This is a genomic window from Dysgonomonas sp. UBA7630 (assembly GCF_002483985.1).
Taxonomy (GTDB): Bacteria; Bacteroidota; Bacteroidia; order Bacteroidales; family Dysgonomonadaceae; genus Dysgonomonas.
In genome coordinates this window covers 1-57671 of record NZ_DLIY01000001.1, presented here as the reverse complement: position 1 = coordinate 57671, position 57671 = coordinate 1, and the positions used below count along the sequence as shown (strand labels likewise).

42 protein-coding genes, 1 tRNA gene and 1 pseudogene (1 of these 44 running past the window's edge) are annotated in these 57671 nt (G+C 38.1%); 16 read left to right on the top strand and 28 right to left on the bottom strand.

Annotated elements, in window-relative coordinates; genetic code table 11:
- Together B3P17_RS00220 and B3P17_RS00215 are read left to right on the top strand one after the other, a co-directional pair.
- Positions 1-768, top strand: the 3' end of a protein-coding gene (locus tag B3P17_RS00220) for a putative LPS assembly protein LptD (RefSeq protein WP_291102428.1). It extends 2043 nt beyond the left edge of the window; 768 of the gene's 2811 nt are visible here — the last part of the coding sequence; the start codon falls outside the window, past its left edge; the stop codon is at positions 766-768.
- A gap of 77 nt (positions 769-845) precedes the next feature.
- Complete coding sequence (locus tag B3P17_RS00215) at positions 846-3500, top strand: transglutaminase domain-containing protein (protein ID WP_252637910.1); 2655 nt, start codon at positions 846-848, stop codon at positions 3498-3500.
- Between the two features lie 70 nt (positions 3501-3570).
- Here B3P17_RS00215 and trxA read toward each other — a convergent pair whose 3' ends face one another.
- Positions 3571-4002 carry a thioredoxin gene (gene trxA / locus B3P17_RS00210; protein WP_252637911.1) on the bottom strand — a complete coding sequence of 144 codons (432 nt, stop codon included), beginning with the start codon at positions 4000-4002 and terminating at the stop codon, positions 3571-3573.
- A gap of 141 nt (positions 4003-4143) precedes the next feature.
- On the opposite strand from trxA, the gene B3P17_RS00205 reads away from it, so the two are divergent.
- The 4 genes from B3P17_RS00205 to B3P17_RS00190 are packed head-to-tail and all read left to right on the top strand — an operon-like array spanning position 4144 to position 7039.
- The gene (locus tag B3P17_RS00205; protein WP_252637912.1) at positions 4144-4977 is read left to right on the top strand and encodes a 1-acyl-sn-glycerol-3-phosphate acyltransferase; all 834 of its coding nucleotides are present in this window, start codon (positions 4144-4146) and stop codon (positions 4975-4977) included.
- Positions 4978-6051, top strand: a complete 1074-nt coding sequence (locus B3P17_RS00200; protein WP_291102423.1) for a GNAT family N-acetyltransferase — start codon at positions 4978-4980, stop codon at positions 6049-6051. It begins immediately after the preceding gene.
- Positions 5999-6460 (top strand): methylated-DNA--[protein]-cysteine S-methyltransferase, encoded by a 462-nt coding sequence (locus B3P17_RS00195; RefSeq protein ID WP_252637913.1) that lies wholly within the window; start codon positions 5999-6001, stop codon positions 6458-6460. Before B3P17_RS00200 ends, B3P17_RS00195 begins: the two co-directional genes overlap by 53 nt.
- On the top strand, positions 6461-7039 hold the full coding sequence (locus B3P17_RS00190; protein WP_291102419.1) for a Maf-like protein: 579 nt from the start codon (positions 6461-6463) through the stop codon (positions 7037-7039).
- Between the two features lie 79 nt (positions 7040-7118).
- On the opposite strand, the gene B3P17_RS00185 is transcribed toward B3P17_RS00190, so the two are convergent.
- The 6 genes and pseudogenes from B3P17_RS00185 to B3P17_RS00160 form a co-directional block, all read right to left on the bottom strand.
- Positions 7119-8999, bottom strand: coding sequence for a hypothetical protein (locus tag B3P17_RS00185; RefSeq protein WP_291102416.1), 1881 nt, complete (start codon positions 8997-8999; stop codon positions 7119-7121).
- A 429-nt stretch (positions 9000-9428) separates the two neighbouring features.
- On the bottom strand, positions 9429-10886 hold the full coding sequence (gene sufB / locus B3P17_RS00180) for a Fe-S cluster assembly protein SufB (protein WP_135105592.1): 1458 nt from the start codon (positions 10884-10886) through the stop codon (positions 9429-9431).
- A gap of 305 nt (positions 10887-11191) precedes the next feature.
- On the bottom strand, positions 11192-13495 hold the full coding sequence (locus B3P17_RS00175; RefSeq protein ID WP_252637918.1) for an outer membrane beta-barrel protein: 2304 nt from the start codon (positions 13493-13495) through the stop codon (positions 11192-11194).
- 198 nt (positions 13496-13693) lie between these two features.
- Positions 13694-16431 (bottom strand): annotated as a pseudogene (gene ppdK / locus B3P17_RS00170) (pyruvate, phosphate dikinase).
- Between the two features lie 250 nt (positions 16432-16681).
- Positions 16682-18004, bottom strand: coding sequence for an NCS2 family permease (locus B3P17_RS00165; RefSeq protein ID WP_252637920.1), 1323 nt, complete (start codon positions 18002-18004; stop codon positions 16682-16684).
- A 13-nt stretch (positions 18005-18017) separates the two neighbouring features.
- Positions 18018-18731, bottom strand: coding sequence for a DUF5020 family protein (locus B3P17_RS00160; RefSeq protein WP_252637922.1), 714 nt, complete (start codon positions 18729-18731; stop codon positions 18018-18020).
- A gap of 212 nt (positions 18732-18943) precedes the next feature.
- Here B3P17_RS00160 and B3P17_RS00155 point away from each other — a divergent pair.
- Positions 18944-19018: transfer RNA gene (locus tag B3P17_RS00155), tRNA-Pro, on the top strand.
- Positions 19019-19147: 129 nt separating this feature from the next.
- Here B3P17_RS00155 and B3P17_RS00150 read toward each other — a convergent pair.
- From B3P17_RS00150 to B3P17_RS00135, 4 genes are all read right to left on the bottom strand, one after another.
- Positions 19148-20083: an ISAon1 family transposase gene (locus B3P17_RS00150; protein WP_252638044.1), complete on the bottom strand. Its 936-nt coding sequence runs from the start codon at positions 20081-20083 to the stop codon at positions 19148-19150.
- Between the two features lie 29 nt (positions 20084-20112).
- Positions 20113-20466 (bottom strand): ISAon1 family transposase N-terminal region protein, encoded by a 354-nt coding sequence (locus tag B3P17_RS00145; RefSeq protein WP_291102407.1) that lies wholly within the window; start codon positions 20464-20466, stop codon positions 20113-20115.
- A 226-nt stretch (positions 20467-20692) separates the two neighbouring features.
- Positions 20693-21946 (bottom strand): AAA family ATPase, encoded by a 1254-nt coding sequence (locus B3P17_RS00140; protein WP_252637925.1) that lies wholly within the window; start codon positions 21944-21946, stop codon positions 20693-20695.
- A gap of 2 nt (positions 21947-21948) precedes the next feature.
- Positions 21949-22800, bottom strand: coding sequence for a hypothetical protein (locus B3P17_RS00135; RefSeq protein WP_252637926.1), 852 nt, complete (start codon positions 22798-22800; stop codon positions 21949-21951).
- Between the two features lie 372 nt (positions 22801-23172).
- Between B3P17_RS00135 and B3P17_RS00130 the strand changes: the two genes are divergently transcribed.
- Both B3P17_RS00130 and B3P17_RS00125 read left to right on the top strand, forming a co-directional pair.
- On the top strand, positions 23173-24492 hold the full coding sequence (locus B3P17_RS00130; RefSeq protein ID WP_252637927.1) for a TldD/PmbA family protein: 1320 nt from the start codon (positions 23173-23175) through the stop codon (positions 24490-24492).
- Positions 24493-24494: 2 nt separating this feature from the next.
- Complete coding sequence (locus tag B3P17_RS00125) at positions 24495-25949, top strand: glycoside hydrolase family 10 protein (RefSeq protein ID WP_291102401.1); 1455 nt, start codon at positions 24495-24497, stop codon at positions 25947-25949.
- 124 nt (positions 25950-26073) lie between these two features.
- On the opposite strand, the gene folK is transcribed toward B3P17_RS00125, so the two are convergent.
- Genes folK through B3P17_RS00095 form a run of 6 tightly spaced genes read right to left on the bottom strand, consistent with a single transcriptional unit; the run spans position 26074 to position 30392 of the window.
- Positions 26074-26577 carry a 2-amino-4-hydroxy-6-hydroxymethyldihydropteridine diphosphokinase gene (folK, locus tag B3P17_RS00120; protein ID WP_252637930.1) on the bottom strand — a complete coding sequence of 168 codons (504 nt, stop codon included), beginning with the start codon at positions 26575-26577 and terminating at the stop codon, positions 26074-26076.
- Positions 26577-27626, bottom strand: coding sequence for a tRNA preQ1(34) S-adenosylmethionine ribosyltransferase-isomerase QueA (queA, locus tag B3P17_RS00115; RefSeq protein ID WP_135105569.1), 1050 nt, complete (start codon positions 27624-27626; stop codon positions 26577-26579). The genes folK and queA overlap by 1 nt, the downstream gene beginning before the upstream one ends.
- A 19-nt stretch (positions 27627-27645) precedes the next feature.
- Positions 27646-28341, bottom strand: coding sequence for a tRNA pseudouridine(55) synthase TruB (gene truB, locus B3P17_RS00110; RefSeq protein WP_252637932.1), 696 nt, complete (start codon positions 28339-28341; stop codon positions 27646-27648).
- The gene (locus B3P17_RS00105) at positions 28341-29210 is read right to left on the bottom strand and encodes an undecaprenyl-diphosphate phosphatase (RefSeq protein WP_252637933.1); all 870 of its coding nucleotides are present in this window, start codon (positions 29208-29210) and stop codon (positions 28341-28343) included. Before B3P17_RS00105 ends, truB begins: the two co-directional genes overlap by 1 nt.
- Positions 29211-29235: 25 nt before the next feature.
- Complete coding sequence (locus B3P17_RS00100) at positions 29236-29493, bottom strand: DUF3098 domain-containing protein (RefSeq protein WP_252637934.1); 258 nt, start codon at positions 29491-29493, stop codon at positions 29236-29238.
- Positions 29494-29498: 5 nt separating this feature from the next.
- The gene (locus tag B3P17_RS00095; protein ID WP_252637935.1) at positions 29499-30392 is read right to left on the bottom strand and encodes a cell division protein FtsX; all 894 of its coding nucleotides are present in this window, start codon (positions 30390-30392) and stop codon (positions 29499-29501) included.
- Between the two features lie 429 nt (positions 30393-30821).
- Between B3P17_RS00095 and B3P17_RS00090 the strand changes: the two genes are divergently transcribed.
- Positions 30822-31898 carry an aldose epimerase family protein gene (locus tag B3P17_RS00090; protein ID WP_252637936.1) on the top strand — a complete coding sequence of 359 codons (1077 nt, stop codon included), beginning with the start codon at positions 30822-30824 and terminating at the stop codon, positions 31896-31898.
- A 133-nt stretch (positions 31899-32031) separates the two neighbouring features.
- A complete protein-coding gene (locus B3P17_RS00085) occupies positions 32032-32418 on the top strand; it encodes a VOC family protein (protein WP_252637938.1) in 387 nt (128 codons plus the stop codon).
- A 13-nt stretch (positions 32419-32431) separates the two neighbouring features.
- Here the strand turns inward: B3P17_RS00085 and coaA are convergent, their stop codons facing one another.
- Complete coding sequence (gene coaA, locus B3P17_RS00080) at positions 32432-33373, bottom strand: type I pantothenate kinase (protein WP_252637939.1); 942 nt, start codon at positions 33371-33373, stop codon at positions 32432-32434.
- Positions 33374-33660: 287 nt separating this feature from the next.
- On the opposite strand from coaA, the gene prfB reads away from it, so the two are divergent.
- A protein-coding gene (prfB, locus tag B3P17_RS00075) for a peptide chain release factor 2 (RefSeq protein ID WP_135105557.1) occupies positions 33661-34774 on the top strand; the annotation gives its coding sequence in 2 pieces (ribosomal slippage) (positions 33661-33723 and positions 33725-34774; 1113 coding nt in all).
- Positions 34775-34800: 26 nt separating this feature from the next.
- Complete coding sequence (locus tag B3P17_RS00070; protein ID WP_291102388.1) at positions 34801-37578, top strand: alpha/beta hydrolase family protein; 2778 nt, start codon at positions 34801-34803, stop codon at positions 37576-37578.
- Positions 37579-37630: 52 nt separating this feature from the next.
- Here B3P17_RS00070 and B3P17_RS00065 read toward each other — a convergent pair whose 3' ends face one another.
- Together B3P17_RS00065 and B3P17_RS00060 are read right to left on the bottom strand one after the other, a co-directional pair.
- On the bottom strand, positions 37631-39283 hold the full coding sequence (locus B3P17_RS00065) for an AMP-binding protein (RefSeq protein WP_252637941.1): 1653 nt from the start codon (positions 39281-39283) through the stop codon (positions 37631-37633).
- Between the two features lie 22 nt (positions 39284-39305).
- On the bottom strand, positions 39306-39884 hold the full coding sequence (locus tag B3P17_RS00060; RefSeq protein ID WP_252637942.1) for a helix-turn-helix domain-containing protein: 579 nt from the start codon (positions 39882-39884) through the stop codon (positions 39306-39308).
- Between the two features lie 329 nt (positions 39885-40213).
- Here B3P17_RS00060 and B3P17_RS00055 point away from each other — a divergent pair, with 329 nt between their 5' ends.
- The 3 genes from B3P17_RS00055 to B3P17_RS00045 all read left to right on the top strand — a co-directional run bounded on the left by B3P17_RS00055 (position 40214) and on the right by B3P17_RS00045 (position 45806).
- Positions 40214-41938 carry an ABC transporter ATP-binding protein gene (locus tag B3P17_RS00055; RefSeq protein ID WP_252637943.1) on the top strand — a complete coding sequence of 575 codons (1725 nt, stop codon included), beginning with the start codon at positions 40214-40216 and terminating at the stop codon, positions 41936-41938.
- Positions 41939-41942: 4 nt separating this feature from the next.
- The gene (locus B3P17_RS00050; protein WP_252637945.1) at positions 41943-43715 is read left to right on the top strand and encodes an ABC transporter ATP-binding protein; all 1773 of its coding nucleotides are present in this window, start codon (positions 41943-41945) and stop codon (positions 43713-43715) included.
- Positions 43716-43838: 123 nt separating this feature from the next.
- Complete coding sequence (locus tag B3P17_RS00045; RefSeq protein WP_252637946.1) at positions 43839-45806, top strand: KUP/HAK/KT family potassium transporter; 1968 nt, start codon at positions 43839-43841, stop codon at positions 45804-45806.
- Here the strand turns inward: B3P17_RS00045 and B3P17_RS00040 are convergent, their stop codons facing one another.
- The 8 genes from B3P17_RS00040 to B3P17_RS00005 form a co-directional block, all read right to left on the bottom strand.
- Positions 45807-46874, bottom strand: a complete 1068-nt coding sequence (locus B3P17_RS00040; RefSeq protein ID WP_252637947.1) for a M20 family metallo-hydrolase — start codon at positions 46872-46874, stop codon at positions 45807-45809.
- 147 nt (positions 46875-47021) lie between these two features.
- Entirely contained in the window at positions 47022-47696 is a 675-nt protein-coding gene (locus tag B3P17_RS00035) for a 2-C-methyl-D-erythritol 4-phosphate cytidylyltransferase (protein WP_252637948.1), read from the bottom strand.
- Positions 47693-47890, bottom strand: a complete 198-nt coding sequence (gene xseB / locus B3P17_RS00030; RefSeq protein WP_252637950.1) for an exodeoxyribonuclease VII small subunit — start codon at positions 47888-47890, stop codon at positions 47693-47695. Before xseB ends, B3P17_RS00035 begins: the two co-directional genes overlap by 4 nt.
- Positions 47891-47979: 89 nt before the next feature.
- Entirely contained in the window at positions 47980-49032 is a 1053-nt protein-coding gene (locus B3P17_RS00025) for a WG repeat-containing protein (protein WP_291102379.1), read from the bottom strand.
- A 12-nt stretch (positions 49033-49044) separates the two neighbouring features.
- The gene (xseA, locus tag B3P17_RS00020; RefSeq protein ID WP_252637952.1) at positions 49045-50412 is read right to left on the bottom strand and encodes an exodeoxyribonuclease VII large subunit; all 1368 of its coding nucleotides are present in this window, start codon (positions 50410-50412) and stop codon (positions 49045-49047) included.
- Entirely contained in the window at positions 50409-51821 is a 1413-nt protein-coding gene (locus B3P17_RS00015; protein WP_252637954.1) for a S8 family peptidase, read from the bottom strand. Before B3P17_RS00015 ends, xseA begins: the two co-directional genes overlap by 4 nt.
- A gap of 249 nt (positions 51822-52070) precedes the next feature.
- The gene (locus tag B3P17_RS00010; protein WP_252637955.1) at positions 52071-54467 is read right to left on the bottom strand and encodes a TonB-dependent receptor; all 2397 of its coding nucleotides are present in this window, start codon (positions 54465-54467) and stop codon (positions 52071-52073) included.
- Between the two features lie 205 nt (positions 54468-54672).
- Complete coding sequence (locus B3P17_RS00005; protein ID WP_291102371.1) at positions 54673-57507, bottom strand: TonB-dependent receptor; 2835 nt, start codon at positions 57505-57507, stop codon at positions 54673-54675.
- Positions 57508-57671 lie beyond the last annotated feature (164 nt).

The following is a 57671-nucleotide window of genomic DNA, read 5'->3' as shown; positions in this document are numbered from 1 at the left end:
ATTAACATGGGACTTCGACTGAAATTCAGCAAATCGTTTACTGTAAATCTGAATGCAGCATTCGATCCATACCTCTATAGAGCTGAAACAAACGATGCAGGAGAAGTAACCAGTTTGAGAAGGGTGAACGAACTTCGTATTTCAAATGGGAAAGGGTTTGGACGATTGAAAAGTACAGGATATTCCATATCACCATCCATTAATCAGGATACATTCAAAAAATGGTTTGGAGGCGGCGATGACAAGGATAAGGATTCTAAAAAGAAGGAAGATGAATCCACACAGAGTGAGAATAATTTAGCCGCACCCGGAGAAGAAGAAGAACGTAAAAGCTTGATGGAGACAAAGAAAGATGATAACCAGTATGATGAAGATGGTTATGTAAAAAATGAGATCAAGTGGAATTTGGGGATCAGCTTCTCAATGAATTACAATACGAATAAACTACCTAAGCAAGCAGCTCGAAACGATTATGCAGAATATAGAGGTACGCTAACTAAAGCCCTCAGCTTGAACGGAAATATACAACCGACCAAAAATTGGAGTTTCAATTTCAATGCCAGTTATGACTTCGATGCCGGTAAAATAGCATACATGAGTTGTAATCTTACTCGCAACCTACACTGTTGGTCTATCTCGGCAAGTTTCAACCCTGTGGGTCAATACAAATCATATTATGTATCGTTACGTGCAAGTTCTTCAATGCTCCAGGATTTGAAATACGAGCAACGCGGACGAGCTTCCAGCTATGATCCTAATTGGGATTAATATGTTTTATAATACTTTGAGCTATGCAAAGTATTATCAGTATTTGTCTTTTACTAAACCTATAAATATCACCAAAGATGAAAAAAATCATTTTCAGTTCTCTATTAATGATATCTCTTCTTTTTATCTTAGGCGCATGCAGTTCGGCAGACAAGCATTTCCTTAAAGATAAAGAGTATAGGGAACAAGTACACCAACAGTTTATGAAACGCAAAGACCTTGCGGCAGGACGTAACGAACAATTGTTTTCTGTTTTAGATAAACAAGACCTCACTCTGGAACAACGTGAGGCTTTAGAATTCCTATACGCTTATATGCCTCTTTCGGATCTGGCAGATTATGATGCGGATTTTTTTCTTGGTCAAGTAGATGCAGCATTCAAAGCTCGTGATTACTTCGATTGGGGTAAAAAAATACCGGATGATATATTCCGCCATTTTGTATTGGTCTATCGTGTAAATAATGAAAACCTAGATACTGCCCGACAAGTGTTCTTCGATGAACTCAAAGATAGAGTAAAAGGGCTGACAATGGAAAAAGCAGTATTGGAAGTAAACCATTGGTGTCACGAAAAAGTAACTTACCGAGGAACAGACGGACGCACATCAGCTCCTCTGGCTTTAGCTAAAACATCTTGGGGACGCTGTGGCGAAGAATCGACTTTCACTACCGCTGCTCTTCGTGCTGTAGGTATTCCTGCCCGCCAGTGTTACACGCCACGCTGGGTACACACCGACGACAATCACGCATGGGTAGAAGCATGGGTAGATGGCAAATGGCATTATATAGGAGCTTGCGAACCAGAACCAGAATTGGATGTAGCATGGTTCTCTGCTCCGGTAAAACGAGCCATGATGGTACACACAAATGTTTTTGGTCTGTACAATGGACCTGAGGAAAAGAATGTACAAACAGACCTCTATTCGATTATCAATCTACTTGGTAATTATACAAACACACGCGATGTAAAAGTAAAAATAGTAGACGAAGCCGGCAAACCTGTAGAAGGTGCAACCGTAAAATTTAAAGTGTACAATTATGCTGAGTTTTACCCTATCGCAACGACCACTACTAAAACGAATGGAACAGCTTCTATAATCTCGGGTATGGGAGACATATTTGTTTGGGCAAATAAGGGCGATATATATGGATATGCTAAATCTACTCCTGAATCGGGAGAAGTGACAGTTACGTTGAACAATAAACCCGGGAAAGGCTTAGATGAAACCATTGTAATGGAAGCTCCGGCAGAACAAGCCATAAAAGAGTTAGCACCCGAAAAGATTGCAGAAAATGCGAAGCGTCTGGCACACGAAGACTCGATACGCAATGCATATATGGCAACATTTATAAGAGAATCGGATGCTAAGAAATTTGCAGAAAAAAATAAGCTAAACCCTGATAAGACTTGGAATATTTTATCCAAATCGCAAGGAAACTGGCAGGAAATATCCTCTTTCATGGAGGCTAAAAAAGATAATCCATATCTGAATACTTTCTTGTTATCTCTATCCGATAAAGATTTACGAGATACTCCGGCTGCATACCTGTTAGATCACCTAACTATCGGACAAGATGCGACACAAAAGAAACTAGCAGAAGACAGCCCTCTGGTAGGTAGTATCTATTCTCCAAGAATATCACAAGAATTGATTCGTCCGTGGCGAAGCTTCTTCAAAAAAGCATTAACGGAAGATTTTGTAAACAAATCGAGAAATGATATTAATGAAGTAATAAACTTTGTTCTTGAAAATATAAAAATAGATGAAGAACAAAATTATTTCAAATGTCCGATCTCACCTCAAGGCGTATATGAATTGAAAGTTTCAGATAAGCCATCAAGGGATATATTATTTGTTGCTCTTTGTCGCTCTATGGATATCCCTGCACGTATTGATCGTGCAACAGGACGCCCTCAATATCTGAAGGGGGAAACTGCATGGACTGACGTATTCTTTGATAAGCAAGCCGAAGAACAGCCAAAGGCTACTATTCAGTTTACAAATGCAAAGGATAATATTGTGAAGCCGGGTTATTATACTCATTTCACAATTGCCCGATACGACAATGGTGACTTTGTTACTCTCGATTATGAAAACAGTATAAAAGATCTACCGACTAAAATAACAGTGGATGCAGGCTACTATCGTTTGATGACAGGCAGTCGTGGAAATGATGGTTCTGTAACGATAAGTACACGCTATTTTGAAGTAAAAGGCAATGAAGCGAAAACATTCGAAATCGAATTGCCGAAAGTAGAAGGTCGCATTCAGGTACAAGGTATCGTAGATCCGAACACAGTTGTCACATTACAAGACGGTAGTAAAAAGTCAATCAAAGAACTAACGAACGGTAAAGGTTTGATGATCTGCTTTGCTGATCCGGACAAAGAACCGACCAAGCATATTCTGCAAGACCTTCCGGCCGTACAACAAGCCATTGAAGAATGGGGCGGAGGAATCTTGTTTGCTATTCCTGACGACAAGCTAAGTAAAGCGTTTGATGCTTCTGTCTTTAAAGGTCTACCTAAGCAATCATTATGGATGACTGATCATAACAGGACTCTGTTAAATACAGTTGCGGGAGCTTTGCAAATCGAATTCTCAAACAACTTCCCGCTTACAGTATATATCTCTACCAATGGAGGAATTTTGTATTCTTCACAAGGTTACCGCATTGGAATCGGAGAGAATATAATTAAGACAATAGAATTGGAGAAAGGAACAAAATAACAGTTGAAATATAAAATACAAAAAATGGCAGATCAGATGATCTGCCATTTTTGTTATTTATAGTAACAGCTTACTTTTTTGTATGCTCTGTAATTATTTTCACAAGGTCTTCTTTAGATACCAAACCTCTCAAGCGAGTAATCTCCTTTCCATCTTTGTATACAACAATAGTAGGCAATACCTCAATCCCTTTATCTATTGAGAATTTCTTGTAGTTGTCAACATTCATTTTCGCAACCTTTACCGATCCTTTGTATTCTTTAGCTACACTTTCGAGAATAGGAGCCATTCGGCGACATGGACCACACCACGGAGCCCAGAAGTCAACAAACACTAATCCTGTTCCGGTCTCTTTTTCATAATTAGAGGAGGTAAGCGTTACAATAGGAGTATCAATATTTGTAGTAGTGTTATTATTACCAAACACACTATTGCTTCCCAACAAGATCGCTAAAGTCATAAGGACTATGCCGAGTATTGGAAAAGTTATTTTACGTCTCATTATTAATAGTTTTATATGATTTTGGGCAAATATAATAGTTCTTATCTATTAAAATGTTCTTGTTATAACTATTTATACATTTTTCGGTATGATATATATTAAATTCAACTATTTTTGCATCAGAAAGGTATATAATACGGAATGAATCACGAACCTCAAATACTAGATTTAGATAAAGTACTTGCCGAGAAAGCTCCCAAGATTTATAATAAGGTCCCACGTTTTGCAATAAACTACCTCAAGCGAAAAATCCATTTAGATGAACTCAACGAAATACTTACGATCTATGCAGATAAGTATGGAGTGGATTTTATGCAGGCGGTTGTAGGATATTTTAATCTTACATTAGAAACCTCGGGGCTAGAAAATATTCAGGATGACAGAAAGTATATATTTGTATCAAACCACCCTTTAGGCGGACTCGATGGCATCTGCTTATCTGCGGTTATTGGAGAACGATTCGATAAAAAAATAAAATACGTAGTAAACGATGTTTTATACTTTATTAAGAATCTGCAACCTATTTTTCTTCCGGTCAATAAATATGGACGTCAGTCGAAACAAGCGACCACAAGCCTAAATGAAGCCTATGAATCGGACAACCAAATCATTACCTTCCCTGCGGGCTTATGTTCCAGACAAGAGAATGGCAAGATTCATGATTTGGATTGGAAGAAAAATTTTATTCTGAAAGCTGTAGAATCAAGGAGGGATGTAGTTCCTGTGCACTTTGAGGGCAAAAATTCAAATTTCTTTTATAGATTTGCAAATATAAGAAAGCGTTTGGGCATAAAATTTAATATTGAGTTGATCCTATTGCCTGACGAAATGTTTAAGAATAAAAATAAAAGTTTTTCCATTACATTTGGTGAACCTATACCATATACATTCTTTGACAATTCAAAGAGTGCTATGCAATGGGCGCAGTATGTAAAGGAAAAGTCATATAATTTGGCAAAAACAAACAAGCAATAAATGGAAACTGTTATCGCACCGATAAATAAGGATTTATTGAGAGCCGAACTGACGAAAGATAAATTTCTCAGGTATACAAATAAGGCTAACAATGAGATCTATATTGTCACACATCATAATTCGCCGAATGTGATGCTGGAGATAGGCCGTCTGCGTGAGATAGCATTCCGGTATTATGGCGGAGGAACAGGAAAGTCTGTAGATATAGACGAGTACGACAAAATGGATAATCCATATAAGCAATTAATAGTATGGAATCCTGAAGCAGGAGAAATAATCGGTGGATATCGCTTTATATGCGGACCTGATATTTGCTTCGATGAGAATGGTGAACCCATATTGGCTACATCGCATTTGTTCCATTTCTCCGAAAGGTTTATTAAGGAATATCTCCCTTATACATTCGAGCTTGGACGTTCGTTTTTTACGCTCGAATATCAATCAACACTAGCCGGCTCGAGAGGTATCTTCGCATTAGATAATCTTTGGGATGGATTAGGTGCCCTATCTGTGGCAGACCCTTCCATGAAGTATTTTTTTGGGAAGGTAACAATGTACGACACATACAATACACAAGCCCGGGATATGATTCTGTATTTTCTGAATAAGTATTTCCCTGATCCCGAAAAACTTGTATGGCCAAAGCAAGCCTTAACGATAGAGACCGAAAAGAGCAAGCTGAGAAGGCTATTTGATGGAGAGTCGTTCAAGTCTGACTATCGAATATTAAATACTTCCGTTCGCAAATTAGATCTTAATATTCCTCCACTTGTAAATGCTTACATGAGTCTTTCCCCTCAAATGAAAGTCTTTGGAACGGCAGTAAACGACACTTTTGGCAATGTAGAGGAAACAGGAATCCTCATCAATGTAGATGAGATATTAGAAGAAAAGAAAAAAAGACATATTGAGTCCTACTTAAAAGATAAACCTTCGAAACGTTTTTTGAAGAGACTTCGACAAATGATAAACTGGAGTTGGACAAAATACGAAGACAGGCCTAAACCGAAGAAAAGAAAAAATGAAGGCTTTTTTACAATCTCCCGTAGGATTAATCGAGATAAGAGAAACTGACGGTTATATTTCATCGGTAAGGATTATTCACCAAGAAGGGGAGGAAAAAGCCGACTCTTCACCACTTTTGAATAATGCAATAAAACAGTTGAAAGAATATTTCTCCGGAGAACGTAAAGTTTTTGACTTACCCCTGAAACAAAACGGTACACCGTTTCAGCAAAAAGCATGGGAATACCTGAGCACAATCCCTTACGGCAAGACCGTCTCCTATAAAGATGAAGCTATCGCTATAGGCTCACCCAAAGGATGTAGAGCTGTAGGGGCTGCAAACGGAAAAAATAATCTAGCCATTATAGTCCCTTGCCACCGTGTGGTAAATGAAGGAGGAGGACTGGGCGGCTATGCATATGGAACAGATATAAAGCGCCTTCTTCTTGAACTCGAAAATTATTATAACTTCATGTAAATGCTGAATCTTTCTCGATATAACATAATACTAGCATCCTATTCTCCTCGCAGAAAAGAACTTCTGAGTGGATTAAACATTCCTTATGAAGTAAATACACTGCCAAATATCGATGAGTCGTATCCAGACAATCTTATAGGAGAAGATATTGCGATCTATATCGCGAAAGAAAAGGCAAATGCTTATCTCGATCAACTGGATGACAATACATTATTGATAACAGCAGATACAATTGTTCTGCTTGATGGAAAAGTTTATGGTAAACCTTCCGATGATACAGATGCTAAACAGATGCTACGCGATCTTTCCGGAAAAACGCATCAGGTAATTACAGGTGTGTCAATCACGACGAAAGAAAAACAAGAATCGTTTGGTGTATCGTCCGAAGTTCGCTTCGCAAAACTAGAAGACGATGAAATTGAGTATTACGTTTCCAACTATAAGCCTTTCGACAAAGCCGGAGCATACGGTGTGCAGGAATGGATAGGCTATATCGCAGTGGAGTATATCTCAGGATCGTATTTTAATATAATGGGATTGCCGATACAAAGATTATATAGGGAACTGAAAAAGTTTTGAACTATATAAAATAAAAAAGACGGTTTGGAACCGTCTTTTCTTATAATAAATACCAAACTAATGCTCTGAACAATATTCTTTAATGAGGGTTGATTCCGCTAATTGCAGCCTTCTTCAAAGCCCAGGCCACAGCATTGAGTTCCAAAGCTGAATTGTATATATATTGATTCCACGCCGCTCCCGGGCCATAGTTTTTTGACAATGGTAACCCTTGGCTGTTATATCTTGACGGGTAAGCACTTGTGCTATTATCAGTTGTGGAAGAACCCACACTATCTCCAAAATAAAGGAAATTCTTGCTGTCGTTGTACCATACGATCGAACATTCCGGATTTTGTAATATTTTGGATGCCGAGCGTGCTGTACAAATTTGCACCGATTTAGGAGGCAGCTGAGTCATTATCACTGAGCCTGTTGTTGCATTGTCTTCACCCCAATGTCTGGCTGAAAGATTCCCAAACGGGCCATTAATAACAGGGTCATTAGGTAGGTTTGATATCGGATACACATCATCATCCCCTTGTCCTCCGGTTTGAACGATAGCCGGACTTATACCAAATAATCCGTTCATCAGCGTATTCACATCCGTGACAGTCCCATCGGCAGATCCATAAACTACACAGCCCCCTTTATTGATGTAATCCTTTAACGCCGTAGTGAGAGCTACCGTAGGGGTAGCACCGTAGGCAAAATACAATACAACATCAGGCATAACCCTTCCTACACCATAACCGTTTTCAAGATAGCTCGTAGCTGTACCAACTGCTGATGTGCCCCATAATTGTGTAAAACTTTTTATTCTTACGATTCCGTTAGGACCAAAACTGATACCGCCATTGGTCAAAGCCTGGCTTCTGGCAGTAGAATTCCAAGAATAAGTACTTCCCGAACCTATAACGGCATAAGTCATAGCCGGGAGGGTTAAAGGGATGGTTGTATTACATGTGTTATTTCCCTGTGGTGTATTTGCATTAATCGTTATCGGAAAATCAGAATTGACGGTAGGTGTACCCGAGCCAACAAGCGTGACTGTATGTGTACCGGGAGTAAAATTTCCACTGGCAGAAAAACGGATACCATTTGTCAAAGGAGTATTTATATTGTATGAACCCACAGTAGTGACGGTTACATTGAGTGTTATTGTATTTGAAGCTGTTAAAGGAGTTCCTTTAATGTATTGCCCTTTAACCTCTACACTAGAGCAATTCAGTGAATAATCGGCTACTTTCGAATTCACTTCTATTTGAGGTTCACAACCTAGTGCGAAGATTACACCAGTGAAAATAAGCTTATCTATTTGTGCATTAATAGGAGTACCTTGGCATGGAAGCTCTACTGTCATCCAGCCCTCACTCATTGCGACACCCGAGATATAAAAACTGTAACCATTTCCTGTAGTTGCACTAATAGAAAAAGCTCCTGTCTTTTTTACATTCAGATGTATTGCCAGATAGTTTGTAGAATTGGGAGCCGTTCCCTGCACATAGACCCCATTAATCTCTATGTCTGAACAACTCAGAGGATCGAATATTGCATTTCCCATCTTATCTTGGAAATTATTCCACTGTTGTCCATCCCACTGATTTAGTCCCGGATATAAATCCTTTTCATTATCGTCAGTCAGATTGTACACATACAAGCCCCGGTGTTCTATCTTTGCAGCTTTATAGTCTGCGGCGGTCGTATCTCCGGCATAAAAAGGTAATAATTGATACTTATTTTCCAACCGAACCCTTGGCAACATAAAGCCCCCCTTCTTGGCTGTGATGTCTCCGGGAGTCGAGTTACTTTTTTCTAAATCCTTAACTTGAAGAGTTGCATATTGTTCAGATTTCTCGCCCACACCTATTGTCACCTGAGCGTTTGTAATTTGAGAAAAGCCTAATATCAGGAAAATGAATAACACCATGCGATAGGTTATTATCCCCCTGTACTTTTGTTTAAAGTTTGATTGTTTCATGTAGTTTAATTTTAATTTGTATTTGATACTATTCATATATCGTTATTCCCTGCTTGTCTTTTAAGTTTGCTTTTTTATATTGATAAATGATTTGGAAAATTGTTATCTTGTTTTAAAGCTATCAGCCAAACGAGTCCAATAGACACAATATTCTTACGCATGTAAATTTGATTACACTATGATTTATAGTTGCAAATATTATATGATTAAGTAAATAAATTTGGAGATGTATAATTTTGTAAAAACAGGATCTTATCCTAGCATCTGTAAAACATAAAGACCAACGACTTACGGTATCTAGAAGTAAAACAGCAAAATACCGTAAGCCTTGTATCAGTAGTCCTAATTATTTAAAGATTCTTTGAGAAGCAATTTATATTTTTAAGAATATCAGCATTATCTATCGAAATATTAATATGTTGATCCCTTTTACCCCACACTGCCTTCAAGACTGATCTGCAATAGTTTTTGCGCTTCAACAGCAAATTCCATCGGAAGATTTTGCATCACCTCTTTAGCATAGCCATTTACGATAAGCCCTACAGCTTCTTCGGTACCTATACCACGCTGATTACAATAAAGAATCTGATCTTCACTAATTTTAGAAGTAGTAGCCTCATGTTCAATGATAGCTCCCGGATTCGCTATATCTGAATAAGGGAATGTATGTGCACCACACTTATCACCAAGCAATAAACTGTCACATTGGGAATGATTGCGCGCACCTTCTGCCTTTGGTGAAACTTTAACCAAGCCTCTATATATATTTTGACTAAGTCCTGCTGATATTCCTTTAGATACGATACGGCTCTTTGTGTTTTTGCCGAGGTGTATCATCTTAGTACCTGTATCAGCCTGCTGATAATGGTTGGTTACCGCAACAGAATAAAACTCACCGATAGAGTCATCTCCGGCAAGGATACATGATGGGTATTTCCATGTAATAGCAGAACCGGTCTCTACTTGTGTCCAAGAGATCTTAGAACCCTTTCCTTTACATATACCACGCTTAGTAACGAAGTTATAAATTCCTCCCTTACCATCTTTATCTCCCGGGTACCAGTTCTGTACAGTCGAATATTTCACTTCTGCATAGTCGAGAGCTATGATTTCTACAATAGCAGCGTGCAACTGATTTTCGTCACGCATAGGAGCAGTACAACCCTCAAGGTAGCTAACGTATGAGTTATCTTCGGCAACGATCAATGTACGCTCAAACTGCCCTGTATTAGCCGCATTGATACGGAAATATGTAGACAACTCCATCGGGCAACGTACACCTTTAGGAATATACACAAAAGAACCGTCGCTGAATACGGCAGAGTTAAGTGCTGCGAAGAAATTATCTCTATATGGAACTACAGACCCAAGGTATTTTTTCACCAATTCGGGGTGCTCTTGCACGGCTTCACTGAAAGCACAAAATATAATACCCTTTTCGGCCAACACTTCCTTAAATGTAGTTTTTACGGAAACACTATCTACAACTGCATCCACAGCCATAGTTTGCACACCGGCTAATATTTCGCGTTCATGAAGCGGAACTCCGAGTTTATCAAATGTTTTCAACAATTCAGGGTCTACCTCATCGAGGCTTTTAGGCCCGTCTTTTTTCTTTGGAGCTGCATAGTAACTGATGCTCTGATAATCGATCTCCGGAATTTCCAGATGCGCCCATTCCGGCGTCTTCATTGTAAGCCAATGACGATATGCTTTAAGTCGGTATTCGAGCAACCAGTCCGGCTCATTTTTTTTCGCTGAAATCAGACGTACAACATCTTCGTTGAGTCCGATCGGAATAACCTCAGTTTCAATATCCGTTACAAAACCGTATTTGTAATCTCCGGTGGTAACGTCTTCTAAAATTTTATCTTGAGTTTCTTGCATGATTAATTTTATTTTAGCGAATAGCGGTAGGCTATAGGCTGTTAAAGTCAATTATTGGTTGTAAGCAGAATGCTTATTGCCAGTTTGCAAAGATATTACATTCTATTCATAAATTATACATATATAAATATTTTGCATCACTGATAGAACACATAGAACGGGCTTTTGTTTAGTTTTTTCCTTTTTATAACAGTAGGACTAACCGGTACAACATAAATAGTCGGCTCTCCTGATATCCCATCAGAAGAGCCGACACGCTTCAAATCCAAATTGATCTTAATAGTGTTATGAATTTTTAAGAACGTTTATAATATTCCCTTGTCTGAATCTGAGTTCTCCAAGCTCTTTTTCCCTGCTTCATGTTTTCTACCGAACGATACGTTCCATGAAAAGCGCAAATAAAGCATGTGACCGTTCTCTTTTATATACGACCATGAAGTCGATGGCTTAATATTGGACACGTTACGACTTCCTGCACTCCAGTAATCCTTAAACGGATATGACATCCCAAGCGAAAGTTGCGCTTCTTTGTACTTATATCCGGCTTCTATATAGTTCCAGTCTTCACCATACCAGATAGTTTCGCCCCACAACTCTTTATATCTGGTATACATCCCCATTGTCAATAAACAGTTTTTATATATAAGGTTTGAACGAGCTCCGCCATGCATAAAATTGTGTACATGTGTATTACCATAATTGGACTTAAATATATCCCGATGCACTCCAAACCACCCGGTAACAGTCCATATATCTTTAATAAGCCTCAAAGTAACATCTCCATTTAAGAATAAGTAATGTTCTCCCTTATGATTATCCGAAAAGCTTATCACTTTATTCCCTTCTATACTAAATGCGTCTACTATAAGCTTATCAAAATACATATAACCGATAACTGTACTTATATCAAATATTCCTTTATTGTAACTTAAAGTCAATCTGTTGTTATAGAGATTATATGGTTTTAGGTTAGGATTTCCCCTACTTATCTGATAAGTATCGGTTTGTTGTTCCACTCCACTTAGTTGTCCCAAGGAAGGAGTCCGTGTATTCACTATAAATGAATATTTCAACGAAAAATTATCATTTAATGGATAACTAAGTTGAACGGAAGGGCGGAAGGTATAATAGGTAGCATCCTTCTTACCTTCTTTGAAAAACAGACGAGTTCCACCTATGCCGATAGTGTAGCCTAACTTTTTAGCTATTTTACCCTGTATCTGAGCATACAAATAAGATTCAGCGTTCTTCATTTTAGTAATAGTATTTGCTCCGCCCTCATACGTATTATCAGCAAAACCTTGTGTATGTTTTATACCCGAGGAGAAGGATAGATTTTCGAACTGCTTTTCATATACTGCTTCACCGATAAGAGAGTATTTATTACCGTCTATTTTATTAAAAATATCGGAAAGCACTTCGCCATCTTCAGTTTCTTTGTATCTACGGTCACTATTGGAACCGATGTATGTCCCCACCAGATTTACAGCAAGTGATTGCTTATTCTTCAATTCTCGTTTGAAGTATATATCAAGTACAGGAGTATATTCATTCCCTTTATTTCTTGAAGAGGAAAGTGTCTTATTTAGACTATTGGAATATAATATATTTTGTGCACTTTGATTTTTATAATTATAGAACTGATTCTTAAACAGCACATTAAACACATACTTATCAGGAGACGTAAGATTGTATGATAGATTCAAATATTGATATTGATAATCCATAGGAGCATAAATACCTTTCTGTTCTCTGGTGATCGGATTGTTCGGAAAATTCAGAGTCTCTGTTTGATCAGACCACCGTTTGTCATAGCTTCTATAATTGATAAAATAATTGAGTCCGAATTCTGAGGCTTTATAATTTGTCTTGAAAGTTAGATTATCATTTCCAAACCCTACATATGGAGAATTCCGTCCGTCAGCAAACACATAACCTCCATAATTTTTCTGTCGGTCAACGATCAGATTTAATACAGCACCCACATTCTCATTTCCAAAACGCACTCCGGGATCTTCAAAAAACTCGACACGAAGAATGTCTTGTGATCTTAAAGCTGCAACTTCTTGTACAGAAGCCCTGACTCCATTGATGCGGAGTTGAACTTCTTGGTTACTAATTTTTATAGTCCTGTTTACAGCATCTATATTCAATCGGGGTATTGCCATATTGCTAAGCAAGTCGAATGCACTCACAGATGTTTTTACCTGCATAGAGTCGGGCATAAGTATTTGACGATCTATTTTATTTATTATCCGATTCCCTGTTACAACGACTTCTCCAAGTGCTTTCGCATCTTCCTGTATTTCTATATCACCTAAATCGATATGCGTTGTAAGATTATTAATCTTGATAAATGTTGTACGATAGCCCATGTAAGAGGCCTTGAGGATGTAATCTTGTTTTTGAAACTGCCCCGCAATCAAGAACAAACCGGTAGTGTCTGTTTGAGATCCGGTGATATATGTGGAATCGACTTTAAGCAATACTGTTGTAGCAAACTCAATAGGCTGTTTTGTTTTCAGATCTACAATACGCCCTTTTATATCTATCGCACTTACCGAGATGCTGACGATAATAAGTAAAAGTAAGGATAATATAGCTTTCATTCTTTTTGTTTAATTATTTATACTATTTTACACGAAATGAAAAGCCATAGTGTTACAACAGATTTCCTTTAATTTGAAAATATTGTCATTTTCGATCTTTTTGATTTCTATATAATTTTAATACCCAGCGATTTTTACATATAAAAAAAATGGCTGTGATGTTTCCTCACAGCCATTATATATATCAGAAGTTGTTAATTAACTTTTAAAGTTAATAGCAGCCTGTGCTGCCGCTAGGCGTGCAATTGGAACACGATATGGTGAGCAGCTCACATAGTTCAATCCTACACAATGGCAGAATTCGATAGAAGATGGTTCACCGCCATGCTCACCACAAATACCGACTTTCATTCCCGGACGGGTTTGACGGCCTTTAGTCACAGCAGATTGTACAAGTTGTCCGACACCTTCCCTATCTATAGCCTGGAATGGATCTATTTTTAGAATACCTTTCTCTAGGTAAATAGGTAAGAATTTACCCACATCGTCTCGTGAGAACCCAAATGTCATCTGAGTGAGGTCGTTTGTTCCCAAAGAGAAGAATTCAGCAGATTCGGCGAGTTTATCAGCTGTAATAGCGGCACGAGGCGTTTCCACCATTGTTCCTACTTCAAAATCGATTCTATCTCCTAGTTCGGCAAATACCTTTTCAGCAGTACTGCGAATGATGTCTTCCTGGAATTTCATTTCAGTCAACGACGTAGTCAATGGCACCATGATTTCAGGATGTGTTTTTATTCCTTTTTTCTTCAGTTTCAGAGCAGCTTGCAGAATTGCTCTTGTCTGCATTTCAGTAATTTCAGGATAAGTATTTGCAAGACGACAACCACGGTGTCCGAGCATCGGATTCATTTCTTGCAATGATGAAATCTTTTGTTTTATCTTACTTTCAGAAATTTGCATTGCCTCTACCATTTCCTCCAAACCCTTCATATCATGAGGCAAGAATTCATGCAACGGTGGGTCCAGTAAACGAACTGTTACAGGAAGTCCTTCCATAGCTGCGAATATGCCTTCAAAGTCTTCTTGCTGGAGAGGAAGCAGCTTTTTTAATGCTTTTTTACGTTCTTCTACATTGTCTGCCAAAATCATTTCACGCATGGCAATGATCTTATCTCCTTCGAAGAACATGTGCTCTGTACGGCATAAACCAATTCCTACAGCTCCAAAGTTGTGGGCAACAGAAGCATCGTGTGGAGTATCGGCATTCGCTCTCACTTTCAGGCGGGAATATTTGTCTGTAAGCTTCATCATTTCGGCAAAGTCAGCACTCAATTCGGCGTCTTTTGTTCCTACCTTACCATCATAGACTTCTCCTGTAGAGCCATTGATAGAGATCCAATCACCTTCACGATACTCACGATCATCAATCATCAGAGAACGTCTCTTATAATTGATACGGAGATCAGACACACCGGACACGCAACATTTACCCATACCACGAGCAACAACGGCAGCGTGAGACGTCATCCCTCCGCGAGCCGTAAGGATACCTTCGGCAACAGCCATACCCTTTAGATCTTCGGCGGCAGTTTCTATTCTGACAAGGATAACTTTTTTATTCTTATGATGACTTGTTTGCCATTCAGCATCATCGGCAAAGAAAACGATTTGTCCTGTGGCTGCACCCGGAGACGCAGGAAGTCCCTTAGCAATAACTGTAGCAGCTTTTAACGCCTTAGGCTCGAATACAGGATGAAGCAATTCATCTATCTTCTGAGGTTCAACACGCAACAAAGCTTCTTCTTCGGATATCGNNAACCTTCGTTCAACATATCCATGGCGATTTTTACGGCAGCAGCACCTGTTCGTTTTCCACTACGTGTCTGAAGCAACCATAGCTTGTTGTCTTGTATTGTAAACTCAAGGTCTTGCATGTCTTTATAATGCAATTCAAGCTTTTTCTGAATTTCATTCAGACTCTTGTAAGCTTCAGGCATTACTTCCTCCAGAGACAATCCTCTTTGCTTTCTTTCTTCTTCAGTGATGCCCTGTTGTCTTGCCCAGTCATAAGAACCCTGTAAGGTAATCTGTTGAGGAGTACGTGTACCGGCAACCACATCTTCACCTTGTGCATTGATAAGGAACTCACCATTAAACCGGGCTTCTCCTGTAGCAGCATTACGAGTAAATGCTACTCCCGAACCGGAGTTATCATTCATATTACCGAATACCATTGCCTGCACATTAACAGCGGTACCCCACTCGGCTGGAATATTATTCAGTTTGCGATAAAAGATAGCACGTTCGTTCATCCAGCTTTCAAATACAGCCATGATGGCATTCCAAAGTTGTACCCATGGATCTGTTGGAAAGTCTTGTCCGGTCTTTTCTTTTATTATTTTTTTGAAACGTACAACAAGCTCCTTCAAATCTTCTGTTCCAAATTCTGAATCTTGTTTTATACCTTTCTTTTCTTTCAGTTCATCTATAATTTCTTCAAAAACATCTTCATCATCCTTTTCTACAGGTTTCAAACCCATTACCACATCACCGTACATTTGTATGAAACGACGATATGAATCCCAAGCAAAGCGAGGAGTCTGTGTCTTACGCGCAATGGCTTCTACGGCTTTTTCGTTTAATCCTAGGTTTAAGATTGTATCCATCATCCCCGGCATGGAAGCTCTTGCTCCCGAACGAACCGAAACGAGAAGAGGGTTTTCATCATCACCAAATTTTGGTCCTCCCACAACACGCTCGATATGATGTATTGCTTCTTTCACCTCATTTGTAAGAAGTTTAATAACATTTTCTTTACCTTCCTTGTAAAATAAATTGCACACTTCTGTAGTGATTGTAAATCCCGGAGGCACAGGTATCCCCATTAGACTCATTTCTGCCAAATTAGCACCTTTTCCTCCTAGTAACTCCTTCATTTTCGCGTTTCCCTCGGTAACTGTACCGCCAAAGACATAAACAGACTTTCCACTCATACTGTAACGATTTTAAAAGGTTAGATAATAGTATTTAACATGTTCATGATATTCGTATAGTGCAAAAATCGACTGACTATCTGTTACAATCAATCGATTTCAATATTATGAAAAAATAACCGGATAACAAAGTATTTTAGAGTAATTTAATATGGTTATAAAACATAATAATCCCGACAAGACACCTTGCCGGGATTACATGAAAATATTATTTTTTGTAAGCGAAACCTCGCTTTTTAACAAATATACACTATCCTATAACATGCATTGCATCCAACACTAATTTTAGAAGGAATAATACTGCAATGACGTACACTGTAACAGATACATCTTTTGATTTTCCGCAAAAAACTTTGATAAACGCAAAGCTTAACATACCGAAAACAATACCTTCTGCTATACTGTATGTAAAAGGCATAAACACGATGGTAAGGAATGCCGGCAAGCCTTCGCTCATGTCGCTGAAATTGATCTTAGCAACAGACGAAATCATAAACAAACCAACAATAATCAAAGCCGGTGAAGTTGCAGCAGCGGGAACCATCAGGAATAATGGTGCAAAAAATAGAGCTAAGATGAAAAACAACGCTGTACTTACAGAGGTAAGTCCGGTACGACCGCCCGATGCTACACCCGATGCACTTTCTACATACGCAGTAACTGTACTTGTACCAAGTATAGAACCCACAGTAGTACCTAGAGCATCAGAGAACAGGGCTTTCTTCATTTGAGGGAAATTTCCGTCTTCATCTGCAAGTCCTGCTTTTGAGACCACACCGATCAATGTTCCTACTGTATCGAATAGGTTTACAAACAACAAGGTGAATACAACGATAACCATGTTGACAGACAAAATATGATCCCACTCAAACTGAGCAAAGATAGGAGCGATAGATGGAGGTGTATCAATCACATTTCCTTCGGGTAATTTAACATCTCCCAAAATAAGACCAAATATAGTTGCTACAACGATCCCTATCAGAATAGAACCATTTACATTTCTTACAAATAGTACAGCTGTAACAAATAGCCCTAAAAAGGCAATCCATATACTGTGTTGAGAAAAATCTCCTAATGCAACCAATGTAGCAGGACTTGACACTACGATTCCTGCGTTTTTCAACCCAATCAGTGTTATAAACAGCCCAATACCGACAGGTATTGCATCCTTCAATACTTTTGGGATACTTTTTACGATTAGTTCACGAACATTGAAGAACGTAAGTAGTATAAATATAATCCCTTCAATAAATACTGCTGTAAGTGCAAATTGCCAAGAATATCCCATTACACCGCATATTGTGAATGCAAAAAATGCGTTCAATCCCATTCCGGGAGCTTGTGCAATTGGCAATTTAGCATATAATGCCATCATAAGGGTGGCGAAAATAGTTGCCAAGGCTGTAGCAGTAAACAACGCATCTTTATCCATCCCTGTAGTAGACAATATACTTGGGTTTACAATCAGGATATAAGACATAGTAAGGAAAGTGATAAGACCCGCAAGAAACTCTTTGCGTATAGTCGTATTATTTTCCGAAAGCTTAAATGTTTTTTCTAGTAAGTTTTTCATATTCTATTAATGATCAAAAGTTCCACTTAGCAGCAATAGTCGGATTTATATATGCTTTATCTTTAGCTATCAAGAAATTATTGCTTATCTCTATTTCGGTACCTAAGGACAAGTTCGAATTAACATTATACCAGAATTGCGGTTCTGTAAGCAGAATTATTCTTTTACCACCTCGGTCTACTCCGTGAACCGGATTTTTATCCTGAGTCCAAACATCAAGGAATCCACATACAGTGAATTTATTATCAAAGAGATTAGCTCCCCATGTTACTGTCCACTGAACATCGTTACTTACTCTCTCAAAAGCATTGTATTTATACACTAAATAAGTTCCAAGATTTACCCCTTTAATATTTGTAGCATAAGATGCTCCGGCTAAGTAGGCATTTGCGATAGAAAAACCAAAGTTGTTAGCATTTCCTACTCCACCATTAAACTCTAAGTGGGCCATGATCGGGCTTTTTCCCAACTTCAGGTCGCGGGCAATTTCAAGGTACATAGTTCCTATATTTCCTCTGCTTTGGTTGAAATCCAAATCGACAAACATGAAAGTAGAACCCCATTTGTCAGGTTTGAACATCTCAAAGGTTGCAGTAAAATAGTTTTTTCCAGAAATCTTGTCTCCATGTAGGGCATGACGTGGATCGAAATGTAACTGAAGATTCTGTGCCGAAACATAGAATGAAGCCATTAATACGATTAATGTGAATAGTACCTTTTTTGCCATATTATTAGAATTTATTATTAAAAATGCAAAAATAAGTAAAAAAAAGAATTAAATATTTGTCGAAGGAGATTTAACAATCGTTTTTTTTCAACAATATGTAGAATCCTTTCCCAGCTTCGTTTTTTAGTTTTAAAATAAATTATGAGTAAATTTTTATTTTTTATTTTGAAATATAAAAAAATGTCATACCTTTGCACCGCAATCACAGAAAACGGGATGTAGCGCAGTCCGGTTAGCGCACCTGCTTTGGGAGCAGGGGGTCCCAGGTTCGAATCCTGGTATCCCGACGAAATGAGAAATTTATAGAATAAAAAAAGTCACTGGTTTAGTGACTTTTTTTGTTTTATACGGATTCACTGAAATTTGTCTTGTGCTTATACTATTCGTTAAAATGGATCATGCCGTATTCTTGTGGACTAGGCATAAATATTTGTAAGTCTAAATAAAAAGTAGGGAATATTCTTCACCCCTCTCAGTGTAGCCCTGAAGGCTTTTATTTTGGCATTGAAACTTTCAGCTGCAGCATTAGTTGAGCGGTTTGTGAAAAAGTTAAGTATTGTTCTGTAATGATTTCCGATGGTTCTTTTTACGGTTTTGAACTGCTCAAAACCAGTTTCTTCCACTTTCCTAAACCAATGAGCCAAGCGGGTAAAAGCAAGCGTTCTATCTTTTGTGGTGTGGTAAATATGCCTTAATCCCATTGTCAGTTTATAGGCATCTTCCAATTGCGGATAGTACTTAAACAATACCTCTGCTCTGAATCGTTGATTAGGTGTCCATTTGTTCTCTGTTTTAAATAAAAGATAGCGGCTTCTTATAAGTAGCTGAGCTCTGGTATCGCCATTGTCAAAGATAGTTGGAGTATATGCTAACTTGCTTTGTTTAGCCAATTCCCGTTCTTTGTTCTCTAAATCAAGAGCCTGCCATCGAAAGGCTATACGCATATCCTGAAGAGCTTCACTAGCCAGTTTTTGAACATGAAAGCGGTCTGTGACAATGGCAGCTTTTGGAAAGCTTTTACGAACAATCAATTCCATATTGGCAGCCATATCTAAAGTTACTTCCTGTACTTTATTACGAAGTCTTTCTTCTATCTGTTTGAGAACACCGATAACATCTTCTGCTTTTGTACCCTTGACAATAGCTACTAATGCTCCTTTTTTACCTTTTGCTGCTTTGTTGGTAATAATGGTATATAGTTCGTCGTAAGTCAGGGCAGTTTCGTCTATACTTAGATGTGATCCAATGTTTTGGGGAAACACGAGCCATTTGTCAGCATGCTCACGTTCAGACCACTGATCAAAGCCTGATAAATGACAACGATACCATTCTTCAAGCTTTTTACCGTTAATGTTGAAGAATTTGCCTAAGGTAGAACAACTTACTGGTTCTGTATCAAGATAATCCTTTTAAAAAAAGCAGCAAACTCTGCTGTTAAATGAGTACCACCTGCAATTACTGACCAATCTCGCATATAAGGATTACCTGATAACTTATTCTGCCAGCGACGACGACGTACACGTAGAATTAAGCTTTTGCCTCGAAGGGGAAAGTCGTGAATATCGGTTGAAGGATAAAAGCCTTTGGATATAAACAGATTGTCTTTATTCTCTTGGGATGATAATACTTTTTCATCTAAATGAAGCATAATGACTTTTTCTAACGTATTAACTTCAACTACTTCAAAGTAATTCAACAACCCTTCGGGTAACAATAATTCATAGCCGCTTTGCATGATACAAAACTAGATAAAAAATTAATCCTCCACAAGAATACGGCATGATCCGTTAAAATTTGCTTTTATCTGGATAAAAGTTCTCCCAAATAACTAAAAGGGAGGCCTATAGACTAGCGAATTCAACAATAATTTACCTTATCCTATTTCGCATAGAATTTTGAAATTCACATCATCATGTTGAAAAACATTCATACTTTCATAAAATAAAAAGAAGAAAATATAGTTATTTCAGGTATGACTTAACCTTTTTCATAAAGCCTTTCTGATCTTCTATTGTTTCAATCTCTGTATACCTATTGAACGTTGACACATAATCAACAAATATTTTCTTTATCTTTTTATTCAAATCCCTCATATTATTGAACTTTCCAACATTAATTTTAGCCAAAAAATCGATATATAAATTATCATCTAGTTTATCTTCAAATTCTAAATTAAATTTACGAACAATACTTTTTACTCTAAATTCTACAAATTTTCTTTTGTCTTCATCATATAGTAAAGTAAATAATCCTTTATAATCGAACCTCGAACGTAATTCTGGTGAAATAGTTTTTTGAAAATTTTCCTTACTAATATTGGATGTAAAAACTATAATAAACCCATTAATATCAATTTCATCAGCAAGCGAACTTATTATTTTACCACTTTCTAATACATCTAAAAAATAATTGAATAATGTTGCATTTGATTTTTCAAATTCATCAATTAAAATTATGCCTATATCCGTATCTCGCACTCTTATAAATATTTCACCATCATCACTGCCAATATACCCCCTTGCACTGCCGATCAACGAACTCAATGAGAACTCACTACTATAATTTCCAAAATTAACTTTTGCTAATTTACGTTTGCCACCTAAGCATTTATAAATTGTTCTTGCCACCTCTGTTTTTCCAACACCTGACTCTCCCATTAAAAATAAAGACAAGACTTTGTGTTCACCTAATTTATTGAAAACAATAAAGTTATTTACAAGCTCCTCAAAGTCGTCTTTAAATTTCTCATGACCATATAAACTGCTTCTAAAATCTTTTAAGAAAGCATAGAGCTCATTTTCTTGCAAATCAATTATCTTTTTATGCTTTGATTTAGATGCTTTAGTTTTATGTTTTAATGTATCATCCGGCTCTTTGTTATTTTCTACTATCTCGACATTCTTAAAATTAAGAAAACTATACCTTAGTCCATATTTCAGTGTCTCTTCATGCTTCTTGTCTGCTATAAATATAGTTTCGAAATCCATAAACTTTTTTATAAGCTGTTCCCCTAAAGGCTGAACATCATTATAGCCAGCGGCTAATGCGGAAATGTCTATAATTTGACTTTTATAATCAAATTGTTCAAAAAAATCATCATTACTCAAGTTAATTAGAAAGTCACTTATACTTATTATAGCATATCCTTCATTTTGCTTTTGTTCTTGATATATATAAAAATTCTCTCGCTCAAAAAACAGAAGTTCTTTTTTCATACCTAATTATTGGTAATATTTACATTTTGAATAATAGCTAACAAATCGATATAATGATAGTCTTTTCCATCACCAGAACTGACAAAAAAGTTCATATCAGAGGACTGACAAGGATATTGACTCTCTTGAATTTCATCATCCTCTGTATTTGATTTTTCTTTTGAAATTTTTTTTAAGTTACTCACTTCTTGTAAGAATTGGAAAGAATTTTTTAGATTATCTATTTTAATTTTTCCCTTATACAACCCAACAATAGAGACTTTCCCAACAAAGAGATCATCGATACTATACGAACTTTCAAATTCATTTTCAAAAGTCATGGGTATTTTAATTAAAATATTATCTGAACTATCAAAAACAGAACCTTTTATCTTATACGCGTAATCTTTAAAAATAGAGTTGAATAAACTTGTAAAATCAACACCATTTGCTCCTGGCAACCCCATATCTTTAAAAGCTCCACTTCCAAAGAGTTTTATTGTTCTTAGTTCCGCTTCGTTTTCTAATGACAATTTGACATCTTCAAGCATTATAAGCTCACCTTCTTTAATAGTATTAAATGAACTAAGAATAGTACTTTTTTCAACAACCTCATTTAGTATGACAGACTTAGTGGTTTTTATCTCAAAACTTTCAAGCACTTTCTTTGAATCTTCATTTTTCGTTTTTCGGCCTCCTTCTCCCCCTATATCAAAAATATCAAGAATCTTTAAACCAGCTTTTGCTTTCAAATCAGTCTCTTTCACCCCTTGTTCTTCTTGGCTTATTTCCCTTGCCTTAGCAATAATATTGCTTAACATCATTTTTATTTCATAAACTTTTGGCAAATTGATATAGTAAATATTGAATATCATGTTTCTTTTTTATTTATTTTTTACCTCTCCCCATACTCTCCAATCTTCCCCTCTCAAATCTCCTTTTGTAAGCACAAACCGAAGATTGTAGTGGGCTTCATTATTATTTTCTTACTATTCAAAGATATATAAAAAATGAAATCCGATATTAACAATTATAAACTATTTTTTATCATCCCATCATCCCGACCAGAGGGGAGAATATTATTTGATGCTTTGCAGAAGAATAACACTAGCAGATACAGACCAATTCCTATAATTACAACAGCTTAGTTAGAGAACGTTAATTCGTACAGCAAGAAAGTTTCTATTCTAACTTTTTCTCTTTTTTACACTAAATCTGTGTATTTTTGCATCCACAACAACAAAGATATGATAAGTAAGCAACACAAAGATATTGCCCAATGGTCTATGCAACTGGCTCTGGCTAATGGATGCCAAGGAGCTCGGGTTTCAGTAATCACGGCAAACAACAACTCTTTCGAATACAGAAACACTCAATTAGATAAACTTCACCAAAGCAGTGAAAACAAACTCTATATAGAATTATTTATAGATGGCAGATACGGCTCATTTTCTACCAATCGGATAGAAAAAGCAGGATTAGAGTCTTTTATAAAAGAAGGTATCACGTCTACTAAATATTTATCAGAAGACCCCTTTCGCCAACTGCCCGACACGCAAAGATATTTCAGAGGAGACGAAACTGATTTAGACCTCTGTGACGGAAGCTTTGAGTCCATTCCAACAAATGAGAAGTTAAATCTTATAAAGCAGTCTGTAGACGAAATACATGGTAGCGACAATCGTATAATCTCTGTCACCTCGGCATACGACGATGGCGTAGGAGCAGAATATATGATTGCCAGTAATGGATTTGAAGCCGAATGTGTAGACTCAGCGTTCAACCTGATGGTAGAAGTATCACTGAAAACGGATGGTGACGCTCGTGCCGAATCCTTCTGGTACGACAGTGCTGTATATTGGGAAGATCTGAAAAAAAGTGGGATAGCAAAAATTGCATTCAACAGAGCATTACGCAAGATCGGGCAACAAAAGATAAAATCGGGCAAATATGACATGCTGTTAGACAATACTACTTCGTCGCGCATATTATCTCCGCTTATCAGCGCAATGTACGGGACAGCACTTCAACAGAAAAACTCTTTTCTATTGAACAAAATGGGAGAAAAGATAACGGCTGATATCTTTACCCTTTACGATACACCACATCTAAAACGTTCCTTTGGTGCTCGATGGTTTGATGGTGAAGGCGTAGAAACAAAGGATAGAACGATTATAGAGAAAGGTATGCTGCAAAATTATTTTATAGACACATACAATTCTCTGAAAATGGGAGTAGCACCTACCATATCTTCCCCGTCTATTCTTCAAATGTCTTTGGGAGAAAGAAACTTTGATGCCATTTTGGCATCTGTACAGAAAGGTATATGGGTCACCAACTTCAACGGCGGTAACAGCAACCCTACCACCGGAGATTTTTCGTTTGGCATAGAGGGCTTCTTGATCGAAAATGGAAAGATTTCTACTCCTTTAGGAGAAATGAACATAACCGGAAATATGCTGTCCCTTTGGGATAGCCTTACAGAAGAGGGAAACGATCCCCGTGAGACTTCCTCTTGGCGCATTCCATCGCTTTTATTCAACAATGTAAACTTTAGCGGATTATAAATATGAAACCGTTCCATATCCTAGTTCTATTATTATTACTCCCTATATGTATATTTTCTCAAGCTCCTGCTACCGAAATACGTGCCGTTTGGCTAACAACAAACTGGGGTCTCGACTGGCCTACCCAGCATACCAGCGTTAAGGCTCAGAAAGAACAATTAAAAAAAATTCTGGATAAATTACAGGAAGCGAATTTCAACACTGTCCTCTTTCAGGCAAGAGCACAAGGTTATGTTTTTTATCGCTCCAAGATAGAACCTCTCAGCTCATATTTCAATCATGAAGACAATTTCGACCCGTTGGCCTTCGCTATAGAAGAATGTCACAAGAGAGGGATGGAATGCCATGCATGGGTTATAGCCTACCCTATGGACAAAGCCACAGTGCGATATAAAGGCAAAGGAAGGCGAAGAAAAGCCACCGTTGTGCAAAACAAACTATCATATTATAAGGCTATAGGAGAAAGGTGGTATCTCGACCCCGGAATGCCAGAAACACGCAATCTGATAGTATCGATAGTGAAGGAGATCGTTCAGAATTATGATGTAGATGGCATTCATTTCGATTATATCCGCTATCCGAGCAACTCCCGCAAATTTCCCGATGACGATACCTACCGAAAATATGGAAACGGGATGAATCTATACGATTGGCGTAGGGAAAACATCAACAAGCTGATCAGTGAAGCATACGATACGGTAAAGGCTCTAAAAAAATGGGTACAAGTGAGTAGCTCTCCTTTAGGCAGATACAAAGTTCTGCCGGAGGTTTCACCCAACGATGGATGGACAGCTTATGAAACAGTGTTTCAGGATGCAGGACATTGGCTAAAAAGTGGAAAACACGACCTACTTTTCCCAATGATGTATTACCGTGATCATTATTTCTATCCGTTCCTTAACGACTGGATTGCAAATAGTAGCGGAAGGCTTATTGCTCCGGGACTGGGTGTTTATCAGATGGATGAATTAAAGTGGCCGCTACAAGATATTACGAACCAGATGCAATACATTCGGGATAAAAAGATCCCCGGAGCAGCATATTTCAGAACAGCGAATGTTCTCAGCAATCTGAAAGGGGTTTTAGATTCTATACACACCTACTACCCTACTCCGGCGAAGCTACCGCCATTGACATGGCTAAACAACATTGCGCCGAATTCTCCAACTGATCTACAAGTCTTTAAAGACAAAGACAACAAGCTAAACATTAAATGGAATCCGCCGACAGCAGATGGAGATTACACATATACCGTGTATGTATCTGACAAAGAACCCGTGGACACCAACAATGCAGGTAATATATTATCAACAGGTCTACGAACAAATAGCTATGCTTTTACAATCAAAGAGGGCGATTTTGGGTATTATTATACCGTAACAGCTTCAGACAGATACCATAATGAGAGCACGGTTACCTTTCCTGCATTTTTCTCTCATTCAGCAAATGAGCAATAGACAGCCATCAGGTGAGTTTTGACTTCAGTCATAATTTATAAGGAAATCATAAAAAAAGAAAATCAACAGATTTACAATAAAACTGCTGATTTATATATTTTCAATACAATAATACTATCCCTTATTACGCTATGGAAGTCGGTGGCACTATGGCATCCTTTAATTGATTGATTGTCTTATGAAGAATCGGATGCATGTATTCCCCTGCAATCTCAGCTAAAGGAAATAAAACAAAAGACCTTTCGTGAATATGAGGGTGCGGTAATTTCAAATCTGCAGAATCCAGAATTACATCTTCGTATAACAAGACATCAATATCTATAATCCGGTCGGTATATCTTTCACCCTGAGACTTAACATCTCTCCCCATCTCTTTTTCGATCCATTGAGTAGCCTGCAAGACTTCAATAGGAGTAAGTTTAGTCTGCACTCTGCATGCAGCATTCAAGAACTGATTAGCAGACTCAAAGCCGACAGGCTCGGTAATATAAAAAGCGGAAGTGGCGATCACCTCGCCAATCCGCTCTTCTATATGATCTATTGCATTATCCAGATTTTCTCCTCGGTCTCCCAAGTTGGAGCCAAGTCCGAGATAAACATTATGCTTTTTTTCTTTTTCGAGTATCATCAAATGATAAGCATTGCGTCTCCGTAAGTTCCGAATTTATATTTTTCCTTTACAGCGATTTCATATATATCCATTATACGGTCATACCCGCCAAATGCTGCAGTCATCATCAATAATGTAGACTGAGGCAAATGAAAATTAGTAACCATAGAGTCGGCTATACCAAAATCATACGGAGGGAAAATAAACTTATTTGTCCACCCTTCATTTGTTTTCAGGTAACCATCTGTACTCACTATTGTTTCTACAGCTCTCATCACCGAAGTCCCAACGGCACATACTCTACGACCTTCATCTTTTGCTTTGTTGACGATATCTGTCGCTTCCTGAGTAATAAGCAATTGCTCCGAGTCCATTTTATGCTTTGTAAGATCTTCTACGTCAATATCTCTATAATTACCCAAGCCCGAGTGCAAAGTTATATATGCAAAATGAACACCTTTAATTTCTAAGCGTTTCATTAACTCACGGCTAAAGTGAAGTCCGGCAGCAGGAGCTACGACAGCACCTTCGTTTTTAGCGAATATAGTCTGATAGCGATCCTTATCCTCGGGTTCTTCACCCCTGTTGAGGTATTTAGGGATTGGAGTTTCACCAAGAGCATAAAGTGCTTTTCTGAACTCTTCGGATGGACCATCATACAAAAAACGAAGCGTACGTCCACGCGAAGTTGTATTATCTATAACTTCGGCAACCATTGAGTCATCGTCACCAAAATACAATTTATTTCCTATACGTATTTTACGCGCAGGATCAACAAGCACATCCCACAAATGGAATTCCTCATTTAACTCACGCAGCAAGAATACCTCTATTGTAGCCCCGGTCTTCTCTTTATTTCCATATAAACGGGCAGGAAAGACTTTCGTATCGTTGAAAACAAAAACATCTTTATCGTCGAAATAGTCAATAATATCCTTAAAACTTTTGTGTTCAATACCCCCGGTTTTACGGTTGACAACCAACAAGCGTGACTCATCCCTGTTCTTTGACGGATGAGTGGCGATCAATTCCTCTGGAAGATCAAATCTGAATTGAGAAAGTTTCATGTTTCTTTATCTAAATTTATTATTTATCAATAATTAGTGCGTCCACAAATTCTTCTATCTGGCTTCCCTCAATACACTGATCAAGAGTAACCTCTCCTATTCGTGTTCGCTCCAGTGCGGTAAGATGTGCACCTGAGCCTAACGCAACTCCAATATCTCGAGCCAAAGCTCTGATGTATGTACCCTTGCTACATACCACTCTAACTTTTATTTCGGGAAAGGAATAGTCGAGAAGCTCAATTTCATCTATAACCAACAACTTTGGTTTCAACTCTACGTCCTGCCCTTCTCTCGCAAATTCGTATGCTCTTTTTCCATCCACCTTACAGGCAGAATATGTTGGCGGCACTTGCTCTATTTCTCCAATAAAATCTTTAAGTTTAGCCTCAACCAGCTCCTGCGTTATATGTTCTACGGGGAAGACTCCATCTACTGCTGTTTCCAAATCAAATGAAGGAGTTGTTTCTCCAATCTTTATCGTTGCAATATATTCTTTAGTCTGATATTGAAACGATTCTATCAACTTTGTCTTTTTCCCTGTACAAACGATCATAACACCCGTAGCCAGCGGGTCTAGAGTGCCGGCATGACCGACTTTTAATTTCTTAATACCCAGCTTGCGGCATAATTTGTTTCTCAATTTGCGCACAAGGGTGAATGATGTCCAATTTAGTGGCTTATTAATATATAAGACCTCTCCTGATATAAAATCCATTATACTGTTAATTCGTGTCCTGCCAGCATAAGGATTAGAATAATTCCTCCAACTACAATTCTATACCAGCCAAAAAGTTTAAATCCATACTTGGTTACAAATCCTATAAAGAATTTGATAGCCAACAGCGCTACTATAAACGCTACTACATTTCCTATTATAAGAACAGTCATATTATCCAATAATATGCTGAAATCAAAATCAAATGCTCCTCCATTGGGTGCTTTTATCAGCTTATACACTTTCCATCCGGTAGCAGCAGCCATTGTAGGAACTGCAAGGAAGAAGGAAAATTCTGCTGCATTTTTTCTACTCAAACCCTGACTCATTCCCCCTACGATGGTAGCCATAGAACGAGACACTCCGGGAATCATAGCTATGCACTGAAAAAAACCAATTATAAAGGCATTCTTATATGTTATTTCTTGAGAGTCTTCTTTCGGCTTATTAAACCATTTGTCTACAAACAGCATCAGAATACCGCCAAGCACCAACATGATAGCTACAACTGTTACACTTTCGAGCAATTCATCTATTTTATCACTAAAGATCAATCCTAAAAAAGCAGCCGGAACAAAACCGATCAGCAACTTCCAATAGAACTCTAATTTATAAAACAAATAGCTGAATATATTTTTAAAATCCGCTCTTAATCTATCATTTCTAAAGCGAAAAAAGCGGTTCCAGTATAAAACAATCACAGACAAAATCGCACCAAATTGTATAATAACAGTGAAAGCCTTTACAAATTCGCTACTTTCAATACCTAAAAGACTTTGAGCAATAATCATATGCCCGGTTGACGATACTGGAAGAAACTCGGTAAGCCCTTCTACAATAGCAATTATAATTGCCTCAAAAATACTCATCGTTATTTATTAGTTTTGTAATTAATCAGTTGTGCTCTTTGTTCTCTTCAGCTAAACTCTTACGACGAGGATACAGTATTCCGACAATCATCAGTAAGAACCCTGCAAGACACACCATTGGAGCCACAACGATTCTCTTGGCACTAAAGATATCCGGTTCAAATCCGCCTTCGATGCTGGAAGATGGCCCTGTCATCAGGATAAACCCAACTATAATAATTACAACCGACACTGCACAAATGATGTAATTTAGCTTGCCAAAAGCAAAATCTTTCTTATCCATATGTTTTAAACGTGATAAAGTTTATTTGTAGTCATTCTTAAATACCTATTCACCGAAAATGCTGTGGCAAAAGCCGCTATAAGTATGCCAAAGATAAGGACAAGCCCATATACAATCAACAATTCGTACATTTTCACAATAGACAGCATATCAGGAATTATGCTTGTAATATAATATATTACTCCCGTAATAGCTAAATTCGCCAAGATAGCAGCAACAACACCACTAATTATCATACGCCACATAAAAGGCCATCTGATAAAAGAGTTTGTCGCACCCACCAATCGCATCGTATTTATTAAAAATCTCTTCGAATATATATTCAGCTGAATAATGCTTCGTATCAGTGTAAACGAAATGAGCACAAGTATCACAGCTAGTATAGCCAATATAGTTCCAATTAAAGAGAGTTTAGAGTTTGCATTTATAATATCACTTTCATTATAAAGGATATTATTTACTATCTGAGCGCCTTTTAGATTATGAACCTTAAGGCTTGCTTCTACTTTTTTTATACTGTCTGGATTGACATAGTCAGACTTTATAAAAACATCGAAATAGGCATGAGCAGGATTATATCCTAACACCTCTTCGGGATCTCGACCAAGATCTTCTACCAGCTGTTTTTTTGCCTCATCTTTGCTGATATAGACGACAGACTTAACATACGGATTTGCATTCAAGTTTTTCTGTATCTTCGTGATAGAAGCATCATCTACATTTCCGGCAAGCTCTATCGATATACCCATATTCTCTTTCAGATACGAACCTATGCCTTTAGCGGTAAATCCTACCAAAAAAGTCAAACCCAAAAGAAAAAGAACAAGAGTTATACTAATCGTAGTAATGACCCCTGTAGTAAATAATGATATCGTTTTATACTGATGCTTATCAGACATATTGTACAAAGACAAATAAGTAGTATTTAGTGAATGAGTACAAAACACCCAAATTCGCTGCAAAGAAACAAAATAAATACATCTTATAGTAGTATTTTTATCTTTTTTAATAAATACTTCTTTGCAATTAAAGAATAAACACTATTAAAACTCCATTTGTTTTGGTTTATTGCTTAATTTAAGACTTTGAAACACTTCCATCAGACTAAGACTATCCTCAACTCTGATAGTCGTTACCTATAACATAATAAAATCACAAAATTCGCCCTGCTAATGACTATACAGGCTCAACATGTAAGCATAGGAATTTTATTTTTTTATATATCGTTAGATTGACATTCAGGGGAGGAAAAATATTTTTTGTTAAAAATAGCCTTATATTTGTGTTTATCATTTATTACAAAAGCTCATATAACTTAATAAAATATCATGCAGACAGAATTAACCAAATCAAAATTGAATCCAACAAACTTCTCCGGGAAAGTAGATGGTAAAGATGTAAAAATGTACGTGCTATCCAACAAGAATGGATTGGAAGCAACCGTCATTAATTACGGAGCAAAAATAGTATCCTTATCTGTACCTGACAAAAACGGCGAACTGACCGATATTGTACTCGGACATAATAATCTGAACGAGTACCTAAACTCTGAAGAACCTTACTTTGGAGCTGTATGCGGACGAACAGGAAACCGTATTGCCAAAGGAAAATTCACGCTTGATGGCATTACATACGAATTGGCAATAAACAATGGACCGAATAACCTACATGGTGGACTGAAAGGCTTTAATGCTGTGGTATGGGATGCAAAACAAACAGATCAACAAACATTGGAGCTGACATATCTATCCAAAGACGGAGAAGAGGGATTTCCGGGCAATCTGAATGTAAAAATGATCTATAAGTTGACAGATGACAATTCGTTTGATATAGACTACGAAGCCACAACAGACAAGGCGACCATTTTGAATCTTACAAATCATTCATATTTCAATCTTTCGGGTGAGGGAGATCCTACTATAAACGATCATATTCTAGTCATGCCTGCCTCTAACTATCTCCCAACGGACAATACTGCTATTCCTTACGGCAAGGCTGAACCTGTAAAAGGAACTCCGTTCGACTTCACTACTCCTCATACCATCGGAGAACGAATTGAAGAAGACTTCGAACAGTTGCATTTCGGGAAAGGCTACGACCATACAATGGTATTGGACAAAAAAGAGGATGAATTGGCCTTAGCAGTAGAATGTTTTTCTCCGAAGTCAGGAATCCAAATGAACATCTCAACTACCGAACCGGGTGTTCAGATATATACAGGTAACTGGATGACAGGAAATTTTGAAGGAAAACACGGACACCGTTATCCGATGGGTGCAGCGGTATGTTTCGAAACTCAACATTTTCCGGATAGTATCAACAAACCGGAGTATCCGAGTGTGGTACTCAGACCCGGAGAAACATTCAAAAGTAAAACTGTACATCGATTTACAATAAAGAAATGAGATAACCTTTATCATTCAAGATGGAGCGAAGAATACATCAATAAAAGATAGCCTTTTCGCTCCATTCTTATTCATAAATTAAATAAGATATTGTTTGGTGGAACACAAACATATAATCTCTTAATTCTGCAATATGAAAACCAAAGCCCCGATCAAAAAAGTAAACATTGTTATTGATTGTGCCGATGCTGGAGTTATGTCCGGGTTTTATAGCAAGATTTTAAACTGGCAGTGCAAGCATCCTCATGCAAATGGTTGGGCAGCTATAACATCTCCCACCGGCATGGTGATAGCTTTTCAGGAGACAGAAAATTATACTCCTCCGGTCTGGCCTTGGCAAAAAGGAAAACAAGGGCAAATGCTACATTTAGACTTTTATGTGGAAAACCTGGAAGAAGCTGTACAATTTGCGGTAGAATGTGGAGCAAAACTTGCCAGCGAACAAAACTACAAAACTTCAAGAACAATGATCGACCCGGCAGGGCATCCCTTTTGTCTTGACACCGATGAACCCGAATAAGTAAGATTATTAATTATTTCCTTAACCTCACAAAGTCAACAGAATGCCCTTCTCCCTTGTGAAGTATTAGGTTGGCTCTTTCCTTTGTCGGCAGAATATTTTTTCTCAGATTTTTACGGTTAATCTCTCGCCAAATCGTTTTCGCCGTTTTCATCGCTTCCTTCTCCGATAGCTCAGAGAAGCTCTTGAAATAAGACCGAGGGTTGGTAAATGCCCCTTGTCTGAATTTCATAAAACGGGAAATGTACCAATCTTCGAGCAACTGCTCTTCAGCATCTACATAAATAGAGAAGTCGACAAAGTCGGATACAAATATCCTTGGCTTTTCGCTCGGGTAATCCATTCCGCTCTGCAATACATTAAGACCCTCGAGTATCAAGATGTCGGGCTGCTCAACGATATCATATTCGTTAGGGATAATATCGTATACCAAGTGAGAATATCTCGGCACCTCTACCCGATCTTTACCTGATTTTATATCTGTCACAAATTGAAGAAGACGCTTTATATCGTATGATTGGGGAAATCCTTTTTTCAGCATTATCCCTTTTTCTTCGAGAGTCGCATTCGGATAAAGGAATCCGTCTGTAGTTACCAAAGACACTCTTGTGTTTTCTTTCCATCGGCTAAGCAATGCTTGCAAGACACGAGCAGTAGTACTTTTCCCTACCGACACACTACCGGCAATACCTATTATAAAAGGAATCTTCTGTACTCTTTGATTGAGAAATCGCATCAATACGGACTGCCGGCTCACACGTGCATGCACATAATAGCTTAACAGACGGGATAGAGGCAGATAAATATCCTCAACTTCATCTATCGACAATTGGTAGTCAATCCCTTGTAGGGTTAACAGTTCCTCATAGGTGAGAGTCATCGGTTCGGAGTCACGTAGCGCAGCCCACTGTTCGCGAGTGAAAATCATATAAGGACTAATAGGAAGAGTTGCCATTTGTTTACTATTGAAAACTGCGACAAAGGTATGCAAAAGTTATAAGCCGAATGTTATATGTCGTACATTTTAAGTTTTTCTCTTATAAGTAGAATAGTGTGATACATGAGCATTACATCATGCTTTAGCTGAAAAGTGAATGAATATATGTCGAATATGAAAAACATCCCGATCACGTCGTAGCATAGAGTTTGTTTTCTAATTATTTATTTATCAAATTGTCACTTACACGTTTTTTTAATACATTTGCACCTCTAAAAACATAGAAACAATTAAATATTAATCTTATGATTACTGCAGACCAACTCAAAGAAGTGTTGGAGCGCGAGGACGCGCTGAGGAGGTATCTTTGACGTCGATGCGAAAAAAATACAACTAGAAGAAGAAGAACTAAGAACTCAAGCTCCGGGATTTTGGGATAATGCAAAAACAGCAGAAGCTCAGATGAAAATTATACGTGGGCTGAAAGGCTGGATAGAAGGCTATAATGAAGTAAAGGCCTCAACAGATGAGCTACAGCTTGCATTCGATTTTCAGAAAGAAGGTATTACTACCGAAGAAGAGGTGGACGAAGCATATAAAAATGCCCTAAGCCTTATAGAGAATCTCGAATTGAAAAACATGCTTCGCCGTGAGGAAGACAAACTAGGAGCTGTATTAAAAATAAACAGTGGTGCAGGAGGTACCGAAGGACAAGATTGGGCTTCGATGCTATTTCGCATGTATCAACGTTGGTGTGAAGACAAGAAGTATAAAACGACTATAACCAACTGGCAAGACGGCGATGAGGCCGGTATAAAAACAGCAACCTTGCAGGTTGAAGGCGAATATGCATACGGATACCTCAAGTCCGAAAATGGAGTTCACCGTTTGGTACGAGTATCCCCATTCAATGCACAAGGAAAACGTATGACTTCGTTCGCATCTGTTTTTGTCGTTCCTTTGGTGGACGATACTATAGATATTGACATCAATCTGTCTGACATTACATGGGACACATTCCGTTCGAGTGGAGCAGGAGGACAGAACGTAAATAAAGTGGAGACAGGTGTGCGTCTACACTATAAATACAAAGATCCTGAAACCGGCGAAGAAAAAGAAATCGTCATCGAAAACACAGAAAGCCGCTCTCAGTTTGGAAATAAAGACAATGCGATACGCTTACTGAAATCTCAATTGTATGAATTAGAGTTGGAGAGACGTAGCCGCGAACAGTCGAAAGTAGAGGCCGGAAAGAAAAAAATAGAATGGGGTTCTCAAATACGAAGCTATGTGTTTGATGACCGCCGCGTAAAAGATCACCGGACAAATTACCAGACATCAAATGTAAATGCCGTGATGGATGGGGATCTGGATGATTTTATCAAAGAATATTTAATGGAATTCGGCGAAGAAGCCTGATTCTGTTCATTATAAATCTTATAGTTATGACAAGAAAGACATATTTAAAATGTGTCTTTCTCTGTATTGCTGCACTATCAGCATTGCAGGGAAATGCACAAAAGAAAGTATTAGATCATACGGTCTACGATTCGTGGAAAAGTATATCCAATATTAGTATTACAAATGACGGCATTTATACGGCGACCGTAGTCAAAGAACAAGAAGGGGATGATTATCTTCTGATTAGTAATCTCAAGACAAAGCAAGAGCTGAAAATTCCACGTGCATATACCTACTCAATAGCGCCGGATCAGAAACACATAATAGCGCAGATCAAAGCTCCTTATGCAGCAACACGCCAAGCCAAAATAAAGAAAACGGCCGATGAAAAGATGCCAAAAGATTCTTTAGCCCTAATTTCACTGGACAAACTTATAGTTTCTAAAATTCCGAATGTAAAGAGCTTCAAAATAGGAAAAGATTTTTCTGATTACATTGCTTATACAATAGACGACACATTAAAATCTAAAGATAAAAAAGAGCCTAAAGCCCTCACGCTTGTACTGCGCAATCTTTATACATCGAAAGAAGATACCATAAAAAATACCACAGAATATATTTTTAGCCGCAATGGTAAAAGCTTTGCGACAATATTGAAGCCTTCAGCAAAAGATACGGTTAATACNNTTAATAAACCGGGTGTCCTTTTTATCGACCTGAATAATTTGCGCAAGGATACGGTTTCTATAAATAAAACAATTTATAAGAACCTTACTTTATCCGAATCAGGTAAGAAGCTGGCTTATCTAGCAACATCAGATAGTCTGAAAAAGGAAATTAAAGATTATAGTCTTTTTTACTTTGATCCGGCTTTAGACTCTGCAAAAGTAGTTACTGATAAGAACACCACAGGCATCCCTGAAAAATGGACTGTAAGTGATAATTATACTCCACTGTTCAGTAAAAATGAGAAAAGATTATTCCTAGGAATAGCACCTATTGTCTTACCCAAGGATACGACTATTCCCGATTTCGAAAAAGCAAAGCTTGACATCTGGCACTGGCAAGAACCACTTATCCAACCTCAACAGCTTGTACAGTTGGAAAAGAAACAGAAGCAAACATTTCTGTCTTGCATTGATCTGGAATCAAATACATTCTATCAATTAGCAACAGAGGAGATACCCGATGTTAGTATCTCTGACGAAAATAACGGGCAATATGCCATCGGAACTTCAGACCTGAAATATCAACTAAAGACTCAATGGGACTATCGTGCAAATCAGGAGAATGATATCTGGATTTTCGATTTAAACAATCATACAAAAAAGCAGATCAAGAGCGGATTACAAGCTAGGCTTATGCTTTCACCACTGGGCAACTTTCTGGCTTGGTATGATATAAATACCCTTCAGTACTATGCCTATTCGATAAGAGATGAGAAGGAAGTTTGTTTGACTGATCAATTGAATGTAAATTTCTGGGATGAGAAAAACGACATCCCTACAGCTCCTTCTCCATACGGATATGCAGCATGGATGGAGAATGACGCCGCTTTACTTGTTTACGACATGTATGATATCTGGAAATTAGACCCGACAGGAATAAAAACTCCTGAGAATATTACGAAAGGTTTAGGCAGAGAAAGAAAAGTGACATTGCGATATATCAAAACCGATCCCGAAAATAGGTTTATAAAACCAAACGAAAAACTACTTCTCTCGGCATTCGACAATACGACAAAAGAAAATGGCTTTTATGAATTAGCTAAAAACAATATTAAGCCGTTGACTATTGCAAAATACTCTTATAGCACACCTGTAAAGGCAAAAGACAAAGAAGTATTTGCTTATACGAAAAGCAACTTTAATACCTCACCTGATTTATATTTTACAAGCAATTTATGGAAAACTGAGAGCAAGCTTTCCGATATAAATCCGCAAATGAGAGAATACAACTGGGGAACTGCCGAGTTAATGTCATGGACTACATTTGATGGGAAAACAACGCAGGGAATAGTATACAAGCCCGAGAATTTCGACCCGAACAAGAAATATCCGGTGATGATTTACTTCTACGAAAAGCATTCGGACGAGCTGTATCAGTACTTCCCTCCTGCTCCAAGCCGCTCTATTATCAATATACCGTTTTACTGTAGCAGAGGTTATATTGTTTTCACGCCCGACATACAGTACACAACAGGACACCCTGGTGAAAGTGCTTACAATTCGATTGTATCAGGAGCTGAGGAGTTAGCAAAAAACACATGGGTAGATAAAGCCAATATGGCTATACAAGGGCAAAGTTGGGGAGGATACCAAACCGCTTATCTGATTACACGCACAAATATGTTTAAGGCTGCCGGCGCAGGGGCTCCCGTATCCAATATGTTTAGTGCATACGGAGGTATACGCTGGGGCAGTGGAATGAGCAGACAATTTCAATATGAACAAACACAGTCTCGAATAGGTGCTACGATGTGGGAAGCTCCCGAACTTTATAAAGAAAATTCACCGATATTCTTTGCAGACAAAGTGCAAACACCACTCCTGATCATGCACAACGATAACGATGATGCTGTGCCTTGGTATCAGGGAATAGAGTATTTTATGGCTTTACGCCGTTTGGGAAAACCTGTATGGATGCTACAGTACAACAACGAAGCCCATAATTTGAAAGAAAGAAAAAATTCGAAGGATTTAAGTATACGCCTGCAACAGTTCTTTGATCATTATCTCAAAGGAGACCCAATGCCTGTATGGATGAAAACGGGTGTTCCGGCTACAGAGAAAGGAAGGACGTATGGATTTGATTTGGAATAAGAGATACTAATAGAGAGAGAAAAATAGGCTGGGAATTATCCAGCCTATTTTTTTATATCACTTCCACTCCTTGCTCTTTCAGCAAGTTGAGACCAATATCTTTAAGTTTAAATTTCTGTATTTTTCCACTTCCTGTTAGAGGGAAAGAGTTTACAAAAAAGATATATTTCGGAATTTTGTGACGAGCTATTTTCCCTCTACAAAAGGCTTTTACATCTTCAGGCAGGAGATCTGCACCCTCTTGCAATATAATGAAAGCACCGACTTCCTCTCCATATTTTTCGGAAGGTATTCCGGCTACTTGAATATCCTTTATACCTTGCATGTGATAAAGATATTCTTCAATTTCACGGGGATAGATATTCTCGCCGCCCCGTATTATCATATCTTTAATACGTCCCGTAATACGATAATATCCATTTTTATCTTTGACACCCAAATCGCCCGAATGCAACCAACCCTCTTTGTCTATTACTTCGTTTGTCGCCTCAGGATTCTTATAATAACCTTTCATCACAAGATACCCACGACAGCAAACCTCCCCTTGCTCCTCTATAGCACATTCTTCGCCTGTATCAGGATTTACAATCTTCACTTCGGTATATGGGTACTCCCTGCCAACAGTCGTACAGCGTACTTCAAATGGGTCTTCGGTAGTAGAGTGCGTCATTCCCGGAGAAGATTCAGTTAACCCGTAGACACTTGTAATATGTGTTACATGGAGCTTTTCTGTTACTTGGCGCATTAGCTCTATAGGACAAAGTGCCCCTGCCATAATTCCTGTTCGCAAAGAACTGACATCAAACAAATTGAACATCGGATGATTAAGCTCTGCAATAAACATTGTCGGCACTCCGTACAAAGCCGTACATCGTTCTTTATGTATAGATGCCAACACAACTAACGGATCAAAACGTTCAACCATTACCTGAGTAGAGCCATGAGTTAGACAGTTCATCGTAGCCAAGACAATACCAAAACAGTGAAACAGAGGCACGCATACACACAATTTATCATCCGCTGTAAACTGCATAGCCTCGCCTGTAAAGAAGCCATTATTTACGATATTATAATGAGTGAGCATTACACCCTTAGGGAATCCGGTAGTACCTGATGTATATTGCATATTCACGACATCGTGACAATTTACGGTGCGCATCGTTTTATTTAAAATATCACACGATATATTTTTACCCAACAACAATATCTCGGCAGTATTATACATTCCTCTGTATTTCTCCTGCCCGATAAAAACGATATTCTTCAATTTAGGGAAACGCTCTACATTGAGATAGCCTCGCTGAGTTGTTTTTAACTCGGGTGCCATTTCATAAACCATATCAATGTAGTTCCCATCGAAAACACCTTCGGTAATGCAAAGAGTATCTATATCTGCATTATCGACAATATATTCTAATTCGTGCTGCTTATAATTGGTATTGATCGTAACCAAAACCGCTCCAATTTTGGCTCCGGCATACAAAAAAGTCAACCAGTCGGGAACGTTTGTAGCCCATATACCGACATGAGAACCGGGCTTAACCCCTATAGCCAAAAGCCCTTTAGCCATATTATTTACCCGCTCATCAAAGTCTTTCCATGTGAAACGAAGATCTCTGTCTGAATATACTATATATTCTTTTTCGGGAGTTTTTTCTGCCCAATATTCGAGCCATTCTCCTATTGTTCTTTCCGATAGTTGCATTTTATGATTTTTGAAGGTATTATCATAAAGGAGTATAAATCACCGCTAAAATCTTAGCTCCACTTTCACCTCCGGCATGTACATGATGGGATACGATAGAATCATAATAAATGCTATCCTCTTCTTCAAGCCAATATACATCAGTGCCATAGTTTATCTCAACAACACCTTCGAGACAATAAATAAATTCTTCACCTTCATGCGTGGAAAGAATAAAATCAACACCCTTTTTTATTGGCTCAATCTGTATAACAAATGGCTCCATGTGTCGCCCCGATTTTGTAGAAGACAGAGAGTAGTAATCCATGTGTTTAACAGAGGAAGTATCTTTTGTAGAAAAGCTTATACTCTTGTTGTATTCTTCTTTGCGAGATATTACAGGACCCGACTCATCCACGTCATCAAGAAAAGTACCCAATCTTACACCTAATACACGGGCTATCTTTATCAGCGGAGCCAAAGAAGGAATTCCTCCTGTCTCTTCTATTGTAACAACTTGCTTCTCGTCTAAGCCTGAACGCTCTATCATATCAGCAAGAGATATTGATTTCGATTCGCGGATTTCACGAATCCTCTCCCCGATGCGTTTATTCGTTTTCATGAATAGATAGTATGTTTATTATTTATTTTTAGTGTGATATACAAAAATATGATATTTCTTTAATTAGTATGACTAATAGTCAAGAGGATATTAAAAAACCCTATCATAAATATATTTCTTTAACACAACTCTTTCACAAACAAGAAATCCAAGCGGAAATATAAAAACCTATTCTCCAAACACATAACAAATAATATAAATTTTATTGAGCATAACATATAAGAGATTCTTCGAATATAAATAAGTTTTAGAAGTTATTCCTATTTTTGCGATGCGAATAAATAATTGTAATTATTGAACAATATCTGTCCTTAACAGATTATACATATATGAAAATATATTGGCAGATACTTAAGAAATACAAAACAAGCCTGATTATAAGCCCGGTTCTTGTATTGATCACCGTATTGTGTGAAACAATACAGCCTTGGTTTATGGCTAAGATTGTAGATGATGGAGTTGTGCACCGTAACCTATCCGTTATCACAGAGATTGGAGCATATATGGTAGGAATATCCATCCTGGGGCTTATTGTAAGCATCATTAATGTATATGTATCTTCGCAAGCATCCATCGGATTTGGTACTGACCTTAGAAGCAAATTATTTTCGAAAATACAGCAGCTTTCTTTTACGGAAATAGATAGATTTAATTCCGCTTCATTAATCACCCGCCTAACAAACGATATCAGTCATATACAGCAAGTTGTATTAATGAGTATGCGCTTACTGTTACGCTCACCATTAATGTTAGTTATGTCTTTTTTCTTTGTTATAAAAATAAATACCGATCTTGCTTTTATCATGTTGGGGGTTGTACCTATACTTAGTATTAGCATCTTCCTCATCATGTATAAAGGGCTTCCACTCTTTATGAAAGTACAACAAAAGGTTGACCAACTCAATGCGATGGTAAGAGAGAACCTGATCAACATCCGTGTCGTTAAATCATTTGTAAGAGAAGATTTTGAAACTAAGAAATTTGAGAAAAGAAGTGAAGATCTGCAAAACATGGTAGTTAATGCGTCTAATGTTATTATAGCAATATTTCCTGTCATGCAACTTATAATGAATATATCTGTTATCGTAGTCCTTTGGGTAGGTGGAGCAAAAGCGATAGAGGGCAATCTTAAAGTGGGAGAGCTTATTTCTTTTGTCAATTACATGACGCAAATACTTATGGCTTTGATGTTCCTATCGATGGTGATTGTAAATATAGCTAGAGCTTCGGCCTCTTCAGAGCGCTTACTCGAAGTTATAAAAACAGAACCCTCACTTACGAATACAGAAGAAGGTTTATCAAACAAGCATAAAATAACAAAAGGAGAAGTTACTTTCAGTAATGTCTTTTTCCGATATAATGGCGGTGAAAACGATGTATTGAAAGATATTAATTTCCACATAAAACAAGGTGAAACAATTGCTGTAGTAGGAGCAACAGGTTCAGCTAAGAGTTCCATGCTTCAGCTTATACCACGACTATACGATGTTACGGCAGGAGAAATTCTCATAGATGGAGTTAATGTAAAGGATTATAATCTGGAAGAACTACATGCCGAAATAGGAATGGTACTGCAAAAAAATGAACTCTTTACCGGAACAATTATAGATAATCTGCGTTGGGGACGACCCGATGCAACAATAGAGGAAATAGAAGAAGCGGCAAAAGCAGCTCAAGCACACGATTTCATCGTATCTTTTACAGATGGGTATAACACTCTTCTCGGACGAGGAGGTATTAATGTATCAGGAGGACAGAAGCAACGGATTTGTATTGCACGGGCACTATTACGTAAGCCCAAAATCCTTATACTGGATGATAGTACAAGTGCTGTGGATACGGAGACCGAACAGAAAATCAGATATAATCTTAACAATCTCTTAAAAGATACAACTGTCTTTATTATAACACAACGTATCAATACAATGCAATCAGCCGATAGAGTGATAGTACTGGAGGATGGAGAGATAGACGTTATTGGTAAACCTGATGAACTAATAGAAAAGTCGAAGTTGTATCAGGAGATATACAACTCTCAACAAATAGTCTACTGAATATATGGCACACGGAGATCACTATAAACAGAGCGGCAAGCCGACAGAAGCTAAGAAAACCTTCTTCAGGATAATGACATATCTTGCTAAGGATAAAAAACTCTTGATCGTTATCGGTTCTCTTATAATTATCAGCATTGGGTGCAACCTTGTTGGTTCATATATGATACGTCCTATCATCAACAATTATATCATTCCGGGAAACTATGAAGGACTACTTCATATACTCATTATTCTCGGAGTTATATATCTGATAGGTGTAGCCGCTGTATATATACAATACAGGCTGTTAAATAGAATAGGTCAACGTGCAGTTACCCGTATGCGTACAGATCTGTTCAAGAAGATGGAAAAGCTGCCTATCAAGTATTTCGACACGCATCAGCATGGCGACATCATGAGCCGATATACAAATGACATAGATCAGGTGAGCAATGCTCTTACTGATGGCTTATCGGATATGCTGACCAGCTCACTGATGCTGGTAGGAATATTCACACTTATGATTTATATAAGTCCTATACTAACCTTAGCAACCCTAATCACCATACCTCTCATGTTTCTTAGTGCCAAAACGATTGTAACGCGAAGTAAGAAATACTTCAAAGCACAACAAGATACACTGGGAGACACAAACGGGTATATAGAAGAAATGATTAGCGGGCAAAAAGTTGTAAAAGTATTTGGCTATGAGAAAAAGGTAGAACAGGACTTCGAACAACTGAATCAAAAGCTAAATGAGAAATCAAAAAAAGCACAATTTTACTCGGGAATGATGATGCCTGTTATGCAGAACCTTAATACTTTAAACTTTGTAGTTGTTACTATAGTGGGCGGGCTACTTGCTATATTCAGAGGCTTTGATGTCGGTGGATTGGCTGCATTCCTTCAATATTCCCGTCAGTTTGGTCGCCCTATAAATGAGCTTGCCGGCCTTTATAATAGCATACAAGCGGCAATGGCAGGAGCAGAACGTATCTATCAGGTAATAGATGAGGCTCCCGAACAAGAAGATGCTCCGGATGCGATGAACCTCAATGATGTGAAAGGTGATCTAAAAATGAAAGATGTCTATTTCGGATACAAACAAGACAAGCTAATTCTGAAAGGAGTATCACTGCATGCAACACCCGGAACGAAAATAGCTCTAGTGGGAGAAACAGGCGCAGGAAAGACAACTATATTAAATATGCTTCCCCGCTTCTTCGACATTAAATCCGGAGAAATAACAATAGATGGAATATCAATACATAATATAAAAAGAGAAAGCCTTAGACAGTCGATGGCTATCGTACTACAAGATACCCATTTATTTACAGGAACAGTATGTGAAAACATCCGCTTTGGGCGACCGGAAGCGACAGATGAAGAAGTAATACAAGCGGCAAAACTAACAGCGGCTCATTCGTTCATCAAGCGGCTACCAAAAGGATATCACACTATGCTGGAGAATGATGGTGCAAATCTCAGTCAGGGGCAGCGACAACTGTTGAATATAGCACGAGCAGCTATTGCTGACCCTCCTATCCTTTTACTCGACGAGGCTACCAGCAACATAGATACCAGAAGCGAACTCCTTATACAAAAAGGACTTGACAAACTAATGGAAGGCCGTACGAGCATTATCATAGCACACAGACTTTCCACTGTACGTAATGCAGACAGAATACTCGTACTCGATGATGGTCAGATAATAGAACAGGGGACACATACAGAGCTCCTTAACCTCAAAGGGAAGTATTACAGTCTGTATCAAGAACAGTTTGAGGAATTTTAGTCGAGTTATGCTAAAAAGCCATATAATAATCAGATAGAAACCAAAAGGAGTAAAATTAACAATATATCTTATCCTCATATTTAAATAATCTTGTACTTTTAGCCCAATTTTCGAATTAGAATAATGAAAGAGAATCACAAAGTTCCGTTTAGCGCATTAGGTGTCGTTTTAGCAATAGGTATCGTATTTGGAGATATTGGTACATCGCCTTTATATGTGATGAGAGCCATCTTGAACACCCTACCTGCCGGGCAACACAGCCATGCGGAATATATTCTCGGTGCTATATCTTGTGTGATATGGACTTTGACAATTCAAACCACTCTGAAATATGTCATCATCACCCTTCGTGCCGATAATAAAGGTGAAGGTGGTATCCTTTCTTTATATGCCCTTATCCGCCAAAAATACCGCTGGGCTTATATCCTCGCAGGTATCGGTGCAGCTACATTGCTTGCCGATGGTATTATAACTCCTGCCATGACCGTTATGTCTGCCGTAGAAGGTCTTCAACCAATCGCTCCGCACATACCGGTTATACCTATCACAGTAGCTATAGTACTCATCTTGTTTCTGGTACAACCCTTCGGAACAGGCTCTTTGGGTAGATACTTCGGCCCACTGATGATCATCTGGTTCACTATGATGGCCGTGATGGGTCTAAGTCAGGTAGTACACGACCTGAGTGTATTCAGAGCTTTTAACCCCATGTATGCCATTCGCTTTCTGATAGAAGTACCACAGGCGATGATTATACTTGGTGCTATATTTCTATGTACAACTGGAGCAGAAGCCTTGTATTCGGACTTAGGACATTGTGGATTAAAGAATATACGCATTTCGTGGATCTATGTCAAAGCAGCTCTTATACTCAATTATTTAGGACAGGCAGCATGGATTATCAACAGTGGACATGTAACCCCTGATGTAAATCCTTTCTTCTCAATGATGCCCGAGTGGTTCAGACTCACAGGTGTAATAATGGCTACTGTGGCGGCAATTATTGCCAGTCAGGCGTTGATAAGTGGATCTTTCACCGTTATCAGTGAAGCTATATCGCTGAATATCTGGCCAAATGTAAAAATACAATACCCTACTAACATCAAAGGACAATTATACATTCCATCCATCAACTATATGATGATGGTACTTTGTCTTATCATCATACTCACAATGCAATCTTCGATGAAGCTGGAAGCGGCCTATGGTCTAGCCATCACCCTCAGCATGTTGATGACCAGCGCCTTGCTATTCCTTTACTTTATGAAAAAGAAGAGACCTTTGTGGTTTACTATCCCACTCACTTTATTCTTCGTTATCATAGAACTCAGCTTCTTCTTCGCAAATATGCAAAAGTTTGCACATGGAGGATTTATTCCTATTATAATTGCAGGAGTACTACTGCTTCTGATGTATTCATGGTATAACGGACGGCGTATTAAACGTCACTATACAGTTTATGATCAGGTAGATGAGCATTACGTCAGCCAATTATTAAAGATAAGTGACGACACAACCATACCTAAAGCAGCTACCCATCTGGTGTATATAGTAAAGGCGAATAATAAGAACTTTTTGGAGAGCAAGATTGCTTATTCCTTATTTAAACGAACACCCAAACGAGCTGACACATACTGGTTTGTAAGAATAAAAAGAACCGATGAGCCGTATGAATTCAGTTACGAAACAACGATATATGCACCTAAGAAAATTTTCCGTGTCAATATACGTGCAGGGTTTAAACTAGGAATACATACAGACAAATATGTAAACCTGATAACCAACGAATTGGAACGTCTAGGCCTTGTAGATTTAACGTCTCGATATCCATCTATGCAAGATGCTAAAGAGAAACGAGGAGACTTTAAGTTTATGATCGTAGACCGCATATTCCGCAACGTACACATGAACCCTTCAAGACAGATTATCTTAGGATGCTACAACCTTGTGAAGAGATTAACAACTTCAGACACACAGATGTATGATATAGATCCATCTCTTGCTGTTGTTGAGACTGTACCTTTAAGACAAGTAGACCATACCGAAGAGCAACTGAAAGACCTGCTGAATCAAGCAAATGAAGCGGAATAGTTAAATTCGAAGTCCGTCCAGCAGCTTCACATAAAGCTCTATAGCCTCCCTTATTTCACTCAAATGAATATATTCGTTTGCTGTATGCGAACGGGCTGAGTCTCCGGGGCCCATCTTCAAAGTAGGGAAAGGCATAAATGTCTGATCAGACAACGTAGGCGATCCATAAGGAGTTTTTCCAATAATAATAGCACGTTGAACAAATGGATTTTCGAGAGAAATCCTGGATGAATTCAGGCGAAAAGACCGGGGTTTTACCTCACAATCTGTATGCGTATCTATAATATGATAAAGCTCTTCATTACTATACAATTCGTTGCTTCTTACATCTACAACAAAGTCACACTTATCGGGTACTACATTATGTTGTGTTCCTGCACTCACCATACTTACAGTCATCTTTACAGGCCCAAGCAAATCGCTTGTTTGCGGGAACTCGTACGTCCGAAACCATTCGATATCTTTAATTGCCTTATAAATGGCATTTTCTCCTTCGTTACGGGCAGCATGTCCCGCTTTTCCGTACGATGTACAATCAAGGACTAAGAGGCCTTTCTCTGCAATAGCAGGATTCATCTGGGTAGGCTCACCCACAATACCAAACGCAATTTCCGGAAGTTCGGGAACAACAGCCTCCGCTCCGCCATTGCCGGAAACTTCTTCCTCGCACGACGCTAAGAAAATCAAGTTATAATCTTGTTTCTTTTGAGTCAGCATAAAGAAAGCATGCAACAAGCACACCAAGCTGGCTCCCGCATCGTTACTTCCCAATCCGTAGAGTGTGTCACCATCTTCTTCGGGAAAGAAAGGATCTTTTGTCCAGCCGGATACAGGACGAACGGTATCCATGTGCGAATTGAGCAGGATAGTAGGTTTTGAAGAGTCAAAATCTTTGTTACGAATCCAAAGATTATTTCCCTTTCTATCGGGAGAAAATCCCATCTTACGCATGCACGAAATTATTACTTCTGCTACATTATGCTCCTCTCTACTGAAAGACGGAATACTTATCATTTCCTTCAATAGGTCGACTGCATTGTAGTATAAAGCATCAATATCCTGTTCCATAGATTTTACTTTTTAGTGAAAAGGTGACAAAAGTGACACTTTTTCTACTGTTTTGAGTTGTTACTTTTTTCTATTATTGAAGCGCATCAAGCACTTATATTAGATAATTTTGAGTATTAATTATAGCTATTCGAACAAAGTATAACTTTATTCTTTATCACGTATAATTAGCTCACCGATCTTTAAATCCAACGGCGTAGTGATCTTTATATTAGTTACCTCTCCTTTTACAAGATGCACATTTACGCCCATAGCTTCTACAACCGAAGCATCATCGGTAAATGTTTCTTTGAAATCCGTTTGATAGGCTTTTTTGAGAACATTCACATAGAAGACCTGAGGCGTTTGTACCAACCGTATTTTAGACCGATCAACAATTCGGCTTTTATCCTCATCAACAACTTCTCTGAGGCTGTCGGTAGAGTCTATAACAGGTATAACGGCAGGACATTCTTCCTCCGCAGCATCAAAACACCGCTTTATCATTTCCACCGAGCCAAAAGGGCGAACTCCATCTTGCACGCCAACCAATCCATCAGCCACAAGAGCCAACCCGTTTTTCACAGAATGGAAACGAGTTTCTCCTCCATTAGCAATTGCATGCTCTATCGTGAAGTTATATTCTTTGCACAGTTTTTTCCAATAGTCCTGATGAGAGACAGGCAACACCAGAATAATATTTATATCCCGATCAAACCTATAAAAAGCCTCTATTGTACGCATAAGAACGGGTTTACCGCCGATAGGAATAAACTGTTTCGGCAAATCATTACCCATGCGCAGCCCTTTTCCTCCGGCTACTATAATGACATTCTTTTTCATTCTATTTCGTCCAGAATCTTTTGTATTTCTACATTCGTCTTTTGCAGTTTATCTTTGCAAAACTTAATAAGGGTTGCCGCTTTTTTTACTTTTTCGAGAAGGATATCTACATCCAAATCGTCATTTTCGATACTGCCCATAATGTCCTGCAACTCCTGCATTGCTTCTCCGTATGTTTGCTCTTTCTTTGCCATAATTCATTATTAGTTACAAGAACAAATTATAATTATTTCTATCATTTATTACCAACCGAACTCAATTCTTCTTTTTTATTCCAATTCTATTAACTGGCGATTGCTTTAATCAACATATATATAACCGTAGCAACAGCCAAGGAAAGTATTGCGAACTTCAGTTTTTCAAGAAGTGTATAACTTCTCTTGAGTGCAATATTTATCTCTCCAAACTTATCTATAAAATAGGCATTTCGCCCCTTTTCCATAATTAGCGCTAATCCATCGGAAAAAGAATAAACCCTCTCATAAATAAGGGACACAACTACTTTATTTTCCTTGTTTATAAATCCCCATTTACCATGCATCTTTGCAGCAGCCAAGCCCTCTGAAAAACTAGATAAATCTTCATATATAAAAGGAATGATTTCTTCTCCCCTTTCATTAATAAAGCCGTATTTACCGTTTAAATTGACATACGCTAATCCCTCTGAATATTCGGGAGCAATATCGTCATATATAAAAGAGACTATTTCATTACCGACCTTGTCGATCACTCCCCACTTCTTATCTTTAGCGATACAAATCAGACCATCTTTACATTTTACACCTTCCGAACGATCATATATAAAGGGAATAACTTCATTACCCAAAGCATCGATAAATCCGGATTTTTCATCTTTGCAAACACAAATAAGCCCTTCGCTAAACTCGAATATGTCATCATAGACAAATGGTACGACTTCGTTACCCTGCTTGTCAATTACGCCGGCTTTACCATCCTTGAAAACACCACAGAGATCTTCCGAAAAGCAGTTTATCGTATCATAAAGGTAAGGAATCACCAATACTCCCTTTTTATCGATAAATCCCCACTTACCATCCTTGCATACCCCGGCTAATCCATTCGAAAAAACATCGGCATTTTCATACTCGATAGGAATAACCTCGTTACCGGCTTTATCAAGATATCCGCATTTTCCATTCTTTTGTACCATTACCAAGCCTTCGGAATAACTAAAAGCCATTTCATAGATACAAGGAACAACCAATTCTCCGAATTTATTAATAAACCCTGTCCCCGATTTTCGTATAATGTGTGCCATCCCCTCTTGAAAACTGAATGCGTAGGAGAAAGGTATCGGATTATTATTTACACTCATCTTTTGTTATAATTATTCTACAGTAGATTTTATCTTTCCATCAGCAAAAACAGTAGTCAGTTTATCTCCTTTTTTCACTGCACTGCTTTGTTTTATCACTTTCCCATCTTTCATTGTCAAAGTATATCCTTTTTTCAGAATATTTTCGGGAGACGCCAAAAGAAGGTGTTTCTCATACATTTCCAGTTGCGTATTTTCATCCTTAAACTTTTGCAAAGCAACTCGTTTTAAAGTATTCTCCAACACTGTAAGATTGTTTATACTCTCTTTATTTAATTGCTGCGATTCCCTGACAAGGACATCCTGAAACGAAGACAACTTATTCTGATTTTCTTTATGTGAACTTTGCAAACCTCTTATCAAAACATTCTTTGCAGAAGCTAGGATTGCATCCTGCTCTTTGAGCCATGCTTTAAGTAAGAATGTATTCTTTGTTTCAAAAACACTTAAACGTACAGCTTCATCCTGTAGTCTTTGCGTAACGATAGAAACAATATCATGAGCCATTTCGTCCAATTCCATCGCTGTTTCCGCAATATTCGAAATCAAAAATTCTGCAACAGCAGTCGGGGTTTTCATACGTGTATGCGCTACGATATCTAGAACCGTATCGTCCCGCTCATGCCCTATTCCTGTTATTACAGGCAAAGGGAACTGTGCACAGCTTGCCGCCAAAAGGTAAGAATCGAAGCTACTCAAATCCGAAGTCGCTCCTCCTCCCCGAATAATAACTACGGCATCGAAACAGTCCTGATATTCATAAATACGCTCCAATGCTGAGATTATAGAACTCTCGGTGCGCTCACCTTGCATAAGAGCGGTAAATAATTTGGTATAAAAAATAAATCCATAAGGATTATTTGCCAATTGATCGAGAAAATCTTCATATCCTGCTGCTGTGGGAGAAGATATAATTGCAATCTTATTTGTGGGAATAGGCAACTCAAGTTCTTTATTTAAGGAAAGGACTCCATCTTCTTCCAATTGTTTTATTATTGCGGCTCTATTCAACGCCTGATCTCCGAGTGTATAAGTGGGATCGATATCGTGAACCGTGAGCGTGAATCCGTATAATTCATGAAACTCAACACTTACCTGAACTAAGACTTTCAGTCCCGATGAAAAGGTCTGTTTTGTCGTGTTCTCGAAATACGCCTTGAGTATATAAAACGTATTTGCCCATATCATCCCTCGGGCTTTAGCGATCAGGGCTCGCCCGTTAATATCCTTCTCTATGAACTCGAGATAGCAATGCCCATTCTGGTTGACACGCACATCACTTGTCTCAGCCCGAATCCAAAACACTTCGGGAAGTGTATCTTTTAAGACACCCTTGATGAGATTATTCAATTCATACAGAGAGATCGCCGGGCGGTTCATTTCTTTCCTTTCTTTACGGGCTGTTGCACTGCTGTTTTTTTATCAACCAACTGCTGTGCTATTTCCATCGCCTTTTTCATATCGGGAATACCATAACCATAATCCTTGTTCGGATGATCATAAATATCAGAAGATTGCCTTACGACCTCTATTATCTCCTTGTTGGTCAATACAGGGAAAGCCTGCCATAAGCAAGCTACCATACCGCACATGATAGGTGAAGAGAAAGAAGTTCCGCTTTTATATGTAACCAACCCATTATCTCCCACTACTGTTGCTCCTTGTCCGAGAGCCATTACATCAGGTTTTATCCTAAGGTCTTCGGTTAAGCCTCTTGAACTAAACGGAGCTATAACAGAATCTTTCTGAATAGCACCTACCGTCAATATATTGAAGGCATCGGACGGCGGAGTTATTTTCTCCCATTCCGAATCTCCAGAATTACCCGCACTGATAACGACCAATATTCCTTTCTTGGCAGCAGCATCAGCCGCGCGAGATATAAGAGCCGTTCTCCCTGTCAGGTCTTCATGTGTATAGCTTTTTGCCGGATAGTCGAAACTATTATAACCGAGTGATGTATTCACTACATTAACGCCAACACTATCGGCAAACTCGATAGCCGCCGCCCAGTAATCCTCTTCTATAGGATACTCACTACGCGCATCTTCAGAACCTAACAACCAAAAACTAGCTTCAGGAGCTGTTCCTACGAATTGCATAGGCTTATTCGTCCCAATGCAAGACAACACATTTAATCCATGCTGATTGGCTCTATTAAACATATCTTCATTTTCGTAAACAAAGCCTTTATATCCTTTGATATCCAAATTGTCTAACATCCCGATTTGAGGTAAATGATTAAAGCCGGCATCTATTACCGCAATTGTCATCCCTTTACCTTTATACCCCGCATCATGAAGGTATTGCCCGTTATTAATTTTGATATTATTTTTTCCTCTTGCGTAGTAATCGCCAAACACAACAGTTTCCACAGCCGGATATGCGATTATACTATCCTTCTTTGTTTCTTCTACCGGCTTACCTCTCCATACAAACAATGCATCCGACACAAAAGGCAACGCCTTATACTTATCAACCATTGCACTATCCGAACAGTGAACCGCAACAGTTCGTTGCCACTTGCTTTGTGCTACAACTTTTCCTCCAATACTTTCAATCGCTTTTATATACTCTTGAGATATCGGAAGATCGGTTTCATCGATCTTTATATTATATTTCTGTCTCCTTTCAAGCGACTTAGCGGACAGAAAGTCTTCCGGCTTATCAATAGAATAATCGCTTTTTTTATCCTTGAGTGTAAGGCGGAATTTATAATTATATTCCTGAGAGAATACAGAAAGTGAAGCTACTAGCAAGAAGCAAACAAAAAATGCAAATCTTTTCATATCTTTATTCATATGTTTTATACAAAAATAAGGATAATAGCTTTTAGTTGGTATAAGATGTATCGTTATTTGTAAAATATAGAAGGTAAAACAAATTATATTAATGAATTAATAAGATTATAGATCATGGAAAATTTAAACAGCTTAAAGGCTCTAAGTCATAAAATAGAAAAAGAGGTAATATCTTATTCGGAAGAAATAATCAATTACCTCAAAGAAAACTATATAGAATAAAGAGAAGGTGTGTCGCTATAGCAAATTACCAATCTTGAAACCTAAGAAAGCTGTTCGTGGCAAGCTAGGGCCATAAATGTATGAAGGGTCACGGTCGATACCTTTGTCAAAGTCTTTCTGATATGAATTGAAAATATTTTTCACTCCGGCAAACCACTCTATAGTAATATTACCCGCAAGCCTCATATCATAATGGAACTTAACTCCTGTATCAAAAAAGGTTTTTGACTTGCGCAATTCTCCAGCCTCGGGGTTAGCGATTTCAGGACCAAAATACGGAACTAACATTTTGCCTGTATAATTACCCGTTGCAGACACCCCGAAATTACGAGCAAACTCCCAATCCAGCGCTAAAAATCCGTAAGCGTCAGGTGTTCGGAAAAACTTCTTTTCACCGAAAGTTTCATCACTCACTTTGTATCGGCTCGACTGAACAGTAAATCCAGCATTCAGGCTTAATTTATCTGACGGCATAAGCTTCACCTCTAGGTTTACACCCTGAACAGCAGCTCCATCTTTTGAATTGATACGAGTATAAATCACTGTTCCATTTTCATCAGGCTCACCAATTTCATTTCTGAATGGATTATGCAGTTTATTATAAAACCCTTCTACCAGAATATTTGTATTGATTCCTCCTATTTTTTTATTAAAATCGAACGACAGTGTAAAGCTAGAGCTATTTTCTTGTTTTAGATGAGGGTCGTTTTTGTTGATCACCTGACGAGAACCCGATGTTTCTATATGAAGATCTTCATCAAAAATTTGCGGAGCACGATACCCCCTTGAGAAGCCAATACGGGTTTGTAAATACGATGAAATATCATACATTATACTTGCCCGGGGCACAACTACCGTTCCTGATTTATCACTGTCGGCCTGCTTATCATCGATAGAATAATGTTCTACACGTGCTCCGGCAAGGAATTTTGCTTTTCCTACTTTTATCTCATATTGTGCAAAAGCTCCTGTAATATTCAAAGCTTGATCAGACACTATGCGATTCGGTACATGCGTGACAATGATATCTGTACCTGCGTCATTCAGTTTATATTCGGGGTATCCCAGTTTCATGTCGGTAAGGTGCGAGCCGGTATGCTCCACTCCACCTATTAATGTCGAGATATCGTTGACGGACAGCTTATACTGAGCACCTATATTATAGGTTTTATCCTTTGTATTTCCATAATCGCTCAACGACTGTTTGGCTCCATAGTAAGAATCGCGATCAAGATATTGTCCAGAACCGAATACTGTAAGCAAATCACTCTCTCTGAAATATTGTTCGTATGTCAATGCTCCGGTTATCATATCATGCTTTACCGACTCGGAGATATCTCTTTCGTGGTCGGGATAGTCTTGTTTATTTCCACCTTTGCGCTCTTCTCGGATATTAAAAAAGTCGAGGCTCAATTTACTTCTGTATGCAGGACGATAAAAAATACGAGTTCCTATAACCGTATTCTTCATCGGTGCTATTTCAGAAAAGCTATCGCCATTTGCGTCAAACATATTACGATCTCGCATATTTCCGAAAACAGAGATACCCGTTTTATGATCTTCGGTTACCAATGTAGCATTAAACGTTGCGTTATAATCTGCGACAGAGCCATTCGACCCGTTTACCCCCATTCCTATAAGAGATGTATTTAACCCGGCTTCGAAGCTATTTGTTTTCGGGTCTTTAAGTATAAGATTTATTGTTCCTGCAATTGCATTCGAACCATACAAAACAGAGCCGCCGCCTCTGACGACCTCGATACGTTCAAGCATATTAGACGGAATAAGTTCAAGCCCATATACTCCCGCCAGACCACTAAATATAGGACGGCTGTTTATCAATATCTGCGAATAAGGACCTTCCATTCCATTCATTCTCACCTGCGAAAAGCCACAGTTCTGACAATCATTTTCATAACGCAGCCCTGTACAAAAGTTAAGTCCTTCGCCTAATACAACCGACTGCGTGGTTTCAAGCATTTTTGTACTTATCGTATTCACAATTACAGGGGCTTCGGTACGTTTCTGAGAGGTACGCCCTGCAGTTACCACTACTTCATTAAGATTAAGGGCATCTTCTTCTACCTCGAAATTAATTTCTATAGATTTGCCTCTTCTGAGCTCAACCTCTTTTTCCTGCGGTTTGTAGCCGATTCCCTGTGTTACAACTATAAACTTTCCTTCGGGTAAGTTCGTTAATGCATAATGTCCGGTGGCATCGGTAGATACACCTATTGTTGTATTTTTCAGTACAACATTTATAAATGGGATATGCTCACCTGTTTTTGCATTCACTACATGACCAAATATATTGGCATCTGTTCTGATCAGGTTAGCATGTATAAACGAAGAGAAAAATAGAAGAAGAATAAACAATAGAAAGTGCTTAGAAAGACGTTTTAAAAAATTCATAGTGTGTTTAAAATAAGAATAGATAAATTGTTGTTTCTGGATGCGACGCGAAGGTATAAAAATCAAGAAAATCCTACAATCACCATTTCTAGGTATTTTAACTATTCCAAAACCACATTACAATATTTTTCACTGATTACAACTTCATATTTATAAAAGCAAAAAATCCGCAATATTTAAATTACGGATTTTCTTTTTTATGTATTTAAAACACTATAGGGCCTCCTCCCGGATGACCTCCGGGGTTTCTACCTCCCCAGCCTCTATCTCCTCCATCCATATCTTCTCTTTTTGTACCCTTCCCAAATATTTGGAACTTATACACAAAATTGACCATAAAGTAACTGTTGATCGTATTAGATATGGACTCCTGTATATATAATGCATTCTGATCGATATTTATATTACTTCTCTGCTGTAAGATGTCATATATTTTGAAGCGCAGCAAAGCATTCCCTGTATACTTATTTTTAAATATGCCTTTCAGCATCGAATCCATATTATAAGTTAACGAAGCATTCCACAACCACTCGTTCAACTTATATCCGGTAGTATAACCCGAGTTAGTCGAATATTGAATATCGGATTGTAAAGTAAGCCCCAAAGGTAAATAAGTGGTGAAGTCACCCTTCGCTCCATAATTAAATGTCTCTCTGTCCTGATCGGTTGAAATGGTATTTTTTATATTGTTATATCCGAAGTTACCGCCTATATTCAACAAAAAGCGAGCATCACTCAACGTTCTTATCTGATCATCAAGAGAACCGGTGCGAAACTGCAATGTCATATTTTCTCTAAAGTTATATGTATCCGCCTTATTTTCTTTTGCATTTATAAATGTAGTATTGCGGCTATATCTACCCATTGTGAATGCATTAATCGAAAACTTCTTATTTCGGAGAGGAGTATTATATGTCACTCCCATAAATCCATCCATATTACCATCTACATTCTTATAAGTCATTTCACGTCCCTGATCCTTGTATGTAGAAACGTTCACGATAGCATCCATCGTATAATTGAAATTTGTAAAGACTGATAGGTTCGAGTTTCTGTTTGTATTGAAATTCTGATATCTTCCTCTCAAACTATGTTGAAAGCTTGGTTTCAAATCGGGATTACCATAAGTAACATCAAAACCGCTTTGAGAGATAATACCATCATATAACTGAGTTGTGGTAGGCTGCGATGTTCTTCCGCTATAATCTACCCGAAGAGTGTTTCTTCTATCCCATTTATAATTAAACTGGGCATTAGGGGCAAAACTGAGCGAATTACGTGGTTTTATATCTTTCTCCGGTTGCCCGGGCTGAAAAATACTGGTTTTAGATCTTGATGGCTCTAATCCAACGCCCAATGTATAGTCAAATTTCTCTCTAATCGATTTAAAATTCAGAGAGACATTTTGATTAAGGAAATCATTTTTCACATTGCGTGTATATTCTTCCGCTATCACATTATAATTTCCTTCGGCATCTTTATTGTAAGCCTTGCGGTCAGTTTCAGAATGGTTGTTACGCAGATTATAAGTTAATTGCAAAAAATTGTTTCTACCCAAAGGCTCTACATACGAAACAAATGCACGCCAGTTATAACCTTTGTCATCTTGCAATGACTTTTGATCCCTGATCGAATCATTCTTAAGAGGGTCTGCATAGATAGAATGAGAGTAATCATAACCTTCACTGTCCGAATTATTCAGACCTCCTGAAAAACTGAAACTCAATACTCGTCCCTGGCTATTCAACTTACGACTGATATCGAGATTTCCGCTCAACGAAAGCCCTTTTCCATCAACCGTATTCCAAGACGATTCCTTGTAGTTTCTCTCAGGATTATCAGCAAATGAAGTTTCACTTTCTCCTTCTTGATCATTTCTGTTCTTATTGTATTGGATATTTGGTCTGAAAACGATCCTTGTCAATGAATCGGGAGTCCATTCGAAGCGAAAATTTGCACCGAAGTTATCGCTTTTATTATTTCCAAAGGAATTTCCGTTTTGTGTTTGGCTCGTTCCTGTAAATCTTCGGCTTGTAATACTAGACACATCATTATCAACAGAGCCATACCGAACATTTCCGCCATATTTTAGCTTATCCGAATACTCAGTAGCAAAATTGAACCCTCCATTCAGTGTTTTTGCGACTCCATTGTTCGCTCCGAATCTCAATCGTCCTCCGCCTCGTCCACTAAATGCACTCGAGGCAAAATCTGAGAAACTGGCATTATTTGTATTATTTAATCCTCCTAACAGTGTAAACTGAGTATTATCGCGCATGTAGTTAAACACCCCATTTGCCTCATAACGCTTTTTACTGCCATAGCCGACATAAGTATCGCCCATAAAACCCTGCTTCATACCTTTCTTTATCGTTAGATTGATCACGGTTTCGTCATCGCCATCATCAAAGCCGGTCATCTGAGACATGTCAGATTTACGGTCAAGCACCTGAAGCTTATCTATAATATTAGCGGGCAAACTTTTAGATGCAACTTTGGGGTCATCGCTGAAAAACTCTTTCCCGTCTACAAGGAATTTTTTAACTTCCCTTCCGTTGATCGTTATTTTTCCATTCTCATCTATTTCAGCACCGGGCATTCGTTTTATCATATCTTCTACCACATCGCTTTGCTGGGCCTTATACGAGTCGGCATTGTATTCTATGGTATCGCCTTTCACTTGTACCTCTATGGCCTTAGCTTCCACTACAGCCTCCCCAAGCATAATAGCATCTTCTTTCATGTATATATCTCCTAAGGACACAGACTTTTGGGCATTTGCTTTGAAGTACTGATCAGTATATCCGATAAATGATATTTGAGCAATATAGCGTCCTTGTCTGACTCCTACGCTAAATTTTCCTTTCTCGTCCGTCACCGTACCAGTTACATAGGCACTATCTTTAGCNNTACTGGCCATCTCTATCGGCTCTTTCATTTCATTGTCGAATACTGTTCCTGTTATCGCTGTGGTCTGCGATTGTGCACTCAATCCTAAAAATACACATAGAAATAAAAGTATGGGGATATTCCTTTTCATTTTCCTTTTAATTATTTTTGACTGATTTGTGTGACTGGCAAAACATTAAAAGGTTTAATTATATTTCTATTTTTTATAAATCTTTTTATTTTACTATCTTTTTATATCTTTATAAAAGAAGAAACAGCAAGGATAATCTTTCTGAAAAAGAGTTATCTTTGTAT

Bases quoted from the DNA above. Each gene is read 5' to 3' on its own strand.
- B3P17_RS00055 (WP_252637943.1), top strand. From the start codon at position 40,214: ATGAAAATATATTGGCAGATACTTAAGAAATACAAAACAAGCCTGATT.
- truB (WP_252637932.1), bottom strand. From the start codon at position 28,341: ATGGATTTTATATCAGGAGAGGTCTTATATATTAATAAGCCACTAAAT.
- B3P17_RS00185 (WP_291102416.1), bottom strand. From the start codon at position 8,999: ATGAAACAATCAAACTTTAAACAAAAGTACAGGGGGATAATAACCTAT.
- B3P17_RS00200 (WP_291102423.1), top strand. From the start codon at position 4,978: ATGGAAACTGTTATCGCACCGATAAATAAGGATTTATTGAGAGCCGAA.
- B3P17_RS00125 (WP_291102401.1), top strand. From the start codon at position 24,495: ATGAAACCGTTCCATATCCTAGTTCTATTATTATTACTCCCTATATGT.
- B3P17_RS00040 (WP_252637947.1), bottom strand. From the start codon at position 46,874: ATGGAACAGGATATTGATGCTTTATACTACAATGCAGTCGACCTATTG.
- B3P17_RS00035 (WP_252637948.1), bottom strand. From the start codon at position 47,696: ATGAAAAAGAATGTCATTATAGTAGCCGGAGGAAAAGGGCTGCGCATG.
- B3P17_RS00215 (WP_252637910.1), top strand. From the start codon at position 846: ATGAAAAAAATCATTTTCAGTTCTCTATTAATGATATCTCTTCTTTTT.
- B3P17_RS00025 (WP_291102379.1), bottom strand. From the start codon at position 49,032: ATGAGTGTAAATAATAATCCGATACCTTTCTCCTACGCATTCAGTTTT.
- B3P17_RS00175 (WP_252637918.1), bottom strand. From the start codon at position 13,495: ATGAAAGCTATATTATCCTTACTTTTACTTATTATCGTCAGCATCTCG.
- B3P17_RS00065 (WP_252637941.1), bottom strand. From the start codon at position 39,283: ATGCAACTATCGGAAAGAACAATAGGAGAATGGCTCGAATATTGGGCA.
- B3P17_RS00190 (WP_291102419.1), top strand. From the start codon at position 6,461: ATGCTGAATCTTTCTCGATATAACATAATACTAGCATCCTATTCTCCT.
- B3P17_RS00015 (WP_252637954.1), bottom strand. From the start codon at position 51,821: ATGAAAAGATTTGCATTTTTTGTTTGCTTCTTGCTAGTAGCTTCACTT.
- B3P17_RS00105 (WP_252637933.1), bottom strand. From the start codon at position 29,210: ATGAGTATTTTTGAGGCAATTATAATTGCTATTGTAGAAGGGCTTACC.
- B3P17_RS00140 (WP_252637925.1), bottom strand. From the start codon at position 21,946: ATGAAAAAAGAACTTCTGTTTTTTGAGCGAGAGAATTTTTATATATAT.
- B3P17_RS00085 (WP_252637938.1), top strand. From the start codon at position 32,032: ATGAAAACCAAAGCCCCGATCAAAAAAGTAAACATTGTTATTGATTGT.
- B3P17_RS00160 (WP_252637922.1), bottom strand. From the start codon at position 18,731: ATGGCAAAAAAGGTACTATTCACATTAATCGTATTAATGGCTTCATTC.
- B3P17_RS00095 (WP_252637935.1), bottom strand. From the start codon at position 30,392: ATGTCTGATAAGCATCAGTATAAAACGATATCATTATTTACTACAGGG.
- B3P17_RS00130 (WP_252637927.1), top strand. From the start codon at position 23,173: ATGATAAGTAAGCAACACAAAGATATTGCCCAATGGTCTATGCAACTG.
- B3P17_RS00145 (WP_291102407.1), bottom strand. From the start codon at position 20,466: ATGCAAAGCGGCTATGAATTATTGTTACCCGAAGGGTTGTTGAATTAC.
- sufB (WP_135105592.1), bottom strand. From the start codon at position 10,886: ATGCAAGAAACTCAAGATAAAATTTTAGAAGACGTTACCACCGGAGAT.
- coaA (WP_252637939.1), bottom strand. From the start codon at position 33,373: ATGGCAACTCTTCCTATTAGTCCTTATATGATTTTCACTCGCGAACAG.
- trxA (WP_252637911.1), bottom strand. From the start codon at position 4,002: ATGAGACGTAAAATAACTTTTCCAATACTCGGCATAGTCCTTATGACT.
- B3P17_RS00045 (WP_252637946.1), top strand. From the start codon at position 43,839: ATGAAAGAGAATCACAAAGTTCCGTTTAGCGCATTAGGTGTCGTTTTA.
- B3P17_RS00100 (WP_252637934.1), bottom strand. From the start codon at position 29,493: ATGGATAAGAAAGATTTTGCTTTTGGCAAGCTAAATTACATCATTTGT.
- B3P17_RS00050 (WP_252637945.1), top strand. From the start codon at position 41,943: ATGGCACACGGAGATCACTATAAACAGAGCGGCAAGCCGACAGAAGCT.
- B3P17_RS00090 (WP_252637936.1), top strand. From the start codon at position 30,822: ATGCAGACAGAATTAACCAAATCAAAATTGAATCCAACAAACTTCTCC.
- folK (WP_252637930.1), bottom strand. From the start codon at position 26,577: ATGATACTCGAAAAAGAAAAAAAGCATAATGTTTATCTCGGACTTGGC.
- B3P17_RS00060 (WP_252637942.1), bottom strand. From the start codon at position 39,884: ATGAAAACGAATAAACGCATCGGGGAGAGGATTCGTGAAATCCGCGAA.
- B3P17_RS00195 (WP_252637913.1), top strand. From the start codon at position 5,999: ATGAAGGCTTTTTTACAATCTCCCGTAGGATTAATCGAGATAAGAGAA.
- xseA (WP_252637952.1), bottom strand. From the start codon at position 50,412: ATGAACCGCCCGGCGATCTCTCTGTATGAATTGAATAATCTCATCAAG.
- queA (WP_135105569.1), bottom strand. From the start codon at position 27,626: ATGAAACTTTCTCAATTCAGATTTGATCTTCCAGAGGAATTGATCGCC.
- B3P17_RS00165 (WP_252637920.1), bottom strand. From the start codon at position 18,004: ATGAAAAACTTACTAGAAAAAACATTTAAGCTTTCGGAAAATAATACG.
- xseB (WP_252637950.1), bottom strand. From the start codon at position 47,890: ATGGCAAAGAAAGAGCAAACATACGGAGAAGCAATGCAGGAGTTGCAG.
- B3P17_RS00135 (WP_252637926.1), bottom strand. From the start codon at position 22,800: ATGATATTCAATATTTACTATATCAATTTGCCAAAAGTTTATGAAATA.
- B3P17_RS00205 (WP_252637912.1), top strand. From the start codon at position 4,144: ATGAATCACGAACCTCAAATACTAGATTTAGATAAAGTACTTGCCGAG.
- B3P17_RS00010 (WP_252637955.1), bottom strand. From the start codon at position 54,467: ATGAATTTTTTAAAACGTCTTTCTAAGCACTTTCTATTGTTTATTCTT.